Origin of the sequence: Mesorhizobium sp. B3-1-6 (assembly GCF_006439555.1) — a bacterium.
Classification (GTDB): domain Bacteria; phylum Pseudomonadota; class Alphaproteobacteria; order Rhizobiales; family Rhizobiaceae; genus Mesorhizobium.
Map to the genome: position 1 here is coordinate 1 of NZ_VFTM01000008.1, position 57,671 is coordinate 57,671.

Annotated in this window: 39 protein-coding genes, 1 tRNA gene and 1 pseudogene (1 of these 41 running past the window's edge); 19 read left to right on the top strand and 22 right to left on the bottom strand. The window is 62.2% G+C overall.

Annotation, left to right across the window (positions count from 1 at the left end; genetic code table 11):
• Positions 1 to 198: 198 nt before the first annotated feature.
• Positions 199 to 906, top strand: coding sequence for an HAD family hydrolase (locus FJ414_RS09150; RefSeq protein WP_140643682.1), 708 nt, complete (start codon positions 199 to 201; stop codon positions 904 to 906).
• 16 nt (positions 907 to 922) lie between these two features.
• Here FJ414_RS09150 and FJ414_RS09155 read toward each other — a convergent pair whose 3' ends face one another.
• The 3 genes from FJ414_RS09155 to aceA form a co-directional block, all read right to left on the bottom strand.
• Positions 923 to 1,306: a response regulator gene (locus FJ414_RS09155; protein ID WP_140643987.1), complete on the bottom strand. Its 384-nt coding sequence runs from the start codon at positions 1,304 to 1,306 to the stop codon at positions 923 to 925.
• Between the two features lie 290 nt (positions 1,307 to 1,596).
• On the bottom strand, positions 1,597 to 1,839 hold the full coding sequence (locus tag FJ414_RS09160; protein WP_027168360.1) for a hypothetical protein: 243 nt from the start codon (positions 1,837 to 1,839) through the stop codon (positions 1,597 to 1,599).
• Positions 1,840 to 1,893: 54 nt separating this feature from the next.
• A complete protein-coding gene (aceA, locus tag FJ414_RS09165) occupies positions 1,894 to 3,183 on the bottom strand; it encodes an isocitrate lyase (protein ID WP_140643685.1) in 1,290 nt (429 codons plus the stop codon).
• A 252-nt stretch (positions 3,184 to 3,435) separates the two neighbouring features.
• Here aceA and FJ414_RS09170 point away from each other — a divergent pair, with 252 nt between their 5' ends.
• The 6 genes from FJ414_RS09170 (at position 3,436) to FJ414_RS09195 (ending at position 10,511) form a co-directional block, all read left to right on the top strand.
• Positions 3,436 to 4,878, top strand: coding sequence for an XRE family transcriptional regulator (locus FJ414_RS09170; RefSeq protein WP_140643689.1), 1,443 nt, complete (start codon positions 3,436 to 3,438; stop codon positions 4,876 to 4,878).
• Between the two features lie 210 nt (positions 4,879 to 5,088).
• On the top strand, positions 5,089 to 6,069 hold the full coding sequence (locus tag FJ414_RS09175) for a DMT family transporter (RefSeq protein WP_140643692.1): 981 nt from the start codon (positions 5,089 to 5,091) through the stop codon (positions 6,067 to 6,069).
• Positions 6,070 to 6,406: 337 nt separating this feature from the next.
• On the top strand, positions 6,407 to 7,504 hold the full coding sequence (locus FJ414_RS09180; RefSeq protein ID WP_140643694.1) for a polyamine ABC transporter substrate-binding protein: 1,098 nt from the start codon (positions 6,407 to 6,409) through the stop codon (positions 7,502 to 7,504).
• An 80-nt stretch (positions 7,505 to 7,584) separates the two neighbouring features.
• Complete coding sequence (locus FJ414_RS09185) at positions 7,585 to 8,724, top strand: ABC transporter ATP-binding protein (protein ID WP_140643697.1); 1,140 nt, start codon at positions 7,585 to 7,587, stop codon at positions 8,722 to 8,724.
• 9 nt (positions 8,725 to 8,733) lie between these two features.
• Positions 8,734 to 9,696: an ABC transporter permease subunit gene (locus tag FJ414_RS09190; RefSeq protein ID WP_140643699.1), complete on the top strand. Its 963-nt coding sequence runs from the start codon at positions 8,734 to 8,736 to the stop codon at positions 9,694 to 9,696.
• Entirely contained in the window at positions 9,693 to 10,511 is an 819-nt protein-coding gene (locus FJ414_RS09195; RefSeq protein WP_140643701.1) for an ABC transporter permease subunit, read from the top strand. Before FJ414_RS09190 ends, FJ414_RS09195 begins: the two co-directional genes overlap by 4 nt.
• A gap of 33 nt (positions 10,512 to 10,544) precedes the next feature.
• Here the strand turns inward: FJ414_RS09195 and FJ414_RS09200 are convergent, their stop codons facing one another.
• On the bottom strand, positions 10,545 to 12,422 hold the full coding sequence (locus FJ414_RS09200) for an AsmA family protein (RefSeq protein WP_140643703.1): 1,878 nt from the start codon (positions 12,420 to 12,422) through the stop codon (positions 10,545 to 10,547).
• A 279-nt stretch (positions 12,423 to 12,701) separates the two neighbouring features.
• On the opposite strand from FJ414_RS09200, the gene FJ414_RS09205 reads away from it, so the two are divergent.
• Positions 12,702 to 14,660, top strand: coding sequence for an acetoacetate--CoA ligase (locus FJ414_RS09205; RefSeq protein ID WP_140643705.1), 1,959 nt, complete (start codon positions 12,702 to 12,704; stop codon positions 14,658 to 14,660).
• A gap of 249 nt (positions 14,661 to 14,909) precedes the next feature.
• On the opposite strand, the gene FJ414_RS09210 is transcribed toward FJ414_RS09205, so the two are convergent.
• Complete coding sequence (locus FJ414_RS09210; RefSeq protein WP_140643708.1) at positions 14,910 to 18,965, bottom strand: PAS domain S-box protein; 4,056 nt, start codon at positions 18,963 to 18,965, stop codon at positions 14,910 to 14,912.
• Between the two features lie 261 nt (positions 18,966 to 19,226).
• Between FJ414_RS09210 and FJ414_RS09215 the strand changes: the two genes are divergently transcribed.
• Entirely contained in the window at positions 19,227 to 19,691 is a 465-nt protein-coding gene (locus tag FJ414_RS09215; protein WP_140643712.1) for a phasin, read from the top strand.
• A gap of 339 nt (positions 19,692 to 20,030) precedes the next feature.
• Positions 20,031 to 20,107, top strand: a tRNA-His gene (locus FJ414_RS09220).
• A gap of 742 nt (positions 20,108 to 20,849) precedes the next feature.
• On the opposite strand, the gene FJ414_RS09225 is transcribed toward FJ414_RS09220, so the two are convergent.
• From FJ414_RS09225 to FJ414_RS32080, 13 genes and pseudogenes are all read right to left on the bottom strand, one after another.
• On the bottom strand, positions 20,850 to 23,150 hold the full coding sequence (locus FJ414_RS09225) for a mannose-1-phosphate guanylyltransferase/mannose-6-phosphate isomerase (protein WP_140643714.1): 2,301 nt from the start codon (positions 23,148 to 23,150) through the stop codon (positions 20,850 to 20,852).
• 55 nt (positions 23,151 to 23,205) lie between these two features.
• Positions 23,206 to 23,475: pseudogene (locus FJ414_RS09230) on the bottom strand (phosphomannomutase/phosphoglucomutase); the annotation flags it as partial.
• 156 nt (positions 23,476 to 23,631) lie between these two features.
• Positions 23,632 to 25,056, bottom strand: coding sequence for an HlyD family type I secretion periplasmic adaptor subunit (locus FJ414_RS09235; RefSeq protein ID WP_140643719.1), 1,425 nt, complete (start codon positions 25,054 to 25,056; stop codon positions 23,632 to 23,634).
• Positions 25,043 to 27,685, bottom strand: a complete 2,643-nt coding sequence (locus FJ414_RS09240) for a type I secretion system permease/ATPase (RefSeq protein ID WP_181181575.1) — start codon at positions 27,683 to 27,685, stop codon at positions 25,043 to 25,045. The genes FJ414_RS09235 and FJ414_RS09240 overlap by 14 nt, the downstream gene beginning before the upstream one ends.
• 105 nt (positions 27,686 to 27,790) lie before the next feature.
• On the bottom strand, positions 27,791 to 30,184 hold the full coding sequence (locus FJ414_RS09245) for a glycoside hydrolase family 16 protein (protein ID WP_140643721.1): 2,394 nt from the start codon (positions 30,182 to 30,184) through the stop codon (positions 27,791 to 27,793).
• A gap of 1,411 nt (positions 30,185 to 31,595) precedes the next feature.
• Positions 31,596 to 32,300 carry an SIS domain-containing protein gene (locus FJ414_RS09255; protein WP_140643725.1) on the bottom strand — a complete coding sequence of 235 codons (705 nt, stop codon included), beginning with the start codon at positions 32,298 to 32,300 and terminating at the stop codon, positions 31,596 to 31,598.
• On the bottom strand, positions 32,297 to 33,298 hold the full coding sequence (locus FJ414_RS09260; RefSeq protein WP_140643728.1) for a GHMP kinase: 1,002 nt from the start codon (positions 33,296 to 33,298) through the stop codon (positions 32,297 to 32,299). Before FJ414_RS09260 ends, FJ414_RS09255 begins: the two co-directional genes overlap by 4 nt.
• The gene (locus tag FJ414_RS09265; RefSeq protein WP_181181576.1) at positions 33,295 to 35,223 is read right to left on the bottom strand and encodes an HAD-IIIA family hydrolase; all 1,929 of its coding nucleotides are present in this window, start codon (positions 35,221 to 35,223) and stop codon (positions 33,295 to 33,297) included. The genes FJ414_RS09260 and FJ414_RS09265 overlap by 4 nt, the downstream gene beginning before the upstream one ends.
• The gene (locus tag FJ414_RS09270; protein WP_181167092.1) at positions 35,223 to 36,200 is read right to left on the bottom strand and encodes an NAD-dependent epimerase/dehydratase family protein; all 978 of its coding nucleotides are present in this window, start codon (positions 36,198 to 36,200) and stop codon (positions 35,223 to 35,225) included. Before FJ414_RS09270 ends, FJ414_RS09265 begins: the two co-directional genes overlap by 1 nt.
• A gap of 377 nt (positions 36,201 to 36,577) precedes the next feature.
• Positions 36,578 to 37,477 carry an NAD(P)-dependent oxidoreductase gene (locus tag FJ414_RS09275; RefSeq protein ID WP_140643734.1) on the bottom strand — a complete coding sequence of 300 codons (900 nt, stop codon included), beginning with the start codon at positions 37,475 to 37,477 and terminating at the stop codon, positions 36,578 to 36,580.
• A gap of 7 nt (positions 37,478 to 37,484) precedes the next feature.
• The gene (locus FJ414_RS09280; protein WP_210239660.1) at positions 37,485 to 39,053 is read right to left on the bottom strand and encodes a GMC family oxidoreductase; all 1,569 of its coding nucleotides are present in this window, start codon (positions 39,051 to 39,053) and stop codon (positions 37,485 to 37,487) included.
• Positions 39,054 to 39,101: 48 nt separating this feature from the next.
• Positions 39,102 to 40,259 carry a glycosyltransferase gene (locus FJ414_RS09285; RefSeq protein ID WP_140643739.1) on the bottom strand — a complete coding sequence of 386 codons (1,158 nt, stop codon included), beginning with the start codon at positions 40,257 to 40,259 and terminating at the stop codon, positions 39,102 to 39,104.
• Positions 40,260 to 40,547 (bottom strand): hypothetical protein, encoded by a 288-nt coding sequence (locus tag FJ414_RS32080; protein WP_140643741.1) that lies wholly within the window; start codon positions 40,545 to 40,547, stop codon positions 40,260 to 40,262.
• Between the two features lie 159 nt (positions 40,548 to 40,706).
• Between FJ414_RS32080 and FJ414_RS09295 the strand changes: the two genes are divergently transcribed.
• The 8 genes from FJ414_RS09295 to FJ414_RS31430 all read left to right on the top strand — a co-directional run bounded on the left by FJ414_RS09295 (position 40,707) and on the right by FJ414_RS31430 (position 50,437).
• Positions 40,707 to 42,326, top strand: a complete 1,620-nt coding sequence (locus FJ414_RS09295; RefSeq protein WP_140643743.1) for a hypothetical protein — start codon at positions 40,707 to 40,709, stop codon at positions 42,324 to 42,326.
• A gap of 623 nt (positions 42,327 to 42,949) precedes the next feature.
• Positions 42,950 to 43,750: a glycosyltransferase family 2 protein gene (locus FJ414_RS09300; protein ID WP_140643745.1), complete on the top strand. Its 801-nt coding sequence runs from the start codon at positions 42,950 to 42,952 to the stop codon at positions 43,748 to 43,750.
• A gap of 5 nt (positions 43,751 to 43,755) precedes the next feature.
• The gene (locus tag FJ414_RS09305) at positions 43,756 to 44,901 is read left to right on the top strand and encodes a glycosyltransferase family 4 protein (RefSeq protein WP_140643747.1); all 1,146 of its coding nucleotides are present in this window, start codon (positions 43,756 to 43,758) and stop codon (positions 44,899 to 44,901) included.
• Positions 44,901 to 46,877, top strand: coding sequence for a hypothetical protein (locus FJ414_RS09310; RefSeq protein ID WP_140643749.1), 1,977 nt, complete (start codon positions 44,901 to 44,903; stop codon positions 46,875 to 46,877). Before FJ414_RS09305 ends, FJ414_RS09310 begins: the two co-directional genes overlap by 1 nt.
• Positions 46,864 to 47,622 carry a DUF1616 domain-containing protein gene (locus tag FJ414_RS09315; RefSeq protein WP_140643751.1) on the top strand — a complete coding sequence of 253 codons (759 nt, stop codon included), beginning with the start codon at positions 46,864 to 46,866 and terminating at the stop codon, positions 47,620 to 47,622. Before FJ414_RS09310 ends, FJ414_RS09315 begins: the two co-directional genes overlap by 14 nt.
• Before the next feature lie 15 nt (positions 47,623 to 47,637).
• Positions 47,638 to 48,900, top strand: coding sequence for a glycosyltransferase family 4 protein (locus FJ414_RS09320; RefSeq protein ID WP_140643753.1), 1,263 nt, complete (start codon positions 47,638 to 47,640; stop codon positions 48,898 to 48,900).
• Between the two features lie 2 nt (positions 48,901 to 48,902).
• The gene (locus tag FJ414_RS09325) at positions 48,903 to 50,240 is read left to right on the top strand and encodes a hypothetical protein (RefSeq protein ID WP_140643755.1); all 1,338 of its coding nucleotides are present in this window, start codon (positions 48,903 to 48,905) and stop codon (positions 50,238 to 50,240) included.
• Positions 50,241 to 50,272: 32 nt separating this feature from the next.
• A complete protein-coding gene (locus FJ414_RS31430; RefSeq protein ID WP_181181577.1) occupies positions 50,273 to 50,437 on the top strand; it encodes a hypothetical protein in 165 nt (54 codons plus the stop codon).
• Positions 50,438 to 50,676: 239 nt separating this feature from the next.
• Here the strand turns inward: FJ414_RS31430 and FJ414_RS09330 are convergent, their stop codons facing one another.
• On the bottom strand, positions 50,677 to 51,441 hold the full coding sequence (locus FJ414_RS09330) for an FkbM family methyltransferase (protein ID WP_181181578.1): 765 nt from the start codon (positions 51,439 to 51,441) through the stop codon (positions 50,677 to 50,679).
• A gap of 877 nt (positions 51,442 to 52,318) precedes the next feature.
• Here FJ414_RS09330 and FJ414_RS09335 point away from each other — a divergent pair.
• The gene (locus FJ414_RS09335) at positions 52,319 to 53,164 is read left to right on the top strand and encodes a glycoside hydrolase family 16 protein (protein WP_140643759.1); all 846 of its coding nucleotides are present in this window, start codon (positions 52,319 to 52,321) and stop codon (positions 53,162 to 53,164) included.
• Between the two features lie 405 nt (positions 53,165 to 53,569).
• Here FJ414_RS09335 and FJ414_RS09340 read toward each other — a convergent pair whose 3' ends face one another.
• The 3 genes from FJ414_RS09340 to FJ414_RS09350 all read right to left on the bottom strand — a co-directional run.
• Positions 53,570 to 54,748, bottom strand: a complete 1,179-nt coding sequence (locus FJ414_RS09340; protein WP_140643761.1) for an acyl-CoA dehydrogenase family protein — start codon at positions 54,746 to 54,748, stop codon at positions 53,570 to 53,572.
• 70 nt (positions 54,749 to 54,818) lie between these two features.
• The gene (locus tag FJ414_RS09345) at positions 54,819 to 56,840 is read right to left on the bottom strand and encodes a non-ribosomal peptide synthetase (RefSeq protein ID WP_140643763.1); all 2,022 of its coding nucleotides are present in this window, start codon (positions 56,838 to 56,840) and stop codon (positions 54,819 to 54,821) included.
• Positions 56,841 to 56,875: 35 nt separating this feature from the next.
• A protein-coding gene (locus tag FJ414_RS09350; protein WP_246672349.1) for a thioesterase domain-containing protein crosses the window boundary here: on the bottom strand, positions 56,876 to 57,671 show its 3' portion. The gene runs 218 nt beyond the window's last position; 796 of the gene's 1,014 nt are visible here — the last part of the coding sequence; its start codon lies beyond the right edge, outside the window; it ends in the stop codon at positions 56,876 to 56,878.

Consider the following 57,671-nt stretch of genomic DNA (forward strand, 5'->3'; position numbering starts at 1 on the left):
CGGAACAAAGCCCTTGATCCGGTCCCACTGGTCGTCCCGAAGCGCGTCGCAGTTCATCACTGATCCCCAAAAATCAGCGTTGAATCTGATTTGCCGGCCTGTGGGAATCCCAATTCCTTAAATCGTCACTACGGCCTAGAGCTAGCAGTGCCCGGCGAACGCGTCTACACCACCGTTTCGAAGGAGGATGACGTCGCAATGTCCGCTCTTACCACGATAGGTTTCGATGCCGACGACACGTTGTGGCAGAACGAGCAGTTCTTCCGCATGACCGAACAGCGCTTCATCGCCATGCTTGCCGAGCACGGCGATGCAAGCCGGATTTCCGCGAACCTGCTTGAAGCCGCAAAGCGCAATCTCGGCGTCTATGGCTTCGGCATAAAGAGCTTCATGCTGTCTATGATCGAGACGGCGATCGAGGTTACCGAAGGCCGCGTTCCGGCCTCGACGATCGCGGAAATCCTGGCTGCCGGCCGCGACATGCTCAGCCACCCGATCGAGCCGCTGCCGCATGCGCGTGAGACGGTGGAGAAGCTGGCAGGCAGCTATCGCCTGGTGCTGATCACCAAGGGCGACCTCATGGATCAGGAGCGCAAGCTGGCGCAATCGGGACTGGGCGAGCTTTTCGACGCCGTCGAGATCGTCAGCGACAAGAGCGCCGCCACCTATGCCCGCATCTTCAGCCGTCATGGCGACGGACCGCAAAGGAGCATGATGGTCGGCAACTCGTTGAAGTCGGACGTCATCCCGGCCATCGACGCGGGCGGCTGGGGCATCTATGTCCCGCACGATTTGACCTGGGCGGCCGAGCACGCCGAAGCGCCGGTCGCGGCGCCGCGTTTCCGGCAGATCGCCGACCTGAGCGAACTGCCCGCGCTGATCGAAGGCATCGCCGCTGCAGGCTGACCAGCTTTAGGGGGCCTTAGCCGCGCCCGACCAGGCGATCGACCACCGGTTGCAGCCTCTCGGGCGTAATCGGCTTGGCAACCACCGCATCGATCACGCTCGACAGGCCGAGACTTTCCGGCGTGCCACTTCGGGTTGAAAGCAGGATCACCGCGGGCAACGGCTTGCCGGAGGCGCGCCGCAGCGCGTCGATGGCCGACATCAGCCGGTCGCAATCCTTGTTGTCCGGGCCGCCGTCCAGGATGACGGCGCCGGGCAGTTGGCCGGTCAGCGTCTTCTCGGCGGTCTCGGGCGGTTCCGAGATCGGCTTCAGTCCCGATTTCTCGACGATTTTCGACACCACGACGCGGTTGATCGACGATTTTCCGACGACGAGCACTTTGGAAAAATCCGCAGCGATCACGCCTGTCCGGGCTGCCGGTTTCGAGCGTTTTTCGGAGTGGTCGTCACGGTCGGGGGGACACATCGGCGGGCTGACACTCTGGTTCAATGCAGGGTTGAAACCTGAGGCACAATTGGGTGAGATCGCGGCCGGTGTCAAGCTGAAACGGTCGAGGTCGAAAATATAGCAAGAAATCCGAGATTCAGAGCAAGTCGTACCACTTGACGGTGAAGGCAAACCGAAAAAAGACGATAGTCTCCCGAACGTATAGCGCGCGGGAGACTATCGCCGAGACTGTTGACGTTACGTCAAGTGTGGCTCTGCTGGGTAACGATCACCGGGATCAAAAGGTCTCCCCAGTTGCCGTCGCCGCCATGGTGCCTGGCCGAGCGGACCAGTTCCACCGAGACGCCGGCCTCGACTGCCTTCATGACCGACTGGTTGAGTCGGTGCAGATCGTTGGCGAGCATGCGGATCGTCGCCTGCTGGTCGACGCTCATCGCGCTCGATTGTTCTTCTGCCCTTTCCTTGACACGGCTTATCGATGCCATTGCTCTTCTCCTCGATGTAGATGCCCTGCGGGCGTTTCCTCTGGTTGCTATCCGTTACTCGGCCGCCGGCCTGAACTGGGCGTGCTCGGTCGATTCATGCATGGCGGTGGTCGAAGACCGGCCGCCGGTGATCGCCATCGACACGGCGTCGAAATAGCCGGTGCCGACCTCGCGCTGGTGCTTGGTCGCGGTATAGCCGTTGGCCTCCGCCGCGAACTCGGCCTCCTGCAGTTCCGAATAGGCGGCCATCTGCCGGTCCTTGTAGCCGCGCGCCAGCTCGAACATGCCGAAGTTCAACTGGTGGAAGCCGGCCAGCGTGATGAACTGGAACTTGTAGCCCATCGCCCCGAGCTCCTTCTGGAACCTCGCGATCGTCGCGTCGTCGAGGTTCTTCTTCCAGTTGAAGGACGGCGAACAATTGTAGGCGAGCAGCTTGCCCGGATGGTGCTTGTGCACGCCTTCGGCGAATTTCCTGGCCTGCGCCAGATCGGGCTTCGAGGTCTCGCACCAGATCAGGTCGGCATGCGGCGCATAGGCCACGGCGCGCGCGATGCAAGGCTCGATGCCGTTCCGCACATTGTAGAAGCCTTCGACCGTGCGGCCTGCATCGTAATCGACAAAAGGCCGGTCGCGCTCGTCGATATCGGAGGTCAAAAGCTTCGCCGCCTCGGCGTCCGTGCGCGCCACGACCAGCGTCGGCGTGCCCATGACGTCGGCCGCAAGGCGTGCGGCGTTGAGGTTGCGGATATGCGCCGCCGTCGGGATCAGCACCTTGCCGCCGAGATGGCCGCACTTCTTTTCCGACGCCAGCTGGTCCTCATAGTGGACGCCCGCGGCGCCGGCTTCGATGAAGGCCTTCATGATCTCGAAGGCGTTGAGCGGGCCGCCGAAGCCGGCTTCGGCATCGGCCACGATCGGCGCGAACCAGGTCTCGACCGATAGCCCCCTGCCTTCGGACGTCTCGATCTGGTCGGCGCGCTGCAAGGTGCGATTGATGCGCTTGACCAGTTCCGGCGCCGCATTGGCCGGGTAAAGCGACTGGTCCGGATACATCGCCGACGCGGTGTTGGCGTCGGCGGCCACCTGCCAGCCCGAGAGATAGATCGCCTTCAGGCCGGCCCGAACCTGCTGCATGGCCTGGTTGCCCGACATGGCGCCCAGCGCGTTGACGAAGTCCTCCTCGTGGATGAGCTTCCAGAGCCGGTTCGCGCCCATCTCGGCCAGCGTCTGGCGAATCTGCACGGAGCCGCGCAACCGATTCACATCCTCTGGGGAATAGGGACGCTCGATGCCGTCGAAACGGCCTTCCGGCGCGGAGGGGACGAGGTTGTAAAAATCGGTCATTGGTCACTCCGGATCGTTTGGAAACTGCTTCAGCGCGACATCGCAATCCTATAGCCTTGCGATATCTGCGTGTGACATCATTTACATTGCAGCGCGAAAAGCGCCCAGAAAAACCACAATTCGGCACTGAAAATAAAGGAAAAGCTGTGTTGTCATTGACAGGCTATCTCTGTAAATTTGTCACGATTGTAAAAACGGCGTAACGGACACCGGACTCGATATCCATGTAAATTCTTGTCAAGGATGGCACGGATGGCCGACCAGAAGATCTTCGCCGGTCCGCGGCTGCGCCGGCTGCGCAACGCCAGGGGCCTGACCCAGACGGCGATGGCCGAGGGACTGGGCATCTCGCCGTCCTACCTCAACCTGATCGAGCGCAATCAGCGCCCGCTGACGGTGCAGCTCATTCTCAAGCTGGCCTCTGTCTACAAGGTCGATCCGCATGAATTGCAAGCAGAGACGAAAGGCTCGATCGCGGCGTTGCGCGAAGCGTTCAGCGATCCGCTTCTTGCCGGCGAACTGCCTGGCGATCAGGAGCTGATCGATCTCGCCGAGACCGCGCCGAACGCCTCGGCGGCGATGGTAAAACTGTTTCGCGCCTACCGCGAACAGGCTGAGCGCCTGTCCGACCTCAACCAGCTTCTGGCCAAGGAGGGCAGGGCAACCGCGCTGTCCGGCACGCGCCTGCCTGCCGATGAAGTCCACGAAGTGTTCGAGCGCCGGCCAAACCACTTCGCTTCGCTGGAGGAGGAGGCGGAAGCTTTCACATCGGTGCTCGAACCCGGCGACGACCTGTCCGGCGCGCTCAAGGCCTGGCTGAGGCGCGAGCATGGCATCGTCGTCAAGGTGCTGCCGGTCGCCACCATGCCCAACTGGCGTCGCCGTTACGACCGCCATTCGCAGCGCCTGTTCCTCTCCGAGCGGCTGTCGCCTTTCGACCAGCTTCGCGAAGTCGCCATGGAGGCGAGCCTGATGCGCATGTCGGTGGCCATCGCGGGCGAGCTCCAGGCGCTGAAGCTAGGCACCGACGAGGCCCGGCGGCTCGCCCGCTTCGAGCTCGGCCGCTATGCCGCGCATGCGCTGATGATGCCCTATCAGGCTTTCCATGCGGCGGCCGTTCGCGCCCGCTACGACATCGACGTCTTGCGTTCCCGCTTCGGCGTGTCTTTCGAACAGGCGGCCAACCGACTGACCATGCTGCAGCGGCAGGGCGCATCGGGCGTGCCGTTCTTCATGCTGGAAGTCGACAATGCCGGGAACCGCTTCCGCAAGGCCGGCAGCCAGGGCTACCCGCAGAGCCGCTTCGGCGGCGGCTGCCCCAAGCTTCCGGTCCATGCGGCCTTCTCGCAGCCGGGCCAGGTCCTGGTCGAGGCGCTGGAAATGCCCGATGGCGCCGAGTTCCTGTGCATCGTCCGCACGCTGGAAGGTCCGCAAGGCGCCTTCTCCGAACGGCCGCGGCGCACCGCGCTCTTGCTCGGCTGCGATATCGGCTTCCGAGACGAGATCGTCTACGGCGCGGCGCTGCCGGCCGGAGCCGCCGGCAAGTCGGGGCAAGGCTTCGCCACGCCGGTAGGCCCCGCCTGCCGGCTTTGCGAGCGCGTAGGCTGCCTTGCGCGCGCCGAGCCGCCGGTGACGCGCCCGCTCGGCCTCGACGAGATGGTGACGGGCCTCAGCGCCTTCGATTTTCAGGGATGATATGTCGCCCGAGCCTGCGCATCGGTCTGGGGTCCGACTGTGTCGAAGTAAACCGCGGAGAGGTTGTCCTACATTTGAGCGAATGCTGGATCACGCATGGCTTTGTACTTTGCGCTACGCGATTGAGACACAGTCCCGTCGTTTGAGACACAGGATCCCTGTTGTCCTTGGTGCATCGTGTCGAACGCAACTCGCTGACAAGTCATGTCCATGACCGATACCGCCCCGTCCCCCGTCGTCCCGTCGCCTGTCGCCCCGTCGCCTGTCGCTTTGCCAGCCGTCTCGCCGCGCGAGGAGCGGATCGGCATGCTCCTGGTCTTTCTTTCGGCGCTTATGTGGAGCTTCGGCGGCACCATCGCCCGTTTCATCCATGTCGGCGACAGCTGGACCGTGGTGTTCTGGCGTTCGCTGTGGGCCGTGGCCTTTCTCATCGCCTTCATGCTGTTCCGCGACGGTTGGCGCGGTACCCTGAACCTCTTCCGGCATATGGGCCTGCCCGGCCTCGGCGTCGCCTTCTGCTTCGCCACCGCCTCGACCAGCTTCGTGGTGGCGCTTGCCTACACGACCGTCGCCAACATCCTCTTGATGCAGGCCGGCGTGCCGCTGCTGGCGGCGCTTCTTGCCTGGCTCCTGTTTCGCGAACGGGTAAGCCCGGCGACCTGGATCGCGATTGCCGCCGTCATCGCCGGCGTCGCCATCATGGTCTCCGAATCCCTGGGCGGCGCCGTCTCGCCGATCGGCGACGGCCTGGCGCTGCTGATCGCGGTCATGTTCTCGGTGGCGACCGTTATCACCCGGCGCTTTGCCCATGTGCGCATGGTGCCGGCCAATTGTCTCGCGGCGCTTTTCGCCGGCGCTTTCGCCGCTTCCCAGGCCTCGGCGTTCGCGGTTTCGGGGCGGGATATGGGCTTTCTCTTCGCCTTCGGCGTCATCAACCTTGGCGTCGGCCTCGCCTTTTTCGCCATGGGCGCGCGGCTGGTGCCGGCGGCGATCGCGGCGCTGCTCGGCACCTTCGAGCCGATCCTTGGGCCGATCTGGGTCTGGCTCGTCCATTCCGAAATGCCGTCGGTGCGCACCATCATCGGCGGCGCGGTCGTGGTCACGGCGCTGCTCGTCCATATCGGCCTGGAGTTCAAGCGCCAGACGCGGCCGGCGCGTCCCGGCGTCACCGGCCTGCCGTCGCCCAATTGACGATAGGCAGCCTTCCCCATTGACAACCCAGTTGCCGGGCGGGCAGGCTGCAATTACGGCAACAACAAGACAGGCGTATCTTGCCAAGTGTCTCCGCCGGCCCGCTCGGGACCGGACAGCATCGTGATAGCTATGCATACGCCGCGGTCAATGCCGCTGACGCCGCCCGGGTGCCTTGCCGGGAAGGCCAAACTGTCTCGAACCCTGATGTCGCTACCGAGCCTGGCGTCGACAGTTCACGCTTGTCGCTCTCCGGAAAGCTCAATAGTCTTAAACCAACGCCGCCCCGCCATATCGCGACGAGCCGGCGAGGGAACACTCACCAAAGGAGAACACCATGATCCGCAAAGCTCTATGGCTTTCGGCGACCTCGGCATTTCTGACGCTTTTCACCTTAAGCGGCCATGCCGAAGACCGCGTCGTCAATGTCTACAACTGGTCGGACTATATCGACAGCTCGATCATCGACGACTTCACCAAGAAGACCGGCATCAAGGTCGTCTACGACACCTTCGATTCCAACGAGATACTGGAGACGAAACTGCTTGCCGGCGGCAGCGGTTATGACGTCGTCGTGCCGAGCGCCAACTTCCTGGCGCGCCAGATCCAGGCGGGCGCCTTCCAGAAGCTCGACAAGTCGAAACTGCCCAACATCTCCAACATGTGGGACGTCATCTCCGAGCGCACCGCCAAATACGATCCGGGCAACGAATATTCAGTCAACTACATGTGGGGCACGGTCGGCCTCGGCTATAACGTCAAGAAGGTGACGGCCGCGCTCGGCACCGACAAGATCGACAGCTGGGACGTGTTCTTCAATCCGGACAAGCTGGCCAAGCTGAAGGATTGCGGCGTCTATGTGCTGGATTCCCCGGCCGACATCATTCCCGCAGCGCTGAAATATCTCGGGCTCGATCCCAACAGCACCTCGCCCGATGACATTTCAAAGGCCGAGGAAGCGTTGCTGAAGGTCCGGCCCTATATCCGCAAGTTCCATTCGTCCGAATACATCAACGCTTTGGCCAACGGCGACATCTGCATGGCGATCGGCTGGTCGGGCGACGTCTTCCAGGCGCGCAACCGCGCCGAGGAAGCCAAGCAGGGCGTCGAGATCGGTTATTCGGTGCCGAAGGAAGGCGCCCAGATGTGGTTCGACCAGATGGCGATCCCCGCGGATGCGCCGCATGTCGCCGATGCGCTCGAGTTCATCAACTACATGATGACGCCTGAAGTCATCGCCAAGTCGTCGAACTACGTGCTCTACGCCAACGGCAACAAGGCTTCGCAGCAGTTCATCGACAAGGCGATCCTGGAAGATCCTTCGGTCTATCCGGACGAAGAGACGACGAAGAAGCTGTACACAGTTGCGCCATACGATCCCAAGACACAGCGCATCATCACGCGCACCTGGACCAAGATCGTCACCGGCCAGTAAGCATTGAGACACGACCCCGGCAGCCAACTGCCGGGGTCGCTTTCCTTTGGGAATTTTTAAGAAATAACGGAGTGGGGACCATGAAATCGCTTGGCAGCATCCGCAGGGATTTCGCGCCATGGAACGACCCGAACGCCAAGCCGTATATCCAGTTCGACAAGGTCACCAAGAAGTTCGGTGACTTCACCGCCGTCAACAACCTGTCGCTGACCATCTTCGAGCGCGAATTCTTCGCCCTGCTCGGCGCGTCCGGCTGCGGCAAGTCGACCCTGCTCAGGATGCTCGCCGGCTTCGAGGAGCCGTCGGCGGGCCGCATCCTGCTCGACGGGCAGGACCTGCGCGGCATCCCGCCCTACAAACGGCCGGTCAACATGATGTTCCAGTCCTACGCGCTGTTCCCGCATATGACGGTGGAAAAGAACATCGCCTTCGGCCTCAAGCAGGAAGGCATGCCCGGAGTCGATGTCGAAAAGCGCGTCGCCGAGATGCTGAAGCTCGTCAAGCTCGAGCAATTCGCCAAGCGCAAGCCGCACCAGCTCTCGGGCGGCCAGCGCCAGCGCGTGGCGCTTGCCCGCTCGGTCGCCAAGCGGCCGAAGGTTCTGCTCCTCGACGAACCGCTCGGCGCACTCGACAAGAAGCTGCGCGAGGAAACGCAGTTCGAACTGATGGACCTGCAGCAGGAACTCGGCCTTACCTTCGTCGTCGTCACCCACGACCAGGAAGAGGCCATGACGATGGCCGACCGCATCGCTATCATGGACAAGGGCGAGGTGATGCAGGTCGCGACACCGGCGGAAATCTACGAGGCGCCGGCCTCGCGCTTCGTGGCGCATTTCGTCGGCAATGTGAACATGTTCGAAGGCAAGGTTGCCGAACGCACGGCAAGCACCACGCGCATCACCGGCGCGACCGGCGCTGAGATCGTCGTCGACAATGGCAGCAACGCCGCTGCCGGCTCCGACATCGTCTTCGCGATCCGGCCGGAGAAGATCAGGGTTTCCTCCAAAAAGCCGGCCGATGCCGTCAACGCGCTCGAAGGCGAGGTCTACGACGTCGCCTATCTCGGCGACATGACCGTCTACCACATCAGGCTGGACGACGGTCAGATCGTGCGGGCAAGCGCGTTGAACGCCTCGCGCGTGACCGAGGATCCGCTCACTTGGAACGACCGTGCCTGGGTCTCCTTCCGGCCCGATGCCGGCGTCGTGCTGGCCAGGTAGGAGGCTGAGATGACGGATATCGCAGCGACTGCCGCTCCATCGACTGAAACCACAACACTGCCGGCGAGGCTGGCGAAAGGCTTCGTCAACCGCCTCGTCATCATCGTCCCCTATCTCTGGCTGCTGTTCTTCTTCCTCGTTCCCTTCATCATCGTCTTCAAGATTTCGCTGTCGCAGACGGCGATCTCGATGCCTCCCTATACGCCGGTGCTCGGCTTCAAGGACGGCGTTTCGGGATTTTTCGCGGGCGTCCGCGAGCTCAACTTCGATAACTACACCTGGCTCACCCAGGACGCGCTCTATTTCAACGCCTATGTGACGAGCCTGATCATCGCCGGAATCTCGACGATACTTACCCTGATCGTCGGCTATCCGATCGCCTACGGCATGGCGCGGGCGCCGGCGACGATCCGTCCGACCCTGCTGATGCTGGTGATCCTGCCGTTCTGGACCTCGTTCCTGATTCGCGTCTATGCCTGGATCGGCATCCTGAAGCCCGAGGGCCTGCTCAACCAGGTCCTGCTCGCCACGGGCCTGATCAGCCAGCCACTGGTGATCCTCAACACCTACACGGCGATCTTCATCGGCATCGTCTATTCCTACCTGCCTTTCATGGTGCTGCCGCTCTATTCCTCGCTGGAGAAGATGGATTATTCGCTGATCGAGGCCGCGCAGGACCTCGGCTGTCCGCCGGCCGGCGCCTTCTGGAAGATCACCTTCCCGCTGTCGCTGCCCGGCGTCGTCGCCGGCTGCCTGCTGGTGTTCATCCCGGCGGTCGGCGAGTTCGTCATTCCCGACCTCCTCGGCGGCTCGCAGACGCTGATGATCGGCAAGACGCTCTGGAACGAATTCTTCTCCAACCGCGACTGGCCGGTCTCATCGGCGGTGGCCGTCATCCTGCTTCTGGTGCTGACCATCCCGATCATGTTCTTCCAGCAGGCGCAGGCCAAGGCACAGGAGCAGGGCAAATGAACTCGACCTGGAGCCGCTTCAACATCACCTCGATCGTGCTGGGCTTTGCATTCCTCTATCTGCCGATCGTGCTTCTGATCGTCTTTTCCTTCAACGAATCGAAGCTCGTCACCGTCTGGGGCGGCTTCTCGACCAAATGGTACGTGTCGCTGTTCCACAATCAGGGCCTGATGGACGCGACCTGGGTGACCGCGCGCGTCGGCGTCATCTCGGCAACGGTGGCGACCGTGCTCGGCACGCTGGCCGCGCTGACCTTGACGCGCTTCACGCGCTTCCGCGGCAGGGTGTTGTTTTCCGGCATGGTGTTTGCGCCGCTGGTCATGCCGGAAGTCATCACCGGGCTGTCGCTCCTGCTGCTCTTCGTCGCTGTCGGCCTTGACCGTGGCTTCCTCACGGTCACGCTCGCCCACATCACGCTCACAATGTGCTTCGTCGCCGTCGTCGTGCAGTCGCGGCTGGTCTCCTTCGACCGTTCGCTGGAGGAGGCGGCGATGGATCTCGGTGCGCCGCCGGTGAAGACCTTCTTCCAGATCACCTTGCCGGTCATCCTGCCGGCAATCATCTCCGGCTGGATGCTGGCGTTCACACTCTCGCTGGACGATCTGGTCATCGCGAGCTTCACCTCGGGTCCCGGCGCCACCACGCTGCCGATGAAGATCTACAGCCAGGTGCGCCTCGGCGTGACACCGGAAATCAACGCCGCCTGCACCATCCTGATCGCGGTGGTGGCGATCGGCGTCATCATCGCCTCGATCGCCAACAAGCGCCGCGAGATCCAGCGCCAGCTCGACGAGCAGGCCGCGCAGCGCGGTTGAGTGATAGGAGCGAGGGCGCTTTGCGCCCCGCATCTACTGGCCCGAAACGCCGGGAGCGATCGGCGATATGAACGGTGCGCTCCAGTTGCCGCCGACGAAGAACAGCGACTGGCTCGGCGGCGCGGGAGCCGGACTGGCCGCTTGGCCGTTGGCCTGGGGCTGCTGTGCCGGCTGTCCGTTGGGCACCACTCCGCCCGAAAGCGCCAGCCCGCGTCCGACATAGGAGGCGATGCCGGATAGCCAGATCTTGTATTTTTGCGAATTGATCTCGGCCTTGTCGAGGCGCGCCACTCCCTTAGAAATGCTCGCCTTGATCTCGGCGCCGTCGATCGGCAGCGAGCCATTGGCGACGTCGTCGAGCGCGAAGAAGCCGCCTTGCTGGTTGCGCTTGAGGAAAGCCGGCAGGTCGAGCCCGTTGAGCGTGCCCGGCCCGAAAGTCGCCGAGAACGATCCGTCGGCATTCTCCAAGATGGAGTTCCAAGCCTTGCCCGGTCCCTTGAGGATGATCGATACCGTCCCGGTGCCAGCCGGCACCAGTCGCGTCATTCCCGCCGCTGTGGCAAAGGCTCCCGTATCCACATCCGATGCCAGGAGCCGCATCTCGACCTGCCTGCCTTCCGGCTTGCGGTCGAAACGCAGGCTGCTCTGGATGTTGCCGTTGAAGGCCGACGCGTCGGATATGTCGAAGACGGCAAGGCCGTTCTTGACCTGTGCGGTGGCCGCGACGTCGGCAAGCTGGATCGGTCCCACCGTGGCATGGGCCGCCGACAGCCTCAGGTCGAGGTTGATGCGGTCGGCGAAGCTGGTGTCGATGTCGCCGGGGCCGGCCTCGCCGGTGGGCGCGACAGGCGTGAAAGCCGACAGGAAGGATCTCAGGTCCAGCGTGTCGAAGGCGAGCGTGCCGGCTATCACCGGACTGCCCTCGGCGAAGGAGAAATCCAGCGCTCCCATGCCCGGATTGTTGTTGAGCGTGACGGTGGTGTTCTCGAATTTCGCACGCCCCGCCGACGCGTTCACCTTGCTGGCGATCGAGACCGCGCCGATAGCAGCACCGGGCGCGATGCCTGCCTGCGACCACTCCAGCACGCGCCGCAGCGACGGCGCGGCGAACTTCGCCTGGCCGTCCAGATAGGCATTGTCCGACATCGAGGCCGTTCCGTCGAAGGAGAATGTGGCAGGCGCCGCCTTGAAGGAAAGGGTGACGGGCGCGGCTCCCCCGGCAAAAAGCACCAGCGGTTTCGTCGAGGAGAAATCGAGCTGCACGCTTTCGCCGCGCCAGATCCCGGTCGCGGTCAGCGATGCTTCGCTGTTCATCGCTTCCCAGTTCACCTGGCCGTTCAGGCTGCTCAGGACTTCGGCGTCCTTGCCGTCGACCGAAGTCACCACGCGGCCATCGCGGAACTCGACGGTGCCGAACGGATCGGACGGCAATTTGCCGAGATCCGGCTTCTGCGGGTTGGCGGTGACCACGCCGCGCGCGGTATCGATCGAGCGCGTGATGCGCCCCCCGGTCGGAAGCGGCGGCAGATAGAAGCCGCTCGCCATGCGCTGGACCCTGATCGTCGGGCGCACCAGCCTCGCGGTCGAGAAGGCGACGTTGCCCTGCAAGGCCGCCATGGCGGACAGATCGACTTCCACGCGATCGGCCTCGACCACCGGCGGCGCGTCGGTCTCGGTCCATTGCGACAGCGTCACGTCGCTGAGGATGGCGCGGAACTTCGGCCACACCTCGATGCGCGGCGAGCCGTCGATCGTCACCCTGAAGCCGCTCCAGGCGCTCAATTCCCAGGCGATGCGGTCGCGCACGATGCGGGTCGAGGCAATCAGCGGCAGCGCCGCGACCGCGAGCGTGATGATAAGCACGGCAAGGCCGATCGCCCACACCCCGCGCCGGATCAGAGATGATGGCATTTCGCCCCGTATGCTTTCATTGCCGACAAAATCGCCCGACGGGTGTAACCGAGCGCCGACGCTTTTCAAGTCTTTATGGCCTTGCGATGGCATTTGCGCAGCGACAGCCGTGGCTCGTCCGAACAAAATCTTGCTCTGCTGCGCTGCAATATGCATAAGCGGTCTGCACGATCCCGATCCGCAATCGCGCGCCGTTTCTGGGACGATGGCAGATGCGACGATGAGCTTAGACGATGAGCTTAATTGGCTCGAACGCGACGCGCTTTGGGAGGAGCGATCATGGCTGCCGACACACCTTTGTGGACCCCGACGCAGGAGCGGATCGACGCAGCGCCTTTAACCGCGTTCATGAAGGCCGCGCAAGCGAAGGCCGAGTTGTCGTTCTCCGGCTATGCCGAACTCCATCGCTGGTCGATCGACGACCGCGAAGCCTTCTGGAGCCTGGTCTGGGATTTCTGCGGGCTTGTCGGCGACAAGGGCGAGCGGCACCTCGTCGACGGCGAGCGGATGCCCGGCGCCAGCTTCTTTCCCGACGCCAGGCTCAATTTCGCCGAGAACCTTTTGCAGAAGACCGGCGGCGGCCCGGCCATCGTCTTCCGCGGCGAGGACAAGGTCGAACGGCGGCTCTGCTGGAACGAGCTCCATGCGCTGATTTCGCGGCTGCAGCAGCTCTTCCTGTCGCTCGGCGTCAAGGCCGGCGACCGCGTCGCCGCCATGATGCCGAATATGCCCGAGACGATCGCGGCGATGCTGGCGGCAAGCTCGGTCGGCGCCGTCTGGTCGTCATGCTCTCCCGATTTCGGCGAGCAGGGCGTGCTCGACCGCTTCGGCCAGATCGAGCCGGTCGTCTTCATCGCGCCGGACGGCTATTGGTACAACGGCAAGGCGATCGAGGTGGCCGACAAGGTGCGCGCCGTGGCCGAGAAACTCTCGAGCGTGCGCAAGGTGCTCATCGTCGACTATCTCGGCACCTCGAGCGATGTCGCCGCCACCATCGACAAGGCAGCCGCGCTCGAAGAGGCGCTTTCGCCCTTCGCCGCCAGGACTGTCAGCTTCGAGCGGCTGCCCTTCGCCCATCCGCTCTACATCCTGTTCTCCTCGGGCACGACCGGCATCCCGAAATGCATTGTGCATTCGGCCGGCGGCACGCTGATCCAGCACGTCAAGGAGCACCGGCTGCATGCCGGCCTGCTCGACGGCGATCGCCTGTTCTATTTCACCACCTGCGGCTGGATGATGTGGAACTGGCTGGTCTCGGGCCTCGCCTCGGGTGCGACGCTTTTGCTCTATGACGGCTCGCCCTTCTACCCCGACGGCAATGTGCTGTTCGATTTCGCCGATGTCGAGGAGATGACCTATTTCGGCACCTCGGCCAAATTCATCGATTCGGTCCGTAAGGCCGGTCTGAAGCCGATCGCGAGCCACGATCTGTCGAGCGTGCGCACCATCTCTTCCACCGGCTCGCCATTGTCGCCGGAGGATTTCCGTTTCGTCTATGACGGGATCAAGAAGGACGTGCATCTGGCCTCGATCTCGGGCGGCACCGACATCGTGTCCTGCTTCGTGCTCGGCGTGCCGACCGAGCCGGTCTGGAGCGGTGAGATCCAGGGCCCAGGCCTTGGCCTGGCGGTCGACGTGTGGGACGACGACGGCAAGCCGATCCGGCAGGAGAAGGGCGAGCTTGTCTGCACCAAGGCCTTCCCGTCGATGCCGATCGGTTTCTGGAACGACCCCGAAGGCAAGAAATATCACGCGGCCTATTTCGAGCGTTTCGACAATGTCTGGTGCCATGGCGACTTCGCCGAATGGACGGCTCATGGCGGCATGATCATCCACGGCCGGTCCGACGCCACGCTCAATCCGGGCGGGGTCAGGATCGGTACGGCCGAGATCTACAACCAGGTCGAGCAGATGCCGGAAATCCTCGAGGCGCTCTGCATCGGCCAGGATTTCGACAACGACGTGCGCGTCGTGCTGTTTGTGCGGCTGGCTGCTGGCGTGACCCTCAACGAGGATCTGGAAAAGCGCATCCGCGCCAGGATCCGCACCGGCGCCAGCCCGCGTCACGTGCCGGCCAGGATCGTCGCCGTCACAGACATCCCGCGCACCAAGTCCGGCAAGATCACCGAGCTCGCGGTGCGCGACGTGGTCCACGGCCGCACTGTGAAGAACAAGGAAGCGCTCGCCAATCCCGAGGCGCTGGAGCTGTTCCGCGACCTGCCGCAACTTGCAAGCTGACGGCATGTCGTGGTTAACGAAATCTGTCCGGCGAATTTACCTAGATTTCACGGGTGGTACACATTCGTAAATTTTTTCGGCACCCGGTAAGGACTTGTTAAGGGACGACCCCGATAGTCGCGTGTAACTTGAGGGAGAAATCCCGTTCCTCGTCCCTGAGGTTCAGCTCAAGCCCCCGTTGTGACAGCATCCCATTTCTCAAGGCGTCCTCCAGGACGCCTTTTTCTTTGGGCGCGGCTCGTCGGCAGGTTACTCCGCGAGCACGCGGGTCGACGGGAAGGCGACCTCGACCAGGGTTCCTTCGCCAGGCGTCGAGGTGATGGCGAAACGGGCGCGGTTCGCCTCCACCATGGCCTTGGTGAGGGGCAGGCCAAGGCCAGTGCCGTCGCCGCGTCCGCGCTTCAACGCATTGATCTGCTTGAACGGTTTCAGCGCCTGCTCGATCTCGGGCTGGGTCATGCCGATGCCGGTGTCGCGCACGCGCATGACGACATCGCCCGAAGCTTCGTAAGCGGTCGAGACGATCACCTGGCCGCCGGCCTGCGTGTAGCGGATGGCGTTGGACAGGACGTTCAGGGCGATCTGGCGCACGCTTCTCAGGTCCGCCACCACTTCCGGCAGCCGCGAGGCGAAGCTAGAGCGGATGATGACGCGTTCGCGATTGGCCTGCGGCTGCATCATCGCCACCGTCTCGGCCAGCGTGTCGTTGAGCGACACCGCCTCATAATCCATCTCCTGCTGACCGGCCTCGATCTTCGAGATGTCGAGCAGGTCGTTGACGAGGTCGAGCACATGGTTGCCCGACCGGTTGATGTCGCGCAGGTAGTCGCGATAGCGGTCGTTGGTGATCGGGCCGAATTTCTCGTCCACCATCAGCTCGGAAAAGCCGATGATGGCGTTGAGCGGGGTGCGGATCTCATGGCTGATGCGGGCCAGGAAATCCGTCTTCTGCGAGGAGGCGCGCTCGGCCACCGCGCGCGCTTGCGTCAGGTCTTCCTCGGCACGCTTCCATTGCGTGATATCGCGCACCACGGCGCAGAAGCCGCTGTCGTTGGGCAGCCGGCCGATGGTCATGAACAGCGGAATGAAACGTCCCTGCGCCTCGCGGCCGATGACCTCGCGACCGTCATTCAAGACGCTCGCCACCCCCGGCTCCGAAAGGCCGACGAGATAGTCGCGCGCCGCGCGCTGGCTCTCGATGGCGAACAGCGAGGCAAAGGGCTTGCCGGCGACCTCGTCGCTATCGAAACCGAACAGCGCCTCCGCCGGCCGGCTGATTGAGCGGATGTCGCCGTCGCGGCCGATCAGCACGACGCCGTCCGTGGCGGTGTCGATGATGGTGCGCATTTCTGCAATGCGCGACTTCAGTTCCGGCACGTCCGGCTGCAGCGCCGGTTCGTCATTGGCGGCGGTGAAATGCGCCGCGTCGTCCTCGCCGGAACGCCGCACCACCAGCATCAGCGCCTTGCCGCCGCGCCACGGCACTGAGCGCAGCAGCGCATCGATCGGAAATTCCTGGCCGTTGCGGGTCTTGAGCTTCAGCGAGTGGTCGCTTTCGTCCGCCGCGGTGTCCTCGGCATATGGATCGGCGAAGAGCGCGCCCAGGCCGCCCGCATCCGCGAGGTCGTCCAGCGCACCGTAGCCGGTGAGTTCGAGGAAGGCTTCGTTGGCATAATGCAGCACGTCGCCCGAATGGATGAGCAGCGGCACCGGCAGCCTGGCGAGGATGTGTGTGTCGGGCGCCTTGGCTCCCTCTCCGGTCGAAAAAGCGGACGGTACGAAACCCGACAGTTTGAGCGGCGGCACGTCGAGGCGCTGCCGCGCCGGCGCTGCCGCTTCCGGCTGTTCTTCCGCCGCCGCCGCGGTATTCGCGTCGGAGCCTGCCCAATCCTCATTGTCTTGCGCATCGCGGAAATCGTCGGCGGTCATGCTGTCGTCGTTGGCCGTCGCATCGGGGCCGGACTGCCCGGCTGCGACCGGCTCTGCCTCAGGCTGTTCGACCGGCTGCCGCGGTTCCGTGGAAGCAGATTCGTCGGCCTGACGGGTGCCCTCTGCCTGCTCGGGCTGGGAAACCGGCGCGACGCCGGCGTCTTCCGTGGGTTTCTCGCCATCGGCATAGTTGAGCAGCGAGCCGGAAACCGCCGAGGTCTCGGCCTGGCCGGTGTCGTCTGCCTCGGCGGCGCCATCGATGCCATCGAGCCGCGCCAGGTCTTCCTGGTCTTCCGCTTCAGTCTCCGCTTCCGCGGTCTCCGCATCGGCCTTCGCGTCATCAGCTTCCGGGGCTTGCGCTGCGGATGCCAAGCTCGCTTCCCGCTCGGAACCGTCGTCCTGCGCTGTGTCGGGCGCAAGCGGCTGGTTTGCGTCGGCCCTCGCTTCGTTGGCCGGTTCCTTCACCGTCGCCGCGCCCTTGCCGGCGGCGGCCGCATCTGGCTGCTTGTCGGCTTCGGGGGCGCGTTCCTCGGCAGGGGCGGAACTGTCCTTGCGCAGCCGCTCGCCGATCTCGCGGAAGGCGCTGCGCTCGAGGATCGACAGGCTCCTCTGATTTGCCGGCGTGTCGCTTCCCGGCTGCTTGTCGTTGGCCGGCTGGCGATGCTCGGCCAGCCTTATCACCTTGTCGGCAAAGCGCCGCTCCGGCTTCGGCACGATGGTCAATGCCGGCACTTCGCCCTGGAAGGGGTCTTCAGGCTTCGGCTGTTCGGTCTGTTCCGAGCCTGGCTGCTCGACCGACGGCTCGGCCCCGGCAGCAACGGCTCCGGCTGGTGCGGCATTCGGCACCAGGGCCATGCCAAGCGCCTCCGGATCGGCCACGGCGTCGGCGCTGCGCGCGACGCCGAAGCCGCGAAACCCCTCGAAGGCGCGGCTGCGGCCATAGACGGGCAGCGCCGCCAGATCGACGGGGATCTTCAGGCCGGTTCCGGCCACCGGCCACAGCACCGAGCGGCCGGACCAGGTATCGCGCCGGTCGAGCAGGCCGGCGATCTCGCCCGAGGCGTCGAGGCCGAAAGTGGCTGCAACATCCTTGAAGCGGCGGCCGATCACATCGGCGGCAGGCTGGCCGACGATGGCGGCGAATTCGGGCGACAGCGCGCTGAACCGGCCTTCGGCGTCGGTGCGCCAGACGAAGCGCAATGGGGGCGCGGAGCGGTCGATGTCGCGGGGCGGGGTCGGCTGGGCGGGTGTGGCGGTTTCGCGTGCGGCGGTTTCACCGCCATCCTGCCCTTGACCTTTGGCCGTGGCGGCGCCCTCCGCCGGCGCTGCCGGTTGAGCATGTCCGGTGTCCTCGTTGCCGGCATTGAAGTACCAATGATCGTGCTGGCCGGCGCGGGCATCGGCGACCTGCCGGCTGGTATCGGCGGCGTCGGCCTGATGGTCGGTCCGGGCAGACCGCTGGCTCGCCAGGGTCCGGCTCTCCGCGTCGGGCCGTGCGTCGCCGCCGGGAGTCTCCGGGGCTGGCTCGGCCCCTTCGCCAGCCGCCACGATAGGCATTGGGTTGTCCTGGACAGGCTGAGGCTCGGGCTCGATTGCCGGGCTTTCACCTGGCGGCGGGGCGCTAACCGCCTCGGGCGCCGCAACTTGCTGATCGCCGGTCTGATCGCCCTGGTCGGCGACCGGCTGATCGTCTTGACCGCCATCGGAGTCGTCGAGTTGGTCCTCGTCGATCACCACCAGCAGATGGCGCGTATCTGTGAGCCGTGCAAACCCGGCCGGATAGGAGGTGTTGGTGCCCGGCACGAGGCGTTTGACGACGCGGTCGCCGCTGCTTGCCACATCCGCAACCAGGGCAGCCAGCGTCCGCGGCTCGATGCCGAGCGCCGCAAAGCCGTCCGAGGCTGCTTCGACATCGCCTTGGGCGTCGACGAAGGCAATGAAATGCCCGGCCTCGGTAAAGCCGCCGATTGCACGGCTGGCGATTTCGCCGGTGCTGCGCGAACTGGTCTGCGCCGCCGGCACCGCCAGCATGATTGCCGTCTCGCCGTCCGGCATCGTCACGGCGCTAGCCAGGAAGCCGGCTGCGCGGCTCACCATGCCGGTGGCCAGCCTCACCGTGATGGCGCGATCGCTGCCGATGTTGGGAAAGCCGCTGGTTGCCATGATCTGCCGGCGCGCGACCAACGGCAGCCGCGCTGAGGCGCCGATGATGGCCTCGATATCCGGATAGCCGAACATCGACGCCCCCGGTCCGTTCGCCCAGATCACCTGTTCGAGGTCGGTCGATAAAATGGCCAGCGCGTCGCCGGCGGCAAAGCGCTGGCGCACCGCGTCGAGTACGGCAACGTCGAGGAAGGAGTAGTTTTCAGGCGGCATGCGCTGGCCAACCCTCCGGAGCGGGCATTTTTTCAGTTAACGCTTTGTTAATAAAAGCCTGTGGCGCCAAGGTCCACAAGCCTAGGCTTGCATGGGTCGAAATCTCTGGGCTCTTGGTTAACGGCCCTATGGCTGACGTCGGGGAAGATTTTATGGTGCGGTGCAACAAAGATGTTGCAATGCACAAAAAACCCTTTATATTGCCATCATACATGAACGAGACGGCTTTCTGTCAAAGCCGCTGCCCCGAAAGGTTGGAAAATGTCCAAGACCACTGCCAAGACCGCCGAGACCATCGAAACCGTCGAATTCCCGAGCTTCGATGCTTCCAAGGCCACCGATCAGATCCGCGCCTTCGCCGAGAAGGGCGTCGAGCAGTCGAAGGAAGCCTATGCCAAGCTGAAGACCGGCGCCGAGGAGACCCAGAAGGTTCTGGAGTCGACCTACGAGACCGCCAAGACCGTTTCCAGCGACGTTTCGCTGAAGGCCATCGCCGCGCTGCGCGCCAATGCCGAGGCCAGCTTCTCGCACCTCGAAGCCCTGGTCGGCGCCAAGACCCTTTCGGAAGTCGTCGAGCTGCAGACCTCCTTCCTGCGCAAGCGCGTCGAAATGGCCGTCGAGCAGGCCAAGGAGTTCCAGGCCGTTACCACCAAGGCGGTCGAGGACGTCTCCAAGCCGGTAAAGAGCGCCTTTGAGAAGGCGATGAAGGACGCCAAGGCTGCCTGATTTTCGCGCACAACCCTGCGATGCATCAAAACGTCGCATTTCGTCAGACAAATAGTCGTGCGATAGGGTTGAACAACCAGATACCCGGGGATGGAACCTCCTCCCTCCATTTCCGGGGTGACCAGCCAGCACCTCCTCCCGCTGGCTCGTAACAGGAAAAGGCCGGCACCTCCTCCCGCCGGCCTTTTCTTTTGCCTTGACGACGGCGGATGAGGAAACCCGTCCTTTCCCTTATCAAAGCCCTTGAATTAGAATCCGATAGCCCGTATTTGACGCATCGCCGAACGACAGAGCGGATCGCGGAGAAAGAAGCTTCCTCGATCCAACTCAGGCAGGCGTGCCGTTGTAGCTCAGCTGGTTAGAGCGCCGGATTGTGGATCCGGAGGTCGCTGGTTCGATCCCAGCCAACGGTACCATCGGGCTACTCGCTAAATCACTTATTTTGCTAACGAATTTCCGATTGTCGCTTCTGTCCACCTTCCAACGTTTCCTGCTCCTCGACTTGGCTTCCCCACACATAGCTCCGTTACATGAGGCCGGAATGCCTGCGATCGATGCATGCAGTAAACGGCGGCAACGGCGTGCATACAGGACGGTTTGCGGATCAGATCACCGCTTCGAGCTTTTTGCAGCCGTCAAACGGTTTGTCGCTCGTTCAGTTGATACGGCAATTTCAATAGCCGCCGGGTTAAGGGGCGGCCCAGCAGGCGCGGGGTGACTTGGACAGCCGCTGGGCCTGACCAGCGTTTTGGGCGGCGCTGGCTAGAACGACCCTTAGTCCCTATTCATGAAATTGCTAATTTAGCCAAAAGGATGCTTTGTTGTGTTAGTCTCGGCTCGGCCAAGGCTACTTGAATTCCTGCGCAAACAATGAGCGCCAGCCGCCAAGGTTTGTGCCTTGGATTACGTCTGACTAATGCGTGTCGCGCAAAAGTGTGCAGCGGTTTTGCGATAACGACATGCATGAAAACAAAGCCTAAAAGCGCGTCGCCTGGATCCGCTTCAGCGCGACGCGCTTTTAAGTCGCGTCCTGCCTATATCGCCGTGCACGCAGCGTGGGCAATGCGTTCTCTGACAAATAGACCAGAGCCGACCCAGCGAATCCATTGTCACGGCCAAGCTACCCGCCGCGTTCCGCATGACGAGGGAACCGTCAAGTCAGGCATAGACCTGCCTAAGCGAGGACTTGCCTACTTCCGAAACCGGCAGCGGGAAAGCTTCGACCTGTCCCCCGGTCTTGTCCAGATACTGCATCAACGCCGTGACCAGGTGGTAGAAGATGCTCGCGGGGACCTCCGTCGCCACTGACCTTCCGCGCTCATCAATCCTGTCGACCCATAAGCCAAGCGGTGCGGGATCGATATGCCATCTGAAGAGCCGGGCGACGCGCGCTTCGATCTCGGGTTTCAAATCAGGCCCGCCAATACCATCAAGGGCAACTGCCGCCTTGATCGCCTCGCATTGCGGCCAGCTTCGCGAAAGCCGGTCGAGGGGCAGTCCGTGGCGCGAGACGGCTGCATAGGCCAGACCCGTGGCCCGGTTCAAACCGCTGGCAACCGCCGAGGAATAGAGCTTTCTCGCATATGCTACCAAGTCCTTCTGGCCGCTCGCCCGCGCGAAATCGACGAGGAGAGAGGCCCATTCGAAATGGTGCCCTGGTTCGGTCCACTGTCCATCGTCCCCCGGCAACGGCAGCCAATCGACGTCGAAGCGTTCTCCAACTGTCCAGCTCTCCTGGTCGAAGAAATGGCATCGGAAGAGATCGATGACGCGTGCCGCGCGACGCAGATATGCGCGCTCGCCCGTGACCCCATGCCAGGCAAGGAAGGATTCCAGCATGTGCATGTGCGGGTTCGAGAACCGCGCCCCGCTCCAGACGGGGCTCTCGAGGAAGCCGTTCAGGCTGCCGTCCTCGAGATGCGTGTCGATGAAATGAAATGTCTCTTGTGCAAGCCGCAGGGCGTCCTGGTGGCCGCATCGATGAGCATGGGCAAGCGCCAGCAGCACACAGGCTTGGTCGTAGGCATCCTCCGCCGGGTCAGCCACGCTGCCGTTGCAATTTAGGGTGCGTACCCAGCCGCCGCGGTCGGTGCGACCGTATTTCGCGATGAAGTCGATCCCGTGGTTGATAAGTTTGTCGGCGGGTCCAGGCCAACCGCGTTCCTTGGCCACCGCGAAAGCGTAGATCTGACGAGCCATCGTCCGCGTGCGCTTGGGCTTGCGTAGCGGCCTCGCGTCAAAACCGAGCGACTCATGGAATCCGCCATACACGTCGTCAACGCCTGCAGTGGACCACACCGGCAGGGTTTCGTCGAAAAGCCAGTGCTCGACGCGCTTGCGCCATGACCCGCTGACGATGACCCGGTCTTCCGACGCTGTTAACTTGGTCTCGAGTCGTCCGCTCTTCTCCAACTGTTCGACAACCTTCTTGACGTTCTGGCTGTGGCTGACGGGGGCGACGAATACCGCGTCTGGCGTTGCCACCACGGCTACATCCTTCATTCCAATGACGGTCAGCAGCCTGCCCTGGCTTCGAAGGTAGGAGCTGCTGCAGTCCATCGCGACGACGTCCCCCATCACGACGTTGCCGTCGCTGTCGGTCGGGCTGGCTTCGAGCAGCGACTGCCACGATCCAAGATCATTCCAGCGGAAGGAGGCCGTAACCATCGCGGTGTCGTGGGCATGCTCCATGACGGCGTAGTCGATCGAGGTCGACGGGACAGCCGAGTAGAAACTCTGTGGCAGGTAGATGCCCGAAACGTCGTCCCGTGCGGTCTTATGGGCCCGTTCGGCGCTGTCCCAGATGTCTGGCCGGAACTCGAGAAATGCTCGCCGCATCGTGTCTGCGCGAAACAGGAAGATGCCGGCGTTCCAATAGAACCTTCCCGACGACGCATATTGGCGAGCTGTCTCGGCATTGGGCTTCTCGACAAAGCGCGCAACGGCGGCCACGCCGTCGGCATTTGCCGCAACCTCGATGTAACCGTACCCGGTTTCCGGATGTGTCGGCCTGATGCCGAATATGACAAGGCGTCCTGACTCGGCCACAGGCCGGCCCATCTCGACCGTTTCCCAGAATTGCGCCTCGGTTGATATCTCATGATCGGAGGGGACCACGAGCACAAGCGCGTCGCCGCCATGCTCGAAGATCGTTTGCAGGGTGGCTATGGCGACTGCTGCGGCGGTATTGCGGCCAACTGGCTCAAAAATCGGTCTGCCGCCGTCCAAGCCGAGTGGCCCGATGTCGGAAATAACGCGATCGGCATGCCGCTCGGACGCTATCAGGTAGATTGGGGTCTCACCTTCGGGCCGGGCCTTGAGACGCCGGACGGTCTTCGCAAGCATGGATCCGTCGCCGGAAAGGTCGTGGAATTGCTTGGGATTGTCTTCGCGCGAGAGCGGCCAAAGCCGTGAACCAACGCCCCCGCTCATGACAAAACATACGATCCGGCCCGGCATGGTCCAGTTCCTCTCAGAATGTCTGATTGTAGGCGCCGATTTCTGGATTGCGGCACAGGACAGAATCGAGAGCCCGGAACGCCACGGAATGACCGCGGAAGTCATGGACGATGTCAGGGCCTACGCCCATTCGATGGATCATGGTGCCGGGCCCCATGCCGAGCGCCTGTACCTCCATCAAGTTGCGCTCGGGCCCTTCCTCGGAGCCCGGATGCCCGAACCACCAACGCGCGTCGTATTCGCGGAAGCCAGTGGCCCTGATGAGAGCACTGGCTTCGAAAGCGACTGTGTTCGACTTGGCCTGGCCGTCTATGTTGAGCGTCACGGTTTCTGATCCGCAATTGCGTGCGGGACGATCCTAACATGCAGCCGGGCCCGGGCTCTCTTCATGAATTGGGGGTAGCCCAAATGCCCCGGTTCGCACCCCCTCATACAATTGGAGCATGCCTGCCGACGGCCGCAAGGATGTCTCGTGCGCTTTTTAACGGTCTCGCAGCGCTTCCTGCTTGTATTTCGCCAGCGGCGAGAGAAAGTAGCCGATGATACTGCGCGCGCCGGTCTTGATCTCGATCGTCACCGCCATGCCCGGACCGAGCTTGACGAGCTTGTCGTCCACCTGCATGTACGCACGGTCAAGCGAAACGCGCGCGGCATATTCCAGTTCCTGACCCCTCGGCTCACTGTCGCTCTGCTCTGCGCCCGATACGCGGTCGTTCGAATCGCTCTGCCTCTCGCGAGGTATGGCGTCCGGTGACACGCTGAGCACTTCTCCATGAAGAAGCCCGTAGCGGGTGAAGTTGAATGTGTCGACCTTGATTTCCGTCTTCTGTCCCGGGTGGACGAATCCGATATCTCGGTTGGAGAGCATGGCCTCGATTTCGAGATGGCTCTCGCTCGGAACCACCACGGCCAGTGGCTGAGCAGGCGTAACCACGCCTCCCACCGTGTGAATGGCGAGTTGTTGCACGACGCCGTCGACCGGCGCGGTCAATCGTTGGAGCTTCGTGCGCTGCTCTGCCTTGATCTCCTCCTGCTCGGCACTCTCAACCCTTTGGTCGGCTTTCGCGAGTGCGTCATAGGTCGCGCGCCGATACTCCGCGGCGGTCTTTTCCTTCGTCTCCCTTAGCACCGCGATGGCTGCATCGGCTTCGCGCAGCCGGCTCTGCTGCAGGTTGAGATCCTGCTGAAGGCTGACCAACTCCTGATACTCGGAGAGATAGTCGACCTTCGAAGCAAGCGCGTTGTCGACGAGCTTCTTGCGAATGTCGACTCGCTCCTGCAGCACCGGCGTCGTCGCCTGGAGCTTCGCGACGCTTGCCAAAGTAGTCGATCGTTCTGCTTCCCTCTGATTCTGCTGGCGCTCGATCTCCGCGAGCTTGGCGTTCTGTTCGGCGACCTGACTGATCAGAAATTGACGATGCATCTCGATCTCCCCGGCGCCCGCGCCCTGCGGCGGCCGGAAGGCCGCGAGCGGATCCTCCGCGAGCGCCGCGCGCAGCCGGGCGACGTCAAGTTCGGCCGAAAGAAGATCGCTCTTCTGGCGCTGCTGGTCGGCTTCCGTCATGGTCGGGTCCAGCTCGATCAGCACGTCGCCGGCCTTCACGCTCTGTCCATCGCGTACGTTGATGGCGCGGACAACGCCCGTCTCGAATGGCTGAATCAGCTTGCTGCGCCCGTCTGGCACAATCTTGCCCGTCGCGGTTGCGACGATATCGATGCTGCCCAACGATGCCCACACCAGCGCGACGCAGAAGACAGCGACGATACTCGCCGCGATCGCGCGGCCGATCGGTGACGGCGGCGTTTCGGTGATTTCGAGCGCTGCCGGCAGGAACGCAACTTCGTGCTCCCGGCGGCGAACTTGGGCTCTCGGAAATGGGACGATGTTTCGGCTAGCGGACGTCATGGATGCCAGCTTGCAGATAGTGGAGGTTTGCGTAGCGCCCGTTCGAGCGGATTAGGTCATCATGGGTGCCATCCTCGACGATGCGTCCATGCTCGATCGTGATGATCCGGTTCGCGTGGCGCACGGTCGAGAGCCGATGAGCGATGACGAAGACGGTTCGGCCGGCAGAAATTCGTTTCATGTTCTGCTGAATGGCGCGCTCGCTTTCGTAATCCAGGGCGCTGGTCGCCTCATCGAGGATGAGGATGCGCGGATCGGTAATGAGTGCCCGGGCGATTGCGACACGCTGGCGTTGCCCGCCGGAAAGACTGCTGCCGCGTTCGCCCACGATGGTGTCATAGCCCTCGGGCAGTTCCAGGATGAAATCGTGAGCGCCGGCAAGCGAGGCCGCTGCAATGACGCGCTCCATGGGCATAGCCGGATCAGCGAGCGCGATGTTCTCGCGAATGGATCGGTTGAAGAGCACGTTCTCTTGCAAGACTACGCCGATCTGGCGTCGAAGCCAGGTTAGGTCGACCATCGCCAGATCGACGCCATCGACCAGCACGCGTCCACTCTCCGGCACATAGAGCCGCTGTATCAGCTTGGCGATGGTGCTCTTGCCGGAGCCCGAGGAGCCCACGATGCCGATGACCTGACCGGACTCGACGCTGAACGATACATCGTGCAGCACCTCGGGGCCGTCGACTCGGTAGCGGAAAGTCGCGTGCTCGAATGTCACCTGCCCGCGGATCGCCGGCAGTGCGGCGCGGCCAGGATTGAAGCTTGGCTCGGGAATGGTGTTGAGGATATCGCCGAGACGATCGATCGACAGGCGGGCCTGATGGAAATCCTGCCAGATCTGCGCGAGCCGCAGCACAGGCATGCTCACGCGCGCGGCCAGCATATTGAATGCGACGAGTTCGCCGACGGTCAGGTCGCCGCCGATCACGAGCTTGGCGCCGAAGTAAAGGGTTGCGGCGACGACCAGCTTGTTGATCATCTGCACCGCCTGGCTCGCCGTATTGTTCAGGCTGAGCACGCGGAAGCTTGCGGTCACATAGGCGGCGAGCTGCTCCTCCCAGCGGCGCTGCATCTGCGGCTCGACCGCCATGGCCTTCAGCGTCTCGACGCCCGTGACGGTCTCGACCAGGAAAGCTTGATTCTCCGAGCCGCGATCGAACTTCTCATCAAGGCGCCGGCGAAACAGCGGCGCAGCTCCCGCAGAAATGCCGATGTAGAAAGGGAACGACGACAGGACGATCAGCGTCAACGGAGTCGTATAATAGAACATCACCGCAATGAAAACGACGGTGAAGACGAGATCGATGACAAGCGTGAGCGCCGAGCTTGTCAGGAACTGCCGGATATTCTCGAGCTCGCGGACGCGTGCGACTGAATCCCCGACGCGGCGTGTCTGGAAATATGCGATCGGCAACGCCATCAGGTGACGAAACAGCCGGGCGCCGAGCTCGACGTCGATGCGGTTCGTCGTGTGCGCGAACAGATAGACGCGCAGCGTGCCGAGAACAGTTTCGAAAACGGTCAGGGCGATAAGGCCCGCGACCAGGACGTCGAGCGTGCTCATGCTTCGATGCACGAGCACCTTGTCGATGACCACCTGGAAAAACAGCGGCGAGATGAGGGCAAAGATCTGAAGGAAGAATGACGCGATCAGCACTTCGCCGAGAAGATGGCGGTACTTATGAACCGCGCCGAGAAACCAGCCGATGTCAAACCGCCGGGACAGGTCCGTCAGGGCCGCGCGCCGGGTCATCAGGATGATGTCGCCGTCCCAGATGGACTCAAGTTCGGCCCGGGTCATTGTAATGGGTTGCGGCGACGATGGGCGCTGAACGAGGAGCTTGTCGTCGACGACTTTGCCGAGGATCAGGAATCCACCGTCCCGAAGCACGGCGATTCCCGGCAGCGGAGTAACCGCAAGCCGATTCCAGCTCGTCCTCTGTGCCCGAGCCTTGAGTCCGAAATCCTTTGCACAGCGCAGGACTTCGGTAACACCCACTCGCGCCGCGCCCATGCGATGCCGGATTTGGTCAGGCTCGGCCGCGATGCCATGGCAACGCAGCAATATCGCCAAGGCGATGAGCCCTGAGTCATCGCCGCTCTCAGATGCAGTGCCCGCCGCCTGGGCGGCCTTATCGCCTTGATCGGCGAAACGAGCACGCATCAAGATATCGCAGGCGCGCCGTGCCAGATCATGCCCGCGGCCAATAAGGGCCTGAAGCGCCCGCTGCGCAATGTTCTGTGATCCAGCCAAGATCAAACGGCCGTCCCAGATTGCTTCGAATTCCGCGCGCGTGATCAGCTTCGCATTTGACGAGGGCGGATGCAGCACAACCGCGCCTTTGTCGCTGACCTTGCCGAGAAGCAGAAATCCGCCATCATGCAGTGAAGCGATGCCGGGCAACCGGATACCCGCAAGTTGTTTCCACCGTGTCTTGCGCGAACCGACCTTAAGCCCGAACTCTCGGGCGCAACGAAGCATCGCGCGGATGCCGATTGCACCGCCGCCGCCACAGCGATCGCGGATCTGGTCGGGCTTAGCGTTTACGCCATGAAAGCGAAGGAACAGAGCCAGGGCTCGAAATCCAAAGTCTGCGGCGTGGGCATTCTCGTTCTGCATCGCCATTCCGGCTTAACCCTTCGCGGATACGCGTCCGCGTTCGATGTTCCTTCTCAGCACAAACTTGACGGTGCCGCACCCAGGCGCTGAAGCCCCTGGGTGCGGAGGCGATCAATGTTGCGGTCTGGTCAGGTACGAGTCGTGATTCCAGTTGGCTCCATTCGACAAGGACGCCACGATCTGACCGGGGTCGACGTGGCCCGAGTGGCCGGCCAGGTACTGGTTCAGCACCGCAAAACTCTGGCTTGCCAGGGACGCCGTGGCTGTGCCGGTCGCAAGCGGATGATCCGCCACGGCACTGTTTCGCGGCGCAAAGGTCGTAGTGGGGCCGGCGACCAGGTTCTTATGCTCGTGCAGCAGCGCAAGGCCCCGGGTTACCGAGGACCCTAGCGACGTAGCGGGAGCATGCTCATGATCCGTCTGGGCGATCACCCGCGGCGAAGTCGTGGTGGCCGCAGGCCGAGGATCCGTTACGGCGATGGTCCGTGGCGAGGCTGTCGCGACGGCGCCGGTGACCGGATCCTTCGCCGTTGCAGTCAGCGTGAGTGTCGCCACCGGATGAGCCGCGCCCTTATAGTTCGATTGCAGCGTCAATCCGCTGTCGACCTGCGCGGCCGTCAAGGTGATGTTCTTGCCGGCAAACGTCTTGCCGTCGAGTTTGTCGGTGATCCTCTCGTACCTCGGCAAGCCCGTCACCTTCACGGTCACGACATCGTTGGGGTCGGTCGTTGTCACCTTGACCCCTAGGTCGACCGTACCGCCCAGCCCGCTCACGTTGAGCGTGGGATCCGCGATGGTGAGGACCGGCGCGATCGATGGTGGGGTGGTTGGAGTGGCTGGGGTCGTTGGCGTCGTTGGCGTTGTGGTTGGGGTCGATGGGGCTGTCGATGACGTCGCGACATGGAGACCGGAGAACGTCTTCACCGCGCCCGCAAGATTAGCAGCGACACCGCTCGCGTCCTTGATGCTCGCACCGTTCGGTAGATTGACCCCGGTGATGGCGAGCGCCGAGGTATTGGTGTCCGTCGACGCGACAGTTGTGCGAAAGTTGAGCGCGCCCGTTCCGGAGCCGCCCACATAGGTGGCGGTCGCGCCATTGTTGAGAGATAGCGTCGGCGTGCCCGATACCGCCACTGCCTCGTTGAAGCCGAGTGTCAGCGTGACCGCGTCTCCAACGTGCTCGGTACCGGTTCCCGGCGAGGCTGTGGCCTGCGTCACCGCCGGCAAGACCGGATCGATCTGGAGACCGGAGAACGTCTTCACTGCGCCCGAGAGGTTCGCCGCAATACCAGATGCATCCTTGATGCTCGCGCCGCTCGGAAGATTGGCTCCGGTAATGGCGAGCGCCGAGGTATTCGTGTCCGTCGGCGCGACGGTGGTGCGGAAGGTGAGCGCGTTCGTGCCCGAGCCGCCGACATAGCTGGCCGTTCCGCCGTCATTGAGCGACAGTGCAGGCGTACCCGTGACGGTCACCGCCCTGTTAAAGCCGACCGTCAAAGTGATGGCATCGCCGGTATGCTCGATCCCCGTTGCCGGTGAAGCGGCGACCTGCGTCACCGCCGGCTGGGTCACTGCCGGCTGCGTCACCGCCGGCTGGGTCACTGCCGGCTGCGTCACTGCCGGCTGGGTCGTTGACGGCGTCGTGGAGGTTGACGATATCGTCTGGGGACTGACGTTGGCACCCGTGACGGTGTCGCCGCTGCCCGCTTTTTGATAGAGCTGGACCTGGTCGATCTGCATCTGCATCGACGAAGGGGTCGAGCTATCCAGCGCCGTATGCCATCCGGACGCGTTCGAATTCGCGACCCCATTGTTCATCATCAATTGCATCGGTTCATCCGGGATCGCGACCTGTGCGCTGGTCACTTGCGCCATCTGCTTCCCGTCGAGATACCAGGTGATCGATTTGCCAGGATCCCAGTAGATGCCGTAGGTGTGGAAGCCGGCCGTGAGGTCGATGCCGCTGTCGATGGTGTCGCCGACCCACCCTGACGGCCCGTGGAGGTGCCAGGAGAAATTCTGGTCCGCCGGTCCCGAACCGGTAAATCCACCCTCCTGTATATCGAGCTCGAAATTGTCGCCGCTGCCCGCGCCATTGCCGGGCATCAGCCAAAGGCCCGGCCATGCGCCGTCGCCGCTCGGCGCCTTCATACTGATTTGAAGGTAGCCCCCGTTGAATTCGAAGTTGCCGTAGCTGCTGACGGCGCCGGACGTGACCGGGAACGTCTGTGCCGTCCCCCCCTGATTGACACCGCTGATGGATTGTCGGATCGCCGTGAGATCCAAGGTCCCGTTGCTCACGGACACCTGGCTCGGCACATCGTAGTCGGCATTATACGGGCCGCCCGGCGTACTTCCTCCCGACCCGTTGGTATTCCATGGCCAGCCGTTGGCGGCTTTGCTTGTGATGTAGGTGTGCCAATCGCTGCCGAGCGCCGTACCGGAGAAGTTTTCCTGATAGACGAGGTCGCTAGAGGCAAAGCCTACGGGTGCGGAGAGAGCCATTCCGTGATCCTTCTTTGGCGTTGAAAACAGAGAATTCCACTGCCGCGCATCGCCAACTGCGCGACATGTCGCATGTTCGCAGCTAGGCAACGCGAACTGATTTCAAGCTCGCAGCCAGGCAACGCGAACGGATTTCAAACTCGCAGCTAGACAACGCGGACTGATTACAAAGTAGCGGAGATTTGGATGTCCTCGCCCCAGACATCCTGGTCGAGCGAGCTCAACGTTGAACCCACCATCGAAGGCGACTTTTGTCGACGGAAATGCTCGTCAGGCGCTCGCCTTTGAGCCCATAAACGGTGTCGCTACCAACGCGCGAAAGGAGTTCAACGGTTTGAGCCGCAGCCGGATAAAAGTTGAGCGCATCCCTCTCGGTGGACGTGCCACCGAGCGTGCTATCTAGTATAAGCACAGCAGTTCCTTAGTTCATTGCGTCTTTTTTTGTTTTCATTCCACCCGCGCCCCTAAGCAAACACAGGCATTTCCGCATTCTAATTTACGCACGCACACCATCTGTACCTGCGTGAATTGATCACTTGAGGACGATGTACGTGACATGAGCGACCATACTACCATTTGCGGCGAGAATGAGGCTTGGTGCGGTATTATTAACACATTCCTAATGTAACTTATAAACACGTCCTAATATAGAAAGTGATCGAACGGCCGCACCGAGACAGCCTTCCGGACGCCCTACCAAAACCGTGTCCGTCCGCTGAGATGTTGCGCTCGCTGGGCGCCCGTTGGTTCGAGCGGGCCGTTCGCATTTGAGGTCGTCGAGAGGGGTGGGCGGGATTGTCTTCCGATGCTGCATGGCGGACGAGCCGTCGAGCCTATTGCTGGAGCTGCCGACCCGGATGTTCGACCACCGTTGGCGCGCCGATGCGCTTGGCCGAGGTCAGCCGTTGCGCCGTTGATCACGCTCCAGTCTCTACACGTGTTGCTGAGCGACGTCGCCAACACGCAGCGGCGATGCCCGCGTCATCCGCTTTCAATGATCGAAGGCGGAAGGCCTGGCACCGTTATCGGGCGCGGTCTCTATAGCGCTGGACAGCCGTTCGATCGCAACGCCAACGATGCCTCATCGGCATCGTGTTTTTCAAGATCTGAACAGCGCCAAGACGTGCAACCGCATCCAAGGGGAGAGTGCGATCGTTTGGGTGGCTTGTTGAAATGGCTGGAACGTGGCGCTACGGCGCGAGGGCGCTTCGTCGCCCCGGGACCGCCCCGCGGATTGTCAAATTTGAACCGCGCGACCAATCGCCAAAGCTCCACCTCATGGCCCTCTGCCAACCGCCTGGCCTGCTCTTTCGCCGCAACGTCGTCTATGCAGGCAAGGTTGATCCCGCCCTTGAACTGGCCGCGTTCGTCCAGAACGTAGAGCCGATAGTGCTGCATCGCTTGTTCTCGATCAGGATTGCCAGTTCGTCTCGGCGCCAGTTCCATTTGTATTGAGACCTCCAGCAGCGCGGCGCTGTTGTCGCCGATCGCTCCACTTTTGTGTACTTGCAAAACAAAGACGCTGCATAACGACATGCCCGAACATAGAATGTATATCTTCCGCTAGTTGCATGTCATTCACATTGACCCAAACCACGTGTTGGGCGATCTGCCGGAGTGTTCCTCCGCCATATCCACAAAGACCTAACGTAACTGCGCCATGATCATTGGCGTATCGAACAGCGCGCAAAACGTTTTCTGAGTTTCCGCTTCCCGAAATTGCGATAACCAGGTCGCCCTCGTTCAGGATGTTCTTCAGCTGCTCGACGAACACATCTTGGAAAGAAACATCGTTCGCGTACGCGAATGTGAGGCCCACATTGTCGACCAGCGTTCGGCCACGAAAAGGAAGCTTCGTAGAGAGATAGATGCTCTTATTCCAGTCCGTAATGAAATGTAGCGCCGTGAGTGAACTGCCACCATTTCCAAGCGTGATTATCTGCTTGCCGTCCTCTTGTGCCTGCGCGACCAAGGCCACCGCATTATCGAAGCTTTGGTGGTCCAACGAAGCCAGGACGATCTCAAGTTTCTTGAAATAAGCTTGAGCGCTGCCGTCAAGATTTTTTGGGTTGGCTCGGATGTCGGTTGATTGAGCACTGCCGCCAAAATGTTTCATTGGGTGGCCTCCGATGTTGGTTGATAATGAACGATGCGACTACCGGCGAAGTCAAACTTCACAGGAAAATGCTTTAGCTCCCCGAGAGCCACTTTGATTGCGTCGTGGCGATCGAGAGGCGCGAAGAACAGGAGAAAACCTCCTGCGCCTGCTCCGAGTAGCTTGCCGCCCGTAGCACCTGCCCGTAACGCAGCTCGGTACCAGCCATCGATCGCATCGTTAGTGATTTCTTCGGAGAGGCTCTTTTTTAAGAGCCAGTTCTCGTGGAGGATTTCGCCGAAGGCGTTGAGGTTACATCGATGCAGTTCATCACGAAGGCGATACGTGAGCTCGACCATCTGCCTCAGCGCTTTTCGCTTGTCCGGTGCCCTTGCGATGCCCTCCGATTGTCGGACGAGAATGTCTGACGCGCTGCGCGTCATGCCGGTGTAAAACACAAGAACTTGCTTCTCGATGGAAGCGATAAAATCACGTGGGCATATCAGCGGCGACACCGAGACGCGATCATCAGAGTGAAACTCGATAAGATTCAGCCCGCCGAAGGCGGCGGCGTATTGATCTTGCCTTCCAATGGGCGCGCCACAACGTTCGATCTCTATGCAACAACTGTCAGCACCGAGCTTTGCCTTCGAAACATACTGCCCCCGAAACGCGTTCAGTGCATGCAGAAGGCCAACAGTAAAAGAACTCGATGATCCAAGTCCTGTTCCCATCGATGGAATATCGGCGATGGTTGTTATCTCGACACCTCCGCGAATCCCGAGGTATTCCATCGTAGCTCTTACAATTGGGTGCTGGATATTCTCGACGCTCTCTACCTCTTCTGTTTTTGAGTAGGCGATTCGAGTGCCGTTATCGAATTTACGGTTCACGTTAACGTAAACGTACTTGTCGATCGCAACGCTTAGGACGGCGCCACCCTCCTGCCGATAGAAGGCAGGAAGATCGCTGCCACCTCCCACAAAGCTGACTCGAAGTGGCGTCTGACTGATAATCATCCGACCGCCTCAATCAGCTCGATCGCCCGCAATCGGACGCAATGATTGGCGCTCGTTCGCGATGCCAGCACGATCGGTGCCTCATCCTCCTGGCGCGAACGGTAGATACTCGCTGCAGCCTCTCGATCCACACCTCGCCGCGAGTATTCTCGCGTTACTCGGCACCTCCTCAGCTCCTCATCGATATCGACGAAGAACGTGTGTGCACGACTGGGCAAAACCACATCGGAGAGCGAGAGAGCGACGGCCCCTTCCACGATCAGGACGGTTTCCGGAGAAATAGTTATCTTTTCTGATTTCGGATGCGATACGCGGCCCAGCTTTTCGTAGTAGGGCAGATCGTGCGTCTCGCGAGAACGAACTCCCACCAAGCGGCTTAGAACCTTCCTGATCTCGCTCACATCATAGCGACCCATCACCGTTGGTTCGCGATTGGCGACGGACCGTATCCAGCGATCAAGAGCAACGACCTGCGCATCAAAGCCGCGCCCGCGAAGGACCTCCGCGATAGCGCTGGAAAGGACGCTCTTTCCGCTCCGGGAGAGGCCCCCCACGAAACAGACGTCCCCCGGCTTCACATGCGCGATCAGATCAGATGCCGTGTCTATCAAGATCGGGTGACCGGTGAGAATGAACTTGGCAGCCTCGAACAAGTCCGAAACGGTATAATCGGGCATTACATGATACTTGCTATCCAACCCGCCTGCGCCCGTCTCGACCAGGATCGATCTGATGCCAGATCGTTTTGCGAGAGCAACGTCCGTAGAGGAATCGCCGATGATCCAGGACTGACTGCGATCGATATTGAATGTTTGGACCGCCTCATCAACCAACCCGGTAGAAGGTTTGCGGCAATTGCAGCGGACCTTCAGCGCTTCCACCTCACCGATAAAGCCGCGGTCTGGATGGTGCGGGCAGAAATAGATGGCATCGACAAAAGCTGCACGGCGGCCAAGCTCAGTCTCCATCTTGTTATGGATCATCCGCAGGTCTCGTACAGAGCAATCGCCCCTCGCCACAACGGGTTGGTTAGTGACGACGATTGTCCGGTATTCGGCCCGGTTGAAACTGGCGATCGCGGCCGCGGCCCCCTCAATCAGTTCGAAGCGTTCGGGACGATCGATGTGTCCATGGTCAACATTGATGCACCCATCCCTGTCCAAAAAGACTGCTTTCTGCGGAGAGGTGAGTGAAGCCCGCGCTATGAGGCCCGATTCAAGGTCGGCGCAAACCTTGTCGAGTCTCGCCGGGGTTCCCGCGTCTTTTATGTACTCGGGGCTGCCATAGCTTCTGATTTCCGCGCCGGCGCGAAGCATTTCGGGAAACAGGTCCTTGCCGAAATCGAGCGGAGTTGCTGCCGCGCGCCAACGGAGAAGAGCTTGTTTTCGAATGTAGTAAAGAGCCGCGCTGACTTTGTTTGGATAATAGCAACCCGGGTCGCGTGGATATGGATGGAACGCGGTAACCACGCCGTCTTCCGACGTTTCTATCAGATCGGAATCATGCGGGTGATCATTCGGATGGGTGAAAACGGTTGCCGCCGCCGCCTTGTGCTTTTCATGGAAGCACTTAAAGCGGGTCAGATCGATGTCGAGCATCGTGTCGCCGTAGATCGTAAGGAAGTCGTCGTCGAGCAGATCCAAAACGGCCAAAACTGCCCCAGCTGTCCCAAGCGGCGCACCGTCATCTATGCAACGAACGTCAATCCCCCAATTTTTGCGCTGATTGCAAAACTCCACGATTTGCTCGGCTGCGTGGTTCACCAGGATCAAGATCCTCTCAATCCCGTGTTGCTTGGCGAGGACGATTTGATGCTCAAGAAGTGGCTTGCCACCAATGTTGGCCAACGACTTAGGCAAATCACCTATCCGGCCCCTGAGCCGCGTCCCTCGACCACCCGCAAGTACAACGGCCTGGGCCTGCATCACGGGTGTCCTTCCTGCCGCACGATTTCTACGACGGCTTTTCGAACAGCGTCAGCCGAACCAAGCTGGGGCCGCCAACCGAGCGCACGGAGTTTTGCTATGTCATAGGAAAATCGGGGAACATCTCCCGTCCAACCGCGATCTTCAAATCCGTATTCGATCCCCGCGCCCGGTGCGACAGCCTCGACAGTCGTTTCCGCTATAAAGCTAACGGTTACCCCTTTGTCCTCAGGACCGATATTGTAGCAGCCAAGCCGCTCGGATGCGTTTGCACGCAAGTAGACAATCGCATCAATCAGATCATTGACATGAAGATATGCCTTCCGTTGCCGCCCCGATCCCAAAACATTCAGCTTGCTTGGTGAAACCCTTAACTTTCTGACGAAATCCAGAATGACACCATGGGTTGCTGGGACACCGATCACGTTCGGAAAGCGAAAGATCAACGCCCGAGCTAACCAGTTCTCGACGGCAGCGCTGATTAGCGCTTCCGACGCGAGCTTCATGGCACCGTAATTGGAAATCGGCAGCAGCGGCCCGACATCCTCTCTAATCGGAGCCTCCCCCAAATCGCCGTACACGGCTGAGCTGGATGCAAAAGCAAGGAACGGAACCCCCGCTTCCTTCATTGCGTCCAACACGTTGAACGTCGATAGAAAGGTATCGCGTAGATCAACAGAGGCATCGGCGATTCCGGCAGGAATGTCCGAATTGGCAGCCATGTGCCAGACTTCGGAAATCGGAATGCGTTTGTGACAATTCATAAAGCGGCTTCTCACCGCACCCGCGTCTGAGAGATCCACTTTCTCAAAAATGAACCTCTCATGCGTGAGAAGCTCGTTCAGGTTTTCGCGAGAACCGCGCGACAGGTTGTCAAAGCCAAAGACCGGATATCCACGATCAACAAAGATCCTTGCAAGCCTGCTTCCTACAAAGCCCGCAACTCCCGATACAAAAATAGCGCGCGATTCAGCCAATGGGATTGCGCCTTCCTCTAGTGCGCAAGCTTTCGCTGGGGCCGGGAGTTCGACCGAGCTGGGCGTTAAGCTCTTCGCTCGTCGTTAAGGTCATGCGTCTCATGCGTCTTTCTCAAGCATCGCATGGTTCTCTCCGATCCGCGATCATTCCTCAGGAGTAGCCCCATTTTGCAGATCCCGACTGAATCGCACCGCGCTTGCCTTTGCGGCGACGCCAACGACCATCCCAAGGACGGTCGAGGCGCTCACGGTCTGTTCACGCGAAGCGCGTGCGCGGCAGTTCGCGCAGATGTCGATGCTGCCGCGGATCCTTGCGATCGTGCCGAACCCCACAATTTCGCCGTCTGTGTCGCTGGCGCATCGAGACGGGTCTTCGATCAAGGATATCGACGCAACGTCCCTGATGAGGGTCGGTCGCGGCCCAGCGAGAAGCTCCGAAACTCGATTCCGAGCTGCTTGAGCTGTTCTACGCCGGGAACCTCCGCCGCCGGGTGAACAAGCCCAAGGATGGAGTCGGATCGGAAGGGCAGGGGGACATGCAGGGCCTCAGCTGCCTTCAGGACCCCACTGACGATCTGCCAGGGAACGGGAGCGGCGCGCAATGTTCTGCCTTGTGACGCTGCGATCTCTTGCATGAGCCTTCGAAACGGTACGGGTTTCGGATGGGCCAGCCCCACTGGTTCCGGCAGGGGCATGTCCGACTCGGCAATACGCACCATGGCGGCCGCCATATCCACTTCATGCACGGTGAACTGATGGGAACGTGCCCCGATGAGAGGTGTCATCGGCAGGTTGGTGAGCTTACGGAGCGCGCCTGCCATTCCGCCCCAACCGGGGCCGTACACCAGTCCGAGGCGGGTGGAGACCCCTCCCAGGCCGCTGGCCGTGCGCTCGCAGGCCAGTTTCGCCTGACCGTACAACTGTCGGGTTCCCTTATAGGCGGACATCGAGGAGATAAAAATGACCCGGCGAACCCCTGCGTCGGCGGCATTGCGGAGCAGGTGCTGCGAGCCGGACACATTGACACCCCACACTTCACCGGCGCTGACGAGAGTCAGGTCCCATGCACCGTGGATGAGCACATCCAGGTCGCTGAGAGCCGCCCCCGATGGCGGGCGCTTGATCTCGTATGGGCGCCACTCGGCGACGCCGGCGGCAGATTCGGAGGTCACCCGGTTCGAACGGGCGAAGCCGATGACCTCATGCCCTTCTTCGGCGAAAGCGGCGCGCAGGATGGTCCCGACATATCCGTTGGCTCCGGTGATACCGACCCGCATGGAACGCTCAACCCGTCAGCTGCATCGCTTCGCAGGCGATGCGATGGGAATTGGCCATCACAGTCAGGGTAAAGGTGGTAGCTGGAACATTCGGGAAAACCGATCCGTCGATGAGATGGATCCGGTCCCAGCGCGCCAGCCGCCCGAGGCGGTCTGTCGTCGCACGTCCGCAATCCGGCTCTCTGGCATGGGGAAAGCTGCCGCCAAAGTGGTAGCTCTTGGCCCCGCCCGACCACAGCATCTGCGGCGTGACTGGCCACAGGTCAAGGTAGGGTGCAGCCTTGCGGATCCGCTTAATTACGTCAGGCAGCATCGGAGGCACATTCTTGCCCCTGACCTTGGCCTCGCTGAAGCCCTCCGAAGTGAGGGTGATCTGGGGTAGCTCATCAGGAGCTGCGGACACCTGGGCGCTGACCCGGACCTTGGGTGACGCCCAGGATGGCAAGTAGCCCAGGCCTACCGTCAACCGGCTCAGGAGCCGATCCGTTGCGAAGGCGGCAGCGCGGTGTTGGAAGAAACCGGGAAGCGCATCTTGGTATGCCTGGTTGAACGGATAGAAGTGAATCAATGAGACATCGAAGCCCTCGTCGTCCTGGACGATGGCCATGGTGAATTGGTTGAGCGTGAACTCGCGCCTTGTGCGTGGGTCGGGGGTCGGCTTCATTGACATCATTGGAAGAACGAACTGGGCCGATTCCGAAAGATGTACCGGCTGGCCAGATCCGAGCGAGCCCAGGATCAGCCGGGTGGTCCCGATTGCTCCGCAGCCCACGAAGACCCGGTCGGCTGTGAATCGCCGGATCCGGCCGCTGGACAGCTCCCGGGCCTGCACGACGGCCGTGGCACCCTCCTGGTCGACTCGCACCGCGAGCAGCCCGCTATGGTAGTCGATCCTCCCGCTGCGCCTGAAGCGATCGAAGCTGTGCGAGGCCGAAAAGATCAGCGACCGCGGGCACCCGGTCATGCATAGGCCGCAGGGCTGGCATTCGGGCGCCGAGAAGGCGAGCCGGGCGCGGCCTATCGTTATTCCAGCGGAGCGCACTCGATCGCGGTGCCTGTCGTAGTTGGCCAGGACCATCTGCGTGCGCGGCGCCAGCGGCGGAAGCGGGTCCGGGGATCCGATGAGCGGGAACCACTCCTCGAGATCGTCGGACTCTCCAGCGAAAGGAATGTGACCCAGGATCGTCCGATAGTGCTCTTCCATATCCGAGAAGTCGAACGGCCATCCCTTCAACGTGGCGGCGCTGAAGGGCATGATCTGGGCCCCCCAAACATTGCTGAATCCCCCGTAGGCGCTTGATATGACAGCCGAGTTGACTCTACCCTCGGAGTGGACGCCGTCGAGCTGACCCTTGTTGGCAAAAGGGAAATCGGATCCGTAGCTTCTCTTTTCAGGCAGCGAATCGGATTGGAGCCGCTTGGGTTGCAGGCTGATCCGGCGGACGTCCTCCTCGTCCCAGTCGTCGACACGCAGCTTGGACAGCCTGGAGATCACCTCCTGCGTCTCCGCCTCCAGCACGGTGCCCGGATCGAACACGGTTATCTTCTCGTCCGGTTTCTCGGACAGCGCCAACACGGCGGCGGCTGCAGCCGGACCCGAACCAATGATTATCGAAGACGGCATCTACTTCCCGCGGCCACCGCCTTGCGCGGCTGTGTCCAGTATCTGCTTGGTTGCCTGTTGGCGCCGCCGGCGAAAGCGCCGCACCAGCTCGATCCGGCCGGCGATGTGGCCTGCCGCGGCCAGCCCCACGCCAGCGACTATTGCTGCGGACCGGGCCAGTCCGGCGGCGTCACCCTTGGCCGCTTGCAAAATCTCCCTCGGCACACCCTTGGTCAGCGCATGCCAGACGAAACGGGCCTCTGCACTCAGCGTGGCGGCGTCGCCCATCTGGGCAAAGGCCTCGACCTTCCCCTTGTTGACGAAGAAGCAGCGACGCCAGAAGTACTTCCAGGTCGCCCGTGAGGCCGGTACAAAGTGGCGGACGGTCGCCGCCGGTTCATAGATGACCGCCTCACTGCCCTTGATGTGCGCCACGCGGTGGCACATGTCCATGTCGTCGTGCCTGTCGGAATGGAACCCTCCCACCTCCTCGAGGAGGATCCGCCGCACCGACATATTGGCTCCTATGAGGCGGGCCAAAGGGCCTCGGCTGGTCGGAAGGCCATCATAAGCACATCCGAACACCCAGTCGAACTGCACAGGGAACCAGGCCGGGCGGCCGGTCTCGAAAACCGGTATGGGGCGCCCGCCGACGGCGCCGATGCGCTCATCCTGGTACGGGGCGGTGAGAATCTCGAGCCAGTCCTTGTCGGCCGCTGCATCGTCATCCAGGAACGCCAGGATATTTCCGGCAGCGGCTTCGGCTGCGGTGTTTCGGGCCGACCCCAGATGCCCGTCATGCTTGTTCTGTATCACCCGTACCGGGGGAGTGGATGCGGCGAAATCAGCCCACTGCGCGGCACAACGGCGAAACAAGGGCTGATCGACGCATAGGATGATCTCGCAGGGCTGCAAGGTCTGCTCCTGTGCCGAGGCCACCGACTGGAGCATCAGCTCCCATCTTTCCTCAGTGTAGGCACAGATAATCACCGAGATCGTGGGGGAAATCTGCCGACGCTCGCTGCCGACGCCATCCTCGGGCTGCTCGGTTCGCGATCCAGGCTGACCGGTTGTGGCAGCGGCAACGTCAGGTTTGCGGCGGGCGAGACCGATACTTGGCTTGCGGACGTGGCTTTCCTGGCCAACGCCGATCGGTGGACCCGATTGCGCAATACGCATTTAGGAATTCTCCCGACTTGAGCTGCCAATGTGTTCCCAAACTCTTCGATAAACCGGGCGATGGTCCGGCGGCGCACCGCCGCGGCGTCGTCGTTCAAATCGTCCGAACGATCGAGTGTGGTCGGCACAGATCACGACGCTGGCGAGAACGCGGGTGACCTCGTCCTGCGATCCGTAGGTCAGATAGTGGTTGTTTACGCCGGTCACGAAGAACGGCTTGCCGTCCAACGTGAAGTTCGTTCCGGAAGCATTGCGCAGCCAGTATTTCGCCCGTTGCCAGCCAGCCATCATCCCTGCATGTGGCTCTCGCCGGGCGCCGAGTGCAACGGCCCCTAAGGATTACCTCCTCTGGCCTCGCACAGCCCCGCATTGATCGGGCATAGTGGCATCTGGCTTCGGGTGCTCGTCAAAGCTGTCGTCTGCTTGAAATTCGCCGTGAGAACAACAATGCGCATTTGCTTGAGTCTCGATCCGTCGCGGCTGCTGCGCTGGCATCTGTGGCTGGCGGAGGCGCTTGCCGAAGTGCCCGGCAACGATGTCTCCTGCGCTTTCGCGGCTGGCTGCCGCCCGCTGCCGTTGATCTTCCGCCTGTTGATCGAACTCGAACGACTACTCTATGGTTACCGTGTCAACGGTGTCACCGGCTCCGTCGAGGCGGAGCTGCGATCCCTGCCGCCGCCGCCGGCCGACCAAGTGGATGTGGTGATCAATTTGAGCGGCGAAGAGCCGCTCCCGTCGGGACGACGCGTGCTCACTCCACTCTTCAACGGGCTACCGAGCGAGATCGGAGTCATGACGGCCTTGGCGAATGATCAAGACCTTGTCGTCGACCTCTACGATACGGCGCGCCCGTCGCAGCCGTGGATGGCGCGTCCGGCCAGTGTGGACCGTAAAGTGTTCGCAGCGGGTCTCGACAGCGTCCTCTCCTGCGCTGTGGCGCTGATTCTAAAAGCCTTGCGCGAGGAAACCAGTTCAGCTCCGTCCGGTGTCCCCGGTCCGCCGACGGCCGCGCCTTCGCTCGGCGCGCTTTCGGCCATTGCATGGGAGGCTGGCACGGCGGCATCGAAGGCAATCGCGTTCTTGGACAGGTTGGCGAGAGGCGGCAGATCGTGGGGGATCGGCTGGCGCTTCGATCAGGCGGCGAGTCTGCTCGACAAAGGCGAAGCAGCTTTCAGCGTGCTCACCGGAGACACCGGCAGCTTCCTTGCCGACCCGTTCCCGTTCCGGTATCTGGGGCAGGATTTCATCTTCGTCGAACAGTACCTCTACTCAAAGAACCGGGGGTGCATTGCTGTCGTGACAGCTGACCGGAGCGGGACCGCCGGCGCACCTCAGATCGTCTTGGAGGAGCCGCACCACCTCTCGTACCCGTTCGTGTTCGAGCAGGACGGGCAGGTCTGGATGATCCCCGAATCGGGGGCGGCAAGGAATGTCAGTCTCTACAGGGCAGTCGAATTCCCGTACCGGTGGAAGCGGGAGGCCTGCCTCCTGGAAGGCATTGAGGGCTACGACACCACGCCGCTGCGCCATGAGGGCGGCTTTTGGTTTTTCGTCAGCCCAAGGCTGTGGAGGTCCACGTCCTGGGATGTCCTAAGCCTCTACCATGGCGAGAGCCTGACGGGGCCTTGGACGCCCCATGCCGCAAACCCCGTCCTGCTCGATGCTGCGCTCAGCCGCCCCGCAGGCGCTGTCATCCGACACGGCGGACGCCTGCTACGCCCGGTCCAGGACTGCGCTCGCAGCTATGGCGGCGCGGTGACGTTCTGCCGGATCGATGCGCTCGGCGCGTCTGCGTTTGCCCAGACCCCGGTCGGTGGCATTTGGTCCGAAGGGTTCGGGTGTCACACCTACAACCGCCGGTCTGGCCTGGAGGTGATCGACCTGTTCGGTCATGTCCGTGGTTTGCGCCACGTCACGACCTCGTATCGGCCGCTTGCACCCGAGGTGCCGGCCTCAACGTCGCATGGGTGGCCCGTCTCTCGTCCGGGACAGTTGGCGTGGCCAGTTGATCGGGCCCACGACGCCGCCCGCGAAGGGCCGGGCGGCCTCGACCCTTCTCGCGCGTAAGATTAAGGGGTAGCCCGGAAATCACGGCCGAATGAAGAAGCGAGCCCACATGCGGAGCCTCGCAGTTCTGGCCAATGGCAATGTCGGCGTTGCGCGCGAGGTTCATCGCGCCGGCGATGTTCGCCACATTCTACACTGCTTGCTCGGAGAGCCTGTCGCCCGGGATCCCGGCCGCAGGTCGATGATTGTCCTCGCTGGCGTGAAGGCATCGCGCTGCTGTCGGTTCCTCACGTCTGGCAGCGCTGACGACGCAACTGGTGAAGGTGATCGTGCCGCCACCGTGCCATCTGCCTTGGTTGCTTGGCCCCGAGCTAACCTGAAGGGATAACCACAAAGAGCTAATCACCTATGGTGCTTTCTAACCATCTATTGGAGCTTCCATTGCGGGGTCCCATCAGCAATGCTCACTCAACTCACGTTCTTGTTTCATCTGATCTTTTCAGCATGTCTGGGAGTCTGCGTATGATTAGAACAGTTGCACCCGGGGGCGTGGCTGCAATTCTGTGTCGGTTCCTTTCCGGAACCTATTGTTCGGACCATCATCGCGCCGGGCGCCTGTCGGCAGTCTTGGCGCGTTTCCAGCCCGCCCCCCGCGGCCCATCGCTCGACCGTGCAGCGCTGCCATGAATGCCGGTCTCTCCAGTGTACTCACCCCCGTCAGTGCCGTATCGCCGCCTGACCCAATTAAGTTCGGGCTGCCGCAATCGCTGGCTCTGCCCCGAGTAAGCTTCATCGTGCCGACGCTCAACGAGGCCGAGAACCTCCCTTGGCTTCTGCCGCGCATCCCCACCTGGGCGCACGAGATCATCATCGTGGATGGCCGTTCGACCGACGACACCGTCGCGGTCGCGCGCCGCCTACGCGAGGACGTGAAGGTTGTCATGGAGCCCCGGCGGGGCAAGGGCGCTGCACTGCAAGCGGGATTCCGGGCCGCCACAGGCGACATCATCGTCATGCTGGACGCTGACGGCTCCATGGTCCCGGAGGAGGCGATCGTCTTTGTCAGTGCGCTGATGGCCGGCGCGGATCTCGTCAAGGGTTCACGCTTTATCCAGGGCGCCGGCACCGACGACATGTCGCTGTTCCGGATGTTCGGCAACAGGGGGCTGACCCTGTTCGTGCGGCTCCTCTATGGCGGTTGGTTCTCCGATCTATGCTACGGATACATCGCCTTCTGGACCAAGCACGTCAGCACGCTCAATTGCGACTGCGATGGGTTCGAGATCGAGACCCTCATCAACGTGCGGGCCTTGAAGAACCACCTCAATATCGTCGAGGTGGCGAGTTTCGAGGCTCCGCGCATCAGCGGTGTGAGCCATCTGCGCGCCATCCCAGACGGCTGGCGCGTCCTCAAGACCATCTTGCGTGAGTGGGTGTACCAACAACACGGGCGGGGCGCGACAGCCTGTGATGATGGCGGGTAAGCCTGATGCGAATCCTGATGGTTGCCGCTCGCTGCTACCCCTTCATGGGCGGCACTGAAACTCACATCCAGGAAGTCGGTCCCCGCTTGGCAGCGCGTGGCCACGCGGTCGACGTGCTCACTACCGATCCCTCGGGGGAGCTGCCGGTTGAGGAGGAGGTGCGCGGCATGCGTGTGCGGCGCGTGCCGGCCTGGCCAAGGGAACTAGACCTCTATGTGGCACCCGGCATTTATACCGCGATCCGGCGCGGGGCTTGGGATCTGATCCACTTCCAGGGTTATAGCACTTTCGTGGTGCCGATCGGACTGCTCGCGGCCGTCCGCGGGCAGCTGCCGTTCGTCCTGACCTTCCACAGCGGCGGGCATTCCTCCCGACTGCGCAACGCCATACGCAGCACCCAGCATATGCTGCTCCGGCCGCTGGTAGCCCGGGCCGCGCGGCTGATCGGCGTCTCCGAATTCGAAGCCGACTTCTTCAGCCGGAGGATGGGCGTGCCGCGGGAGCGGTTTGTCGTCATCCCGAACGGCGCCGCGATGCCGGCTCCGAGCCCCGGCGTCAAGGTCGATCCGCACCTGATCGTCTCGGGCGGCAGGCTGGAGCGCTATAAGGGCCATCACCGGGCGATCGCAGCCTTGCCCGAACTGATCCGCCGGGTACCGGACGTGCGACTGCACATCGTCGGTACTGGCCCATACGAGGGAGAATTGCGGCGCCTCGTCGCGACGCTCGGCCTCGAGAGGCGGGTCACAATTGCCGGTATCCGCGCCTCAGAGCGGCAGGAAATGGCAGATCTACTGGCGAGCGCCGCGCTGTTCGTGCTGTTCAGCGAATACGAAGCCCATCCGGTGGCCGTGATGGAAGCGCTGTCGCTGCGCCGTCCGGTCCTCGTCAGCGACACGTCCGGTCTGCGGGAGCTGGCCGCCAATGGCCTGTGCCGGGCGATTCCGCGCAACGCCGATCCGCGAGAGCTGGCCGCCGCCATGGCCGAGGAACTGGAGGCCCATCGGGAGATCCCGGATTTGGCGCTGCCCGACTGGGATGCCTGCGCGCAAGCACTGAGCGACGTTTATTGTGATGTCCTGAGCAGCCGATCCACGGTTCGCTCGGCCCCCGGCGGCATGACATCCTGGCCTCCCGCGACGAGGGTATGATGCTGATGACGCAGGCTCATTTCACCGCGGGAACCAGGATCAAACCACTCCAGGCCGGGATACGGCTTTTATCGGCCGTTATCGGTCCCGATCTTCACGGCCGCAGCGCCGATGCCCCGCCGCAACAGGCCAAATACGGTTGGATCGCGATACTGTGCCTGACCGTCGCCACGGCTCTGCTCCTGGTCGTGGCCGGGCACGCAGCCGGGCGCCGGGCCTATGACGTGGCGCCCGCGCTCTTTTGGTCCGGTATGGTCCTCCTGGTCGTTCCGATCAGCCTCCGCATCGCTTGGCCGACGACAGCCCGAGGTGAGCGCCTGTTCCTCCTGTTCCTGCTTGTCGAAGCTCTGTTCTATTGCAAGAAGGTCTATTCCCCGACGAGCTTCAGCGGTTACGACGAGTTCTTGCATTGGATCGCAGCCGAAGATCTCATCACTGCTCACCGGCTGTTTCTGCCCAACCCGCTTTTCCCGATCGGGCCAACGTATCCCGCCCTGGAAATCGTGACGACGGCGATCGTCGATCTGACGGGACTGCCCTTGTTAGTGGCGGGAACGCTCCTATTGGCCATCCTCAAGGGCACGTTCATCGGTGCCCTGTTTCTGTTCCTCGAAAGCATCGTCGGATCGCCGCGTATCGCGGCTATCGCCTGTCTGGCCTACATGGGCTGCTCAACCTTCTTCCTGTTCGACTCAAGTTTCTCCTACCAGAGCCTCGGCATCGTGCTGTGTGTGCTGGCTTTCGCGGTCGAAGCGGCGTCCAAGGATCTCGTCGGGAGACTGAGGCTCAAGTCGCTGGGGCTGATAGCCTTGCTGCTGGCAAGCCTCGCGGTCACACATCACGTCTCGGCCGCCTTCGCCGCCATCTATTTCGGAGCGCTGGCGGGTCTCGAAGCTTTGCGCCGTCACGATCCCATGCGGATTGAGGCCAGGATCGGCGTGGGTCTCACGGCGATCCTGGCCATAGCCCTGCCGCTCCTGTGGATGCAGTTCCGTGGCATCCCTCTCGCAGGCTATCTCGGCCCGGTGATCGGGGCCGGCTTCCAGTCATTGCTCGGCATGATCCTTGGCACCGCCACCTCGGCGTCGGAACATCTTCAAGCGCCGGCCAAGGCCTTCTACCTGCAACTGACCACCTTGCTGGCGCTCCTGCTGCTGGCACTCGGACTGTCAACGGGATTCTTTCGGTCACTCGCCATCGCAGCGCTCGGTGGTGCGCGGCCGGGTTGGCTTCCGATCCGGGACATTCTCAAATGCCGCTGGCGTGACAGCCGCCTCCTGCTCCTCACCTTGCTGGCCTTCGGGCTCCCGATCTCTGTGGCCTTCCGACTGACCGCCACCGGATGGGAAATCGGCAACCGCATGGGAACGTTCGTGTTCATCGGCGTTGGGCTGGTCGTCGCGGTGAGCATCGTCCACTTCTGGCAGGGCCGCGCGCCGCGCGGGTGGCGCCGCATCGCGCCCGCCGGTGCTCTGGCGGTCATCGTCCTGGGCGGCGTCGCGAGCTCCACGATCAATCCGATCGATGGGCGCTATAGAGTGGCGGCCGATCAGGAATCAATCGAGCCCATGGGGATCGAAACGGCACGCTGGGCCAAGGAATGGCTCGGTGCCGGCAACCGCTTCATCTCCGACCGCATCAACAGCATTCTGCTTGCGAGCTACGGCCGGCAGGACGTCAGGGTCAAGATCAGAGAAGGCATCGATTCCGCGAGCATATTCGAAGGCGAGACATTGGGGCCAGGGGAGTTTTGGGCTTTGGCGGGAAGCAACATCGATTTCCTGCTGGTCGACCGGCGCCTGAGCACGGCTCCGCCAGTGCTCGGCTTTTACTTTCAGCCGTGGCAACGGCGGCAGGGAACGCCGCTCTCGGGTGCAGCGCTCCTTAAGTTCAATGACGTCAAGGGCGTCACCCGCATCTACGACAATGGGTGGATCGTCATCTACGACGTGAGGGAATTGCATGAGAACCATTAGCAAGCGGGACCTTCTGGCCGCATACCTTTGGGCGGGGGCCGCGGTGGCGGCCGTTGCTTTCAGCGACAGCGCGCTCCTCCGAGTTGCCCTGGGCGCACCCGTGGTGTTCCTCGTCCCGGGCCACACGGTGTTGCGGGCCATCGGCGTCAGTACGACCTCCGCGTTGCAACAGATCGTCTACGCGGTCGGAGCAAGCCTCGCCGTCGGCATCGTTGGAGGCTTTGCACTGAACGCCGCAGGCTTCCTGACGCCGCTCGGCTGGGCGCTGTGGTTTTGGATCGTGACGGCCGCCGCTGCACTGGTGGCCGCCGTCCGCCGCGACACTCCCGATCTGCCAGCTTGGCCGGCTCTGGCGCGGGTCCGGGTTTGGCAGGGGGCCGTGCTCATGCTGGCGGTGCTTGTGGCGACCGGGGCCTATGCGTTTGCCGTCAGAGACGAAGCGGCCCACCGGGAATTCAAATACACCGAGTTCTGGTTGTTGCCATCAGCCAGTGGCGAGCGCGACCGGATCACGGTTGGCATCAGGAGCGCCGAGACCCAAACTCAGCGGTTCGACGTGGAAATCACCCTTGATGGGCAACCGTTCGCCGTTTTCCGATCGGTCGCCGTCGCGCCGGGCGATACTTGGGCGCGAGAAATCCCAGTGCCCGCCGCAGCAATCCGCCAGAGGGCCGAAGCCCGGCTCTATCGACCGCAAGACAACCGGCTGTATCGCAGCGTTTCGACGCTAGTGCCGCGCTTCTGAAATGAAGGCTCGATCATGCGCATCCTGCTGCTATCGCAATTCTATCCTCCGGTAATCGGGGGAGAGGAGCGGCACGTCCGCAATCTGGGCGCGGCGCTGGCGCGGCGGGGTCATCATGTCAGCGTCGGGACCTCGATGCATCCCGGATCGCCCGAAACTGAGCTTGACGGCGCGGTCCGCGTGCATCGCCTGCGCGGCACGCTCCAGCGTCTGTCGGGCCTTCACGCCGATCCCGAGCGCCGCCATGCGCCGCCCTTCCCGGATCCCGAACTGGTGCTTGCCCTGAAGCGGCTGGTAGCCCAGGAGGAGCCGGACATCGTTCACGCCCACAACTGGATTTACGCGTCCTTCCTGCCGCTCAAAGGTCTGAGTGGGGCACGCCTCGTGGTTACGTTCCATGATTACGGCCTTGTCTGCGCGAAGAAGAACTTCATGCACTTGGGCGCCCAGCTCTGCAGTGGCCCCGCGGCGGCCAAGTGCCTGCCTTGTGCCACTGGGCATTACGGAGCGGTGAAGGCAGCTGTGACCACCTTGGGTAATTGGGCGTCGAGCTTCGCCGCTCGGCGCGTGGTGGACCGCTTTATCGCGGTGAGCCACGCGGTGGCCCGTCACAACGGACTCACCCAAGGCCACGCCCCTTACGACGTTATCCCCAACTTTGTGCCCGACGATGTCGGGGTGCTTGGCCCAGAAGATGCCTGCCTGCGGGAGCTTCCCGGGGATGGATTCATCCTGTTCGTCGGTGACTTGACGCGCCTCAAGGGCATTGACGTTCTCCTGCAGGCCTATGCCAGTCTGGAGCGGGCGCCACAACTTGTCCTGATCGGGCGCCAGGTCGCCGATACGCCAACCAAATTTCCGCCGAACGTTCGAGTCTTCAGCATGTGGCCGCATTCCGCCATCATGCATGCGTGGCGGCGCTCACTGTTCGGCGTGCTGCCGTCGGTGGGGCCAGAAGCCTGCGCGACAGTGATCATGGAAGCGATGGCGTCCGGAAAGGCAGTTGTTGCAACCGACATCGGCGGCATGCCGGATATCGTCGATCATGGCGAAACAGGCCTTCTCGTGCCGAGCGGTGACGCGCGCGCCCTCGCCAGCGCAATGCAGACACTTATCGAGGACCGCGCCTTGCTCGCCCGCCTGGAGGCGACAGGCCTCGCCCGGATCGAGCGCCTCAAGGCCGGAGTGGTCGTGAACCGGATCGAGCAGGTGTACCGGGACGTCCTGCGCCCAGCCCCCGGAAGATCCGCGGTGCCGGCACAGCAAGGTTCGGGATAGCAATGACGTCGGTAGACCACTCCTGGACGGCCGTTGCTCGCGTGCGCCGAGAGCTTCGAAAGAGCGCCGCGTTCGTGATGAATTCCGGCGCCATGGCAACCGGAACGGTTGCAGCGGCCGGTCTCGGGTTTGTCTATTGGTGGCTTGCAGCGCGGCTGTTCCCGCCGGAGGTGATCGGCTACACATCTGCCCTCCTGTCCGTGATGGGGCTTATCGGCACGCTCGGCGAGGCAGGAATCGGGACCATGCTGGTGGGCGAGATCGTCCGGAATCCCGGCAAGGAACGCGGCCTGGTGGCCGCGGCAGCGTGCGTCGGGGTGACACTGGGGGTCGGGCTGGCCCTGTTGTTCGTCTTCGGGCATGCGTGTTTCAGCAGCTCTACCGAGCTGATCGGCGGCTGGTTCGTGGGTGCTGTGTTCGTCCTCGGCTGCGGTCTGACCGTTCTCGCCATCTTGGTCGACCAGGCGTTCCTGGGCACCCTGCGCGCCACCAGCAGGATGATCCGGCAAGTGCTGTTCTGCACGTTGAAGCTGATGCTGATCGCCACCGCCGCGGTTGGCGGCTACACCTCCCATACCGCGCTTCTTCTGAGCTGGGTGGCCGGTCTTCTGGCGTCCATCATCGGCGTGGACCTGTTGACCCGGGGCGGTGCGCGTCGCCTCGTTGGGTCTCCCGATTTCCAACTGCTCCGTACGCTGCGGGGCAAGGTCTTCGACCACTACGTGCTCGACGTGGCCTTGCAGGCTCCCGGCATCATCATGCCCTACGTTGTGCTCGTTCTCCTGTCTCCGGCCATCAATGCCGCTTTCGTATCCCTATGGATGCTGGTCACCATCGCCTCGTTGATTCCCGCGGCCATGGCTACAGTCCTGTTCCCCGTGGTGAGAGCGAGCCCGAAACAATCCAGACACGACATCCTTGTATCGGTTATGGCGTCATTGCTTTTTTCGCTGGTCTGCGCCGTTTTCATCTTCACCTATTCGCAGAGGATCCTTGCGGTCTTCAATCCGGCCTATGCTGAAATCGCCGGTTCGAGCCTGCGCTTCCTTGGCTTCAGCCTGCTGGGAACAGCGCTTAAATTTCATGCCTGTACGCTGGCGCGGTTGGGCGACAGGATGCGCAAGGCATCTCCCTGGTTCGCGCTTGGCGGATTGCTGGAGCTGGGCTTGGTGATAGCTGGAGCGAGGCTCGGTGGACTTGAAGGCCTGGTTCTGGGCTGGACGCTCGCCACCAGCATCGAGGGCGTGTGCGCGGCCTTGACTTTGGCCTTCGCCATAAAATCTGGTTCTGCCGCCGGCCTCGTGCACGAAGAATCGCCCCCGTCGCCGCTCCAGACTTGAAAGACGGATCGCGTTGTGCGGACGCACTTGAGATGCTCGAACGCGCAAGCCTGAGCGACGCGGTCGAAGCTTCAATTGCCGAAAGTGATGTGATGACGTCGCCGGCGCGAAGGGCCGGGGTCCGCAAGCGGTTTGATGTGATGCTGGATGGCGTCAAATCGGTGCGCGCCGCGCTTGAGGATTCTATGCCACGCTGAATGACCAGCAGAGGGCGCAATTCGAGGCGATCCCTGAGCCAGCAAGGATCCCTGAGCCAGCAAGTGTGAGCGAGCAAGCGCGACCGGGAAACCAACATCCAGCGCTACCTTACCAAGGCGCTGCCAAGGCCGCCATGGAAGTCGCGATGAAATTCTCGGACGATTCCTCCGTCACTCAGAAGTACGACAAAGCTTCGCAGCGGGGAAGCCGGTTTCCGAAAGAGGCTAACGAACGGCGTTCAGTTCAAGGCGCTGTGCGAAGCGCTGTTCGCCGGCCTGTCAGGAAGAAACAGCACATCGGCAGATTTGGTTCCGGTTGTTCTGGCCTCGATCTCGGATTGGCTTGCCTTTCGGCGCCCGGTCCGGGTCAGCAAGTATCCCTCGTATCCGTTATCCGACAAGAGGCGCAGGACTACCAAAACCGCCCCGAACTTGTTCAATCCCTGGTCGGAAAGTTCGACGAACAGGGCCGGCCGGGCGAACCTCAGGATCTCGATCATGCCCTGAAGCGTCAGCAGTTCGGCACCCTGCACATCGATTTTCACGAGCGCCGGGCGCCGGGGTCCCTTGTCCGCGAGCAGCCCGTCGAGCGTCACGGCGGTGACCGGCACGCCGGTGCCGTTCCGGGAAAGCTTGTGGTCGGCCGGGTAAAGCGGGTTGATTTCGAGAAAGGTCGTGCCGGGCTCGGCGGCGGCGACCACCCTCAGCGCCTCAACGCGGCCAAGGAACCCTGCGTGCTCGAGCGCGGAAATCAGGCCGCTGTAATTCTGATCCTCCGGCTCGATGGCGATCACCTTTCCGCTGTCGCCGACCCATTCGGCAAAGCGGAGCGTGAAGAAGCCGACATTGGCGCCGACGTCGATGACCAGCGATCCGCCTGGCACGAATTCCCTGAGCTGATCGATCGGGCCTGCTTCAAAATACCTTTTGTAGAGGGGATAAAGCGCTAGATAGGCGCGGTGGAAAATCGGAAGACGCTGCAGGCCGAGCTTGGCGGTCAGCACATACAGCTTGATAGCCGAATCTCTCAGCAAAACTGTGAGCATTCAGGAACCATCCAATGACACCGGTGCAGGATTTATTGCCAGTGGCTTGTCGAAGGGCCCGCTCGGAGGGGGCCGCTCGGACGGCGGCATCACAACGATCTTCGTTCAGTTTTGCAGACCTTATCACTTGATCAAGGTCTGATCGCGGGAATTAAAGAGGTACCACCCGAAGATCAGCATCGACACGCCGCCCCAAGACCACTTGGCTGGATAATGCCGCCACCGCCACAAGCCGGAGGTTTCCCAACTACGAACATCAGGAGCACTTCCTCGCATCACCGGCTGGCGTGGCACAGCTCGGAAAGCCATTGCTTGGTCCCGGCGAACAGCTTCGCTGAGTACGCTTCCGAGCTGAGCCCGGTGACCAAAAAAACGTGGTCTGGCTCGCCCTCAATGAGGCATGTGGACGACATTCAACGGCGACCGGCGGACGAAGGTCAATCCCTTGCCCGGACCGCGCTACGTTTATGGCTTCCTCACGACGGCGCCGACCGAGCCGATTCATCCCAAGGTCATGCCGTGGTCACACCGGATGAGGAGCGCGACGTTTGGATGTGCCGTGCGACATGGGATGAGGCGTAGGCGTTGCAGTGGTCGGATAATGCGCGGCGGCGAGGACAAAGAGGGTAAGGCAGCAGTGTTAACCCGACTGATACTTCTATAACCTCGTGCCCCATGGTCGCATCGAGGCCCATCTGCCGCGCTGCAATATAGTCGAGGTATCTCTCATTGGTCACGGTCGACTATCCGGTCCTCGTCGTTTCGCTTTAAGATTGGTGAGCGGCGGTGACCATTGCAATCGCACCCTGGTCAAGCCCCGTTACGAGGGGGGCATATGAAAAGTATCTCGAAGTACATTTCCTTGATAACGCTCATGATCGTCTCGTGCGACACGAGTGGTGGAGGCGGTGGGTCGTCGCTGCCACCGCCAGCTGGGTACACTACCAGTCAGCTGATATTCGAGGACACCTTCACCGGGCACTCGCTCGATTCCACGATGTGGATACCTGCGATCGCGGACCAGAACGGTATCTGGCAGCAGAGCGTGCCGTCGCCGTACTCCGCGATGAACGCTGGCGGGTTCGACGCCGAGTACTTCGACCCGGCTCAGATCAGCACTGGTCCATCAGGCTTGAAGATCGTTGCGACGAGAAGCAACCGGTTCGCGGGGTACACGTGGAAGTCGGGCGCTATCTGCACGCACGGCAAGTTCACGTTTGCCGGTGGCTACGCGCAGATACGCATGAAGCAACCGGACGTCAGCACTGGCGGATGGCCAGGCTTCTGGCATCTCGAGGGCGGGGCCGAGATCGACACGCAGGAGGGCGGGTTCCTCAACAGCTCCGTGTCGGCCAATGCAGTGCTGGCAAACGCTTTGTTGGCTGCCACCAACGAGCAGCAGTTCTTCGATGCTGGTGTGGACCTGTCGGCCGGCTATCACGTCTGGGGCATGGAGTACATACCGGGCGTGTCAATCAAGTTCTATTTCGATGGTGTGCTCAAGCGAACCGTCACTAAGAACGTGCCGACCGGTGCCATGACCCTGCTCATTAGTCTGAGTATCGCCAACAGCAGCGCGTCTGGCTGGCACACGGTCTACGACAGTTCGACCCCGGCGACGCTCGTACTGGAGGTGACCGACGTTCAGGTCTACCACCTGAGCATGGACCGACAGCATTGAGGCGTGACGACACGAAGGTGAGCGTTACGCACCGCTCGACAGACCGGAGCAGGAACTAAAGCGCGTCGCGCTGAAGCGGATTCAGGCGACGCGTTTTAAGGCTTTGTTTTCATGCATGTCGTTATAGCAAAACCGCTGCACACTTTTGCGCGACATGCATTAAGCGGCGAGCGGCGGGACGGGCCGGCGCAGCAGCTGCAAGCCGTCGGTGGGCGCCGGATCGGCGCTCCAGACGTGACGTGGCTCCTGGCGGGGCCTGCATCGACAGGTGCTCATACCACTCAGCGCCGCCTGAGAGCGGTTGGGAAAAACAGCCGAAAGACCCCATCAACCTGCCCGCCGTCCGAAGAGCCCTTAACGCAGCCCTCCTACAATCAACGCCAGGGAGCGATGTCCCCATTGGGCTCACGACAACGACGCGACCACCTCCAGCATCACCTCCGTCGCGCCGCCGGCGATGGATAGGACGCGTGCATCCCGCGCTATGCGCTCGATCGGACTCTCTCGCATAACGCCCATAGCGCCGTGAAACTGCACGCATGCATACAACACCTCGTTGACAAGTTCGCCGCAGATGGCCTTCAACATCGAGATTTCGCGCAGGCAGTCGTCGTCCGCCGCCATGCGCCAAGCGGTGGCATAGAGAAACTCACGGCTTGCCTCCACTTTCGCAGAGAGCATCGCAAGACGTTGACGGATCGCCTGCATGTCCCACAGGACGCCCCCGAATGCGCGGCGCGTTTTTACCCAGGAGAGGGTCATATCGATCGCGGCCCCGGCCATCCCTATCGCCATGCTTGCGAGAACAAGGCGCTCATTCTGGAAGTTGCGCATTATGGAGTAGAAGCCCTGTCCCTCCGCGCCGAGCACGTTCTCGGCGGGGATGCGGCAACCGTCGAAGACGAGCTCCGCCGTATCGGAGGAGCGCCAGCCGAGCTTGTCCAGCTCGCGGGCGACACTGAAGCCTGGCGTCCCCTTTTCGACGAGGAACATCGTGATCCCGTGGCTTCCTGCCGAGGGATCAGTCTTGGCTGCGACGCAGTAGAGATCCGCGTGGACGCCATTCGTGATGTAGAGCTTCGTACCGTCGAGCACATAGGAGTCGCCATCTCGCAGCGCACGCGTGCGGATGGCCTTCACGTCCGAGCCCGCATCCGGCTCCGTTATGGCGACCGCGGTGATCACCTCGCCGCTGATAATGCCCGGCATCCAGCGCGCCCGCTGGGCTTTGGTGCCGTCGTGAAAGACATACAAGGAAGCCATGTCGGCATGGACCAGCATTGCATCGGCGACGCCGCCATAGGTCGAGCGCCCGAGCTCCTCGGCGAAGACCGTTGATGCGACCGCGTCCATCTCGGCACCACCGTACTCGGCAGGGTAGCGGATGCCGAAGAAGCCGAGCTCGCCCATGCGGCGCAGGATCGGACGAGGAATGAATCCGTTCTCTTCCCAGAGATCCGCACACGGCTTGATTTCCTCATCCACGAACCGGCGCACTTGGTCGCGCAAGAGCTCATATTCCGCCGCCACCCAAGGCAGTCCGGATTCTCGTGCCGATACCCAAGCTTTGTCCATCATCTTCATCCGCTCTGCATGCGTCCAATGCAAAGGCACCGCCTGGATTGGTGCCCAAGGTCGGGGGCATTCCGGCAAGCTAGAGTTCGACCTCCTCCCTCGGTCCCTCCGAGAGTGGGGAGCCTTTGGAATTTGCCATCCAACGCATTCCGTCGATCACTTCCGCCAGTTCGGCGAGCGTCGGGCGCTCAAAGAGGTTGCGAAGCTGCACGTCGACGCCGAAGATCTTCCGCATGCGCGACACCGCCCGCATCACCAGGAGCGATTCCCCGCCCAGGCCAAAGAAGTTGTCGCGACGGCCGATTGCCTCGACCTTAAGGAGATTGCACCACAGCGCGGCCAGCGTCTTCTCGGTCTCCGTCAACGGGGCGGCGAATTCTTGCGCAGGCTGGAAGTTTTCCGCGATCGGCTCGGGAAGCGACGAGCGGTCGATCTTGCCGTTGGACGTGAGCGGCATCCGTTCGAGGCAGACATAGTGCGTCGGAATCATGGATCCTAAGAGTTCTTCGGCGAGGTGCGCGCGCAGGTCCGCGACGGTCAGGGGTTTCGACGAGACATAGTAAGCCACAAGTCGCGCGATGCCGTCTTCGGCCGCTGGCGGTTCGACATCGCCCATTTGGACCATCGTTGGTGTCGCTGGCGTCGTCGTCGAGTTGGCGATGGCGATGACAGCGCATTCCTGAACGTGTGGATGCTTGAGAAGCCGCGCTTCGATCTCGCCCAGCTCGACACGTGCGCCACCAATCTTCACCTGATGGTCGGCGCGGCCGAGAAAGTCCAGGCGCCCTTCCGAGTTCCAGCGGGCGAGATCCCCCGTCTTGTACAGCCGCAGCTTCGAAAACCCATCTCGAGGATCGGGGACCGTAAGGAAACGCTCGTCTGTCAGGTCAAGGCGATTGAAATAGCCTTTCGCCAGACCGTCGCCGGCAATGAACATCTCACCGACGGTGCCGGAGGCGGTGGGCCGATGTGCTTTGTCGAGGACGTAGATGCCCGCATTGGCGGCCGGAACGCCGATCGGCACCGATGCGGATTGATCCCGGTCGATGTCGAAACGGTGAATCATGCAGCCAACCGTGGCTTCGGTTGGTCCGTACTCGTTGTAGATTTCGATGGGGTGGGGGATGGCGTTCGTGATATCGCGAGCCAATTCAGTTTTGAAGTCCTCGCCGCCCACGATGAACTTGCGCAGCCTTGTGGTCTTGAGATTGCGGTCGCGGATCATCGCGAGATGCGCCGGCGTCAGCTTCATGATATCGACGGCATTGTCGTCGATGACCTTGAGCACGACCATGCTCTGGACACCGGGATCACCAAGATAGACCACGATGCGGCCGCCGGTGACGAGTGGCGTAAAGAGCGTGGTAACGGTCAGGTCGAAGGCGAGGGATGAGAAAAGAGGCCATGCGTCACCTTCGCTGGAACCGTACACCCGAGCGGCCCACCAGATGTAGTTCACCAGGCTCCGGTGCTCGATCACGACGCCCTTGGGCGTGCCGGTCGAGCCGGAGGTGAAGATGATATAGGCGGTGCTGTCCGGAGTGGCAGCGGACGGTCGGGCCGAGTCCGGCTGAGTCAAAATCGACCCGAAATCGGCGTCGAGCACGAAAATGTCGGCAAGGTTCGGGGGAATGACGAATTGAAGGCGCGCCTGGGTGATCGCCACCGGCACCCGCCCGTCGGTCCCGTCGGCAATGTCCTTCAGGATTGTTGCGAGACGCCCCTTCGGCGTTGCCGCATCCACCGGCACATAGGCCGCGCCGGACTTCAGGACGCCTAAGATCGCGACGACGACCTCAATGGAGTGCTCCATGAACACAACGACAATCCGACCTGGCCCAGCGCCGGTCGAGCTTAGATGCGTGGCCATCTGGTTGGAGCGTTCGTCGAGCTGCCGGTACGTCAGCATTGCGTCACCGAAACGGATCGCTTCGGCGTTGGGACTACGCCTCGCCTGGTCGCGGAAGAGATCGATGATCGTCCTGTCCGACGGGTAGGGCGCTGCCGTGGCGTTGTACTCGACAACCAGCGCCCGATGATCGGCATCTCTCAGCAGGGGGCGCGCAACGCCCTGCGCCGCGATAGGTAGGACTTCATTCATGAGATACGCTCTCCATTGCAGAAATCAAAAATCAATCACGTCAATCGCTCAGCCCTTCGGGTTGCCTGGCGATAGAGCTCTGCGATGGCAGGTGCGTCCGGCTCCTCCAGCATACGGCTATCGTTGCAGTCCTCGGGCCCGAAATAAAACTCGGCTTGGGGCATCACTCGAAGCCATTGGCGCGCCGCCGCACCCGATCGCATCCAAGCCTTGTTCGGAAGGAATATGCATACTCGACCCGAATACGGGGTGGGGATGTACCGCCGCAAAGCCGTGATCGCCGTGGATTTGAGTCGAGCTCTGCTCGCCAGCACCGGATCTGCCGTGACAGGCTCTTTGCTTTTGCGAACGGGGGTCACGAGGGCGCTGACGCGCCCGCCAAGGTTCCCGAGACGCCTGCCGAAATACCGGAGACGAGCGCCGAATGTCGGCAGCTTTGCTATCTCTCGCAGAAATGAATCGGCGGTGCGACTGGCAAAGAAATATAGCTGACGCGGCAATTCCTTAAAGATGATGGGGTGTAGGGGGCCAAAGAGCGCCATGCACGGGACCTCCGCTCCGCGTTGACGCAGGATTTTCGCCAGCTCGAGAGCGGTTGCAGCGCCGGAGCAGTAACCGGCGATGATGTACGGACCGGTGGGCTGATATGCGACGATCTGGCGGGCGAAATACTCCGCGATATCTTCGACGCGTTCCATCGGTTCGCTCTGCCCATCGAAGCCAGACGGTTGGAGTGCGTAGAACGGCTGATCGCCACCCAGGTGCTTCGACAGGTCTGAGAATGAGAAGGGCGCCCCGATATGCCCGGGCACGGCATAAATGGGCGTGCGT

Bases quoted from the DNA above. Each gene is read 5' to 3' on its own strand.
- FJ414_RS09200 (WP_140643703.1), bottom strand. From the start codon at position 12,422: ATGCCATCATCTCTGATCCGGCGCGGGGTGTGGGCGATCGGCCTTGCC.
- FJ414_RS09335 (WP_140643759.1), top strand. From the start codon at position 52,319: ATGAAAAGTATCTCGAAGTACATTTCCTTGATAACGCTCATGATCGTC.
- FJ414_RS09180 (WP_140643694.1), top strand. From the start codon at position 6,407: ATGATCCGCAAAGCTCTATGGCTTTCGGCGACCTCGGCATTTCTGACG.
- FJ414_RS09320 (WP_140643753.1), top strand. From the start codon at position 47,638: ATGCGCATCCTGCTGCTATCGCAATTCTATCCTCCGGTAATCGGGGGA.
- FJ414_RS09205 (WP_140643705.1), top strand. From the start codon at position 12,702: ATGGCTGCCGACACACCTTTGTGGACCCCGACGCAGGAGCGGATCGAC.
- FJ414_RS09210 (WP_140643708.1), bottom strand. From the start codon at position 18,965: ATGCCGCCTGAAAACTACTCCTTCCTCGACGTTGCCGTACTCGACGCG.
- FJ414_RS09310 (WP_140643749.1), top strand. From the start codon at position 44,901: ATGCTGATGACGCAGGCTCATTTCACCGCGGGAACCAGGATCAAACCA.
- FJ414_RS09215 (WP_140643712.1), top strand. From the start codon at position 19,227: ATGTCCAAGACCACTGCCAAGACCGCCGAGACCATCGAAACCGTCGAA.
- FJ414_RS09305 (WP_140643747.1), top strand. From the start codon at position 43,756: ATGCGAATCCTGATGGTTGCCGCTCGCTGCTACCCCTTCATGGGCGGC.
- FJ414_RS09175 (WP_140643692.1), top strand. From the start codon at position 5,089: ATGACCGATACCGCCCCGTCCCCCGTCGTCCCGTCGCCTGTCGCCCCG.
- FJ414_RS09340 (WP_140643761.1), bottom strand. From the start codon at position 54,748: ATGAAGATGATGGACAAAGCTTGGGTATCGGCACGAGAATCCGGACTG.
- FJ414_RS09295 (WP_140643743.1), top strand. From the start codon at position 40,707: ATGCGCATTTGCTTGAGTCTCGATCCGTCGCGGCTGCTGCGCTGGCAT.
- FJ414_RS09275 (WP_140643734.1), bottom strand. From the start codon at position 37,477: ATGCGGGTCGGTATCACCGGAGCCAACGGATATGTCGGGACCATCCTG.
- FJ414_RS09190 (WP_140643699.1), top strand. From the start codon at position 8,734: ATGACGGATATCGCAGCGACTGCCGCTCCATCGACTGAAACCACAACA.
- FJ414_RS09285 (WP_140643739.1), bottom strand. From the start codon at position 40,259: ATGCGTATTGCGCAATCGGGTCCACCGATCGGCGTTGGCCAGGAAAGC.
- aceA (WP_140643685.1), bottom strand. From the start codon at position 3,183: ATGACCGATTTTTACAACCTCGTCCCCTCCGCGCCGGAAGGCCGTTTC.
- FJ414_RS09240 (WP_181181575.1), bottom strand. From the start codon at position 27,685: ATGGCGATGCAGAACGAGAATGCCCACGCCGCAGACTTTGGATTTCGA.
- FJ414_RS09160 (WP_027168360.1), bottom strand. From the start codon at position 1,839: ATGGCATCGATAAGCCGTGTCAAGGAAAGGGCAGAAGAACAATCGAGC.
- FJ414_RS09150 (WP_140643682.1), top strand. From the start codon at position 199: ATGTCCGCTCTTACCACGATAGGTTTCGATGCCGACGACACGTTGTGG.
- FJ414_RS09255 (WP_140643725.1), bottom strand. From the start codon at position 32,300: ATGAAACATTTTGGCGGCAGTGCTCAATCAACCGACATCCGAGCCAAC.
- FJ414_RS09265 (WP_181181576.1), bottom strand. From the start codon at position 35,223: ATGCAGGCCCAGGCCGTTGTACTTGCGGGTGGTCGAGGGACGCGGCTC.
- FJ414_RS09185 (WP_140643697.1), top strand. From the start codon at position 7,585: ATGAAATCGCTTGGCAGCATCCGCAGGGATTTCGCGCCATGGAACGAC.
- FJ414_RS09195 (WP_140643701.1), top strand. From the start codon at position 9,693: ATGAACTCGACCTGGAGCCGCTTCAACATCACCTCGATCGTGCTGGGC.
- FJ414_RS31430 (WP_181181577.1), top strand. From the start codon at position 50,273: ATGCTCGAACGCGCAAGCCTGAGCGACGCGGTCGAAGCTTCAATTGCC.
- FJ414_RS09235 (WP_140643719.1), bottom strand. From the start codon at position 25,056: ATGACGTCCGCTAGCCGAAACATCGTCCCATTTCCGAGAGCCCAAGTT.
- FJ414_RS09170 (WP_140643689.1), top strand. From the start codon at position 3,436: ATGGCCGACCAGAAGATCTTCGCCGGTCCGCGGCTGCGCCGGCTGCGC.
- FJ414_RS09345 (WP_140643763.1), bottom strand. From the start codon at position 56,840: ATGAATGAAGTCCTACCTATCGCGGCGCAGGGCGTTGCGCGCCCCCTG.
- FJ414_RS09315 (WP_140643751.1), top strand. From the start codon at position 46,864: ATGAGAACCATTAGCAAGCGGGACCTTCTGGCCGCATACCTTTGGGCG.
- FJ414_RS09225 (WP_140643714.1), bottom strand. From the start codon at position 23,150: ATGCCGGGCCGGATCGTATGTTTTGTCATGAGCGGGGGCGTTGGTTCA.
- FJ414_RS09260 (WP_140643728.1), bottom strand. From the start codon at position 33,298: ATGATTATCAGTCAGACGCCACTTCGAGTCAGCTTTGTGGGAGGTGGC.
- FJ414_RS09300 (WP_140643745.1), top strand. From the start codon at position 42,950: ATGAATGCCGGTCTCTCCAGTGTACTCACCCCCGTCAGTGCCGTATCG.
- FJ414_RS09245 (WP_140643721.1), bottom strand. From the start codon at position 30,184: ATGGCTCTCTCCGCACCCGTAGGCTTTGCCTCTAGCGACCTCGTCTAT.
- FJ414_RS32080 (WP_140643741.1), bottom strand. From the start codon at position 40,547: ATGGCTGGCTGGCAACGGGCGAAATACTGGCTGCGCAATGCTTCCGGA.
- FJ414_RS09325 (WP_140643755.1), top strand. From the start codon at position 48,903: ATGACGTCGGTAGACCACTCCTGGACGGCCGTTGCTCGCGTGCGCCGA.